The organism is Staphylococcus sp. CoH_129_LAB_1, from assembly GCF_058191515.1.
The window spans coordinates 1-57671 of the sequence record NZ_JBXWKZ010000008.1; the positions used below are offsets into that span (position 1 = coordinate 1).

Annotated in this window: 54 protein-coding genes, 1 other RNA gene and 1 pseudogene (1 of these 56 running past the window's edge); 52 read left to right on the forward strand and 4 right to left on the reverse strand. The window is 30.6% G+C overall.

Annotation, left to right across the window (positions count from 1 at the left end; all coding sequences use genetic code 11):
• Positions 1–245 precede the first annotated feature (245 nt).
• The 10 genes from secDF to AC2FB1_RS03890 all read left to right on the forward strand — a co-directional run bounded on the left by secDF (position 246) and on the right by AC2FB1_RS03890 (position 13998).
• Positions 246–2531: a protein translocase subunit SecDF gene (gene secDF / locus AC2FB1_RS03845; RefSeq protein WP_490673969.1), complete on the forward strand. Its 2286-nt coding sequence runs from the start codon at positions 246–248 to the stop codon at positions 2529–2531.
• Positions 2532–2656: 125 nt separating this feature from the next.
• Positions 2657–4930, forward strand: coding sequence for a single-stranded-DNA-specific exonuclease RecJ (gene recJ / locus AC2FB1_RS03850; RefSeq protein WP_490673970.1), 2274 nt, complete (start codon positions 2657–2659; stop codon positions 4928–4930).
• 21 nt (positions 4931–4951) lie between these two features.
• Positions 4952–5470: an adenine phosphoribosyltransferase gene (locus tag AC2FB1_RS03855; protein WP_490673971.1), complete on the forward strand. Its 519-nt coding sequence runs from the start codon at positions 4952–4954 to the stop codon at positions 5468–5470.
• A gap of 335 nt (positions 5471–5805) precedes the next feature.
• Positions 5806–7995 (forward strand): RelA/SpoT family protein, encoded by a 2190-nt coding sequence (locus tag AC2FB1_RS03860; RefSeq protein ID WP_490673972.1) that lies wholly within the window; start codon positions 5806–5808, stop codon positions 7993–7995.
• Between the two features lie 14 nt (positions 7996–8009).
• Positions 8010–8462: a D-aminoacyl-tRNA deacylase gene (gene dtd / locus AC2FB1_RS03865; protein WP_490673974.1), complete on the forward strand. Its 453-nt coding sequence runs from the start codon at positions 8010–8012 to the stop codon at positions 8460–8462.
• Positions 8459–9334 (forward strand): N-acetylmuramoyl-L-alanine amidase family protein, encoded by an 876-nt coding sequence (locus tag AC2FB1_RS03870; RefSeq protein WP_490673975.1) that lies wholly within the window; start codon positions 8459–8461, stop codon positions 9332–9334. Before dtd ends, AC2FB1_RS03870 begins: the two co-directional genes overlap by 4 nt.
• 353 nt (positions 9335–9687) lie before the next feature.
• A complete protein-coding gene (gene hisS / locus AC2FB1_RS03875; RefSeq protein ID WP_490673976.1) occupies positions 9688–10965 on the forward strand; it encodes a histidine--tRNA ligase in 1278 nt (425 codons plus the stop codon).
• The gene (gene aspS, locus AC2FB1_RS03880; RefSeq protein WP_490673977.1) at positions 10965–12731 is read left to right on the forward strand and encodes an aspartate--tRNA ligase; all 1767 of its coding nucleotides are present in this window, start codon (positions 10965–10967) and stop codon (positions 12729–12731) included. The genes hisS and aspS overlap by 1 nt, the downstream gene beginning before the upstream one ends.
• A gap of 212 nt (positions 12732–12943) precedes the next feature.
• Positions 12944–13133, forward strand: a non-coding RNA gene (ssrS, locus tag AC2FB1_RS03885) — 6S RNA.
• Positions 13134–13221: 88 nt separating this feature from the next.
• Positions 13222–13998: a tRNA threonylcarbamoyladenosine dehydratase gene (locus AC2FB1_RS03890; RefSeq protein ID WP_490673978.1), complete on the forward strand. Its 777-nt coding sequence runs from the start codon at positions 13222–13224 to the stop codon at positions 13996–13998.
• A gap of 50 nt (positions 13999–14048) precedes the next feature.
• Here the strand turns inward: AC2FB1_RS03890 and AC2FB1_RS03895 are convergent, their stop codons facing one another.
• Positions 14049–15317: a replication-associated recombination protein A gene (locus tag AC2FB1_RS03895; RefSeq protein ID WP_490673979.1), complete on the reverse strand. Its 1269-nt coding sequence runs from the start codon at positions 15315–15317 to the stop codon at positions 14049–14051.
• Positions 15318–15400: 83 nt separating this feature from the next.
• Between AC2FB1_RS03895 and cymR the strand changes: the two genes are divergently transcribed.
• Complete coding sequence (gene cymR, locus AC2FB1_RS03900) at positions 15401–15823, forward strand: cysteine metabolism transcriptional regulator CymR (RefSeq protein ID WP_490673980.1); 423 nt, start codon at positions 15401–15403, stop codon at positions 15821–15823.
• 109 nt (positions 15824–15932) lie between these two features.
• On the forward strand, positions 15933–16076 hold the full coding sequence (locus AC2FB1_RS03905; RefSeq protein WP_017176172.1) for an SAS049 family protein: 144 nt from the start codon (positions 15933–15935) through the stop codon (positions 16074–16076).
• Between the two features lie 98 nt (positions 16077–16174).
• Here AC2FB1_RS03905 and AC2FB1_RS03910 read toward each other — a convergent pair whose 3' ends face one another.
• The gene (locus AC2FB1_RS03910) at positions 16175–17179 is read right to left on the reverse strand and encodes an LLM class flavin-dependent oxidoreductase (protein ID WP_490673982.1); all 1005 of its coding nucleotides are present in this window, start codon (positions 17177–17179) and stop codon (positions 16175–16177) included.
• 199 nt (positions 17180–17378) lie between these two features.
• On the opposite strand from AC2FB1_RS03910, the gene AC2FB1_RS03915 reads away from it, so the two are divergent.
• The 13 genes from AC2FB1_RS03915 to greA all read left to right on the forward strand — a co-directional run bounded on the left by AC2FB1_RS03915 (position 17379) and on the right by greA (position 31083).
• Positions 17379–18518 carry a cysteine desulfurase family protein gene (locus tag AC2FB1_RS03915; protein ID WP_490673983.1) on the forward strand — a complete coding sequence of 380 codons (1140 nt, stop codon included), beginning with the start codon at positions 17379–17381 and terminating at the stop codon, positions 18516–18518.
• Positions 18519–18521: 3 nt separating this feature from the next.
• Entirely contained in the window at positions 18522–19634 is a 1113-nt protein-coding gene (gene mnmA, locus AC2FB1_RS03920) for a tRNA 2-thiouridine(34) synthase MnmA (protein ID WP_490673985.1), read from the forward strand.
• An 87-nt stretch (positions 19635–19721) separates the two neighbouring features.
• Positions 19722–20393 (forward strand): tetratricopeptide repeat protein, encoded by a 672-nt coding sequence (locus AC2FB1_RS03925; RefSeq protein ID WP_490673986.1) that lies wholly within the window; start codon positions 19722–19724, stop codon positions 20391–20393.
• A gap of 1 nt (position 20394) precedes the next feature.
• A complete protein-coding gene (gene recD2, locus AC2FB1_RS03930) occupies positions 20395–22818 on the forward strand; it encodes an SF1B family DNA helicase RecD2 (RefSeq protein WP_490673987.1) in 2424 nt (807 codons plus the stop codon).
• A 278-nt stretch (positions 22819–23096) separates the two neighbouring features.
• Positions 23097–25727 (forward strand): alanine--tRNA ligase, encoded by a 2631-nt coding sequence (alaS, locus tag AC2FB1_RS03935; protein WP_490673988.1) that lies wholly within the window; start codon positions 23097–23099, stop codon positions 25725–25727.
• 64 nt (positions 25728–25791) lie between these two features.
• Positions 25792–26052, forward strand: a complete 261-nt coding sequence (locus AC2FB1_RS03940) for an IreB family regulatory phosphoprotein (protein ID WP_490673989.1) — start codon at positions 25792–25794, stop codon at positions 26050–26052.
• On the forward strand, positions 26053–26481 hold the full coding sequence (ruvX, locus tag AC2FB1_RS03945; RefSeq protein WP_490673990.1) for a Holliday junction resolvase RuvX: 429 nt from the start codon (positions 26053–26055) through the stop codon (positions 26479–26481).
• 14 nt (positions 26482–26495) lie between these two features.
• Positions 26496–26810 (forward strand): DUF1292 domain-containing protein, encoded by a 315-nt coding sequence (locus tag AC2FB1_RS03950; RefSeq protein ID WP_017176180.1) that lies wholly within the window; start codon positions 26496–26498, stop codon positions 26808–26810.
• 269 nt (positions 26811–27079) lie between these two features.
• A complete protein-coding gene (locus AC2FB1_RS03955) occupies positions 27080–27715 on the forward strand; it encodes an O-methyltransferase (RefSeq protein WP_490673991.1) in 636 nt (211 codons plus the stop codon).
• A gap of 2 nt (positions 27716–27717) precedes the next feature.
• Positions 27718–28641, forward strand: coding sequence for a peptidase U32 family protein (locus AC2FB1_RS03960; RefSeq protein WP_490673992.1), 924 nt, complete (start codon positions 27718–27720; stop codon positions 28639–28641).
• A 14-nt stretch (positions 28642–28655) separates the two neighbouring features.
• Positions 28656–29924, forward strand: a complete 1269-nt coding sequence (locus AC2FB1_RS03965) for a peptidase U32 family protein (RefSeq protein WP_490673993.1) — start codon at positions 28656–28658, stop codon at positions 29922–29924.
• Positions 29924–30547, forward strand: coding sequence for a uridine kinase (gene udk / locus AC2FB1_RS03970; RefSeq protein WP_490673994.1), 624 nt, complete (start codon positions 29924–29926; stop codon positions 30545–30547). Before AC2FB1_RS03965 ends, udk begins: the two co-directional genes overlap by 1 nt.
• Before the next feature lie 59 nt (positions 30548–30606).
• On the forward strand, positions 30607–31083 hold the full coding sequence (gene greA, locus AC2FB1_RS03975) for a transcription elongation factor GreA (protein ID WP_017176185.1): 477 nt from the start codon (positions 30607–30609) through the stop codon (positions 31081–31083).
• Here the strand turns inward: greA and AC2FB1_RS03980 are convergent.
• Positions 31076–31451 (reverse strand): annotated as a pseudogene (locus AC2FB1_RS03980) (transposase); the annotation flags it as partial. The gene greA and the pseudogene AC2FB1_RS03980 overlap by 8 nt on opposite strands.
• Before the next feature lie 387 nt (positions 31452–31838).
• Between AC2FB1_RS03980 and pxpB the strand changes: the two are divergent.
• The 19 genes from pxpB to holA all read left to right on the forward strand — a co-directional run bounded on the left by pxpB (position 31839) and on the right by holA (position 47706).
• A complete protein-coding gene (pxpB, locus tag AC2FB1_RS03985; protein ID WP_490673995.1) occupies positions 31839–32567 on the forward strand; it encodes a 5-oxoprolinase subunit PxpB in 729 nt (242 codons plus the stop codon).
• Complete coding sequence (locus AC2FB1_RS03990) at positions 32557–33561, forward strand: 5-oxoprolinase subunit C family protein (RefSeq protein ID WP_490673996.1); 1005 nt, start codon at positions 32557–32559, stop codon at positions 33559–33561. The genes pxpB and AC2FB1_RS03990 overlap by 11 nt, the downstream gene beginning before the upstream one ends.
• A gap of 2 nt (positions 33562–33563) precedes the next feature.
• Positions 33564–34004, forward strand: a complete 441-nt coding sequence (locus AC2FB1_RS03995; RefSeq protein ID WP_490673997.1) for an acetyl-CoA carboxylase biotin carboxyl carrier protein — start codon at positions 33564–33566, stop codon at positions 34002–34004.
• A 13-nt stretch (positions 34005–34017) separates the two neighbouring features.
• Entirely contained in the window at positions 34018–35379 is a 1362-nt protein-coding gene (locus tag AC2FB1_RS04000; RefSeq protein WP_490673998.1) for an acetyl-CoA carboxylase biotin carboxylase subunit, read from the forward strand.
• Positions 35379–36131 (forward strand): 5-oxoprolinase subunit PxpA, encoded by a 753-nt coding sequence (gene pxpA, locus AC2FB1_RS04005; protein ID WP_490674030.1) that lies wholly within the window; start codon positions 35379–35381, stop codon positions 36129–36131. The genes AC2FB1_RS04000 and pxpA overlap by 1 nt, the downstream gene beginning before the upstream one ends.
• A gap of 12 nt (positions 36132–36143) precedes the next feature.
• A complete protein-coding gene (locus tag AC2FB1_RS04010) occupies positions 36144–37382 on the forward strand; it encodes an NRAMP family divalent metal transporter (protein WP_490673999.1) in 1239 nt (412 codons plus the stop codon).
• A gap of 176 nt (positions 37383–37558) precedes the next feature.
• A complete protein-coding gene (locus AC2FB1_RS04015) occupies positions 37559–38251 on the forward strand; it encodes a 5'-methylthioadenosine/adenosylhomocysteine nucleosidase (protein WP_490674000.1) in 693 nt (230 codons plus the stop codon).
• Between the two features lie 20 nt (positions 38252–38271).
• Positions 38272–38799: a YqeG family HAD IIIA-type phosphatase gene (locus AC2FB1_RS04020; protein ID WP_490674001.1), complete on the forward strand. Its 528-nt coding sequence runs from the start codon at positions 38272–38274 to the stop codon at positions 38797–38799.
• Positions 38800–39900 (forward strand): ribosome biogenesis GTPase YqeH, encoded by a 1101-nt coding sequence (yqeH, locus tag AC2FB1_RS04025; protein ID WP_490674002.1) that lies wholly within the window; start codon positions 38800–38802, stop codon positions 39898–39900.
• A 12-nt stretch (positions 39901–39912) separates the two neighbouring features.
• Positions 39913–40719 (forward strand): shikimate dehydrogenase, encoded by an 807-nt coding sequence (aroE, locus tag AC2FB1_RS04030; RefSeq protein WP_490674003.1) that lies wholly within the window; start codon positions 39913–39915, stop codon positions 40717–40719.
• Between the two features lies 1 nt (position 40720).
• Entirely contained in the window at positions 40721–41011 is a 291-nt protein-coding gene (gene yhbY / locus AC2FB1_RS04035) for a ribosome assembly RNA-binding protein YhbY (protein ID WP_490674004.1), read from the forward strand.
• 4 nt (positions 41012–41015) lie between these two features.
• Positions 41016–41585: a nicotinate-nucleotide adenylyltransferase gene (locus AC2FB1_RS04040; protein WP_490674005.1), complete on the forward strand. Its 570-nt coding sequence runs from the start codon at positions 41016–41018 to the stop codon at positions 41583–41585.
• Positions 41575–42159, forward strand: a complete 585-nt coding sequence (yqeK, locus tag AC2FB1_RS04045; protein ID WP_490674006.1) for a bis(5'-nucleosyl)-tetraphosphatase (symmetrical) YqeK — start codon at positions 41575–41577, stop codon at positions 42157–42159. The genes AC2FB1_RS04040 and yqeK overlap by 11 nt, the downstream gene beginning before the upstream one ends.
• A complete protein-coding gene (gene rsfS / locus AC2FB1_RS04050) occupies positions 42160–42513 on the forward strand; it encodes a ribosome silencing factor (protein ID WP_490674007.1) in 354 nt (117 codons plus the stop codon).
• A gap of 1 nt (position 42514) precedes the next feature.
• Positions 42515–43246 (forward strand): class I SAM-dependent DNA methyltransferase, encoded by a 732-nt coding sequence (locus AC2FB1_RS04055; RefSeq protein ID WP_490674008.1) that lies wholly within the window; start codon positions 42515–42517, stop codon positions 43244–43246.
• Between the two features lie 52 nt (positions 43247–43298).
• Positions 43299–43949, forward strand: a complete 651-nt coding sequence (locus AC2FB1_RS04060) for a helix-hairpin-helix domain-containing protein (protein ID WP_490674009.1) — start codon at positions 43299–43301, stop codon at positions 43947–43949.
• A gap of 64 nt (positions 43950–44013) precedes the next feature.
• Positions 44014–44475, forward strand: coding sequence for a ComE operon protein 2 (locus tag AC2FB1_RS04065; protein WP_490674010.1), 462 nt, complete (start codon positions 44014–44016; stop codon positions 44473–44475).
• Positions 44476–44570: 95 nt separating this feature from the next.
• Entirely contained in the window at positions 44571–46661 is a 2091-nt protein-coding gene (locus AC2FB1_RS04070; RefSeq protein ID WP_490674031.1) for a DNA internalization-related competence protein ComEC/Rec2, read from the forward strand.
• Positions 46662–46731: 70 nt separating this feature from the next.
• Positions 46732–47706 (forward strand): DNA polymerase III subunit delta, encoded by a 975-nt coding sequence (holA, locus tag AC2FB1_RS04075; protein ID WP_490674011.1) that lies wholly within the window; start codon positions 46732–46734, stop codon positions 47704–47706.
• Positions 47707–47743: 37 nt separating this feature from the next.
• Here the strand turns inward: holA and rpsT are convergent, their stop codons facing one another.
• The gene (rpsT, locus tag AC2FB1_RS04080; RefSeq protein ID WP_017176203.1) at positions 47744–47995 is read right to left on the reverse strand and encodes a 30S ribosomal protein S20; all 252 of its coding nucleotides are present in this window, start codon (positions 47993–47995) and stop codon (positions 47744–47746) included.
• A 319-nt stretch (positions 47996–48314) separates the two neighbouring features.
• On the opposite strand from rpsT, the gene lepA reads away from it, so the two are divergent.
• The 8 genes from lepA to AC2FB1_RS04120 all read left to right on the forward strand — a co-directional run.
• On the forward strand, positions 48315–50138 hold the full coding sequence (gene lepA / locus AC2FB1_RS04085; RefSeq protein ID WP_490674012.1) for a translation elongation factor 4: 1824 nt from the start codon (positions 48315–48317) through the stop codon (positions 50136–50138).
• 83 nt (positions 50139–50221) lie between these two features.
• The gene (gene hemW / locus AC2FB1_RS04090; protein ID WP_490674013.1) at positions 50222–51343 is read left to right on the forward strand and encodes a radical SAM family heme chaperone HemW; all 1122 of its coding nucleotides are present in this window, start codon (positions 50222–50224) and stop codon (positions 51341–51343) included.
• A gap of 101 nt (positions 51344–51444) precedes the next feature.
• Positions 51445–52422: a heat-inducible transcriptional repressor HrcA gene (hrcA, locus tag AC2FB1_RS04095; protein ID WP_490674014.1), complete on the forward strand. Its 978-nt coding sequence runs from the start codon at positions 51445–51447 to the stop codon at positions 52420–52422.
• A gap of 31 nt (positions 52423–52453) precedes the next feature.
• On the forward strand, positions 52454–53065 hold the full coding sequence (gene grpE / locus AC2FB1_RS04100; protein ID WP_490674015.1) for a nucleotide exchange factor GrpE: 612 nt from the start codon (positions 52454–52456) through the stop codon (positions 53063–53065).
• Between the two features lie 44 nt (positions 53066–53109).
• Positions 53110–54948, forward strand: a complete 1839-nt coding sequence (gene dnaK / locus AC2FB1_RS04105) for a molecular chaperone DnaK (RefSeq protein ID WP_490674016.1) — start codon at positions 53110–53112, stop codon at positions 54946–54948.
• Between the two features lie 152 nt (positions 54949–55100).
• The gene (gene dnaJ, locus AC2FB1_RS04110) at positions 55101–56231 is read left to right on the forward strand and encodes a molecular chaperone DnaJ (RefSeq protein ID WP_490674017.1); all 1131 of its coding nucleotides are present in this window, start codon (positions 55101–55103) and stop codon (positions 56229–56231) included.
• A 2-nt stretch (positions 56232–56233) separates the two neighbouring features.
• A complete protein-coding gene (prmA, locus tag AC2FB1_RS04115) occupies positions 56234–57172 on the forward strand; it encodes a 50S ribosomal protein L11 methyltransferase (RefSeq protein ID WP_490674018.1) in 939 nt (312 codons plus the stop codon).
• A 1-nt stretch (position 57173) separates the two neighbouring features.
• On the forward strand, positions 57174–57671 hold the 5' portion of the coding sequence (locus tag AC2FB1_RS04120; protein ID WP_490674019.1) for a 16S rRNA (uracil(1498)-N(3))-methyltransferase. Its footprint extends 255 nt past the window's final position; only the first 498 of its 753 coding nucleotides appear in the window; the start codon lies at positions 57174–57176; the stop codon falls past the right edge of the window.

The following is a 57671-nucleotide window of genomic DNA, read 5'->3' on the forward strand; positions in this document are numbered from 1 at the left end:
CACCTCCGCATGATTCATTTTAATATGAATTCAACGAAAGTGTTTTTATATCATTCCCACTAATTGGGGTCAGTCCAACTATTGTCGTGGAATGTTTTTTTATTAACTATTTATCTTGATTACACTAATAAACAGGTTATGTTAAGATAGATAAGTCTTGTCACATAGTTGTAATCTTTAATTCACTTGCACATGGTTTATTAAAAGATTATTCTAATTACATAAGTATATAATGAGGTGTTCATGTGAAAAAAACAAGTAAAATCATTGCATTCATACTCATTGTAGCTCTACTATTTGTAGGTATGGGCTTTACATATAAGAATGTAGTAAAGAATGTAAATCTAGGCTTGGATTTACAAGGTGGTTTCGAAGTACTGTATCAAGTTAAACCACTTGGTGGTGATGGTAAAATCGATGATAAGGCTTTACAATCTACTGCTCAAACTTTAGAAAATCGTGTTAACGTATTAGGCGTATCTGAGCCTCATATTCAAGTTGAAGACCCTGATAGAATTAGGGTGCAGCTCGCAGGAGTCAAAAATCCTGATGAAGCTCGGAAAATTTTGTCTTCACAAGCGAATTTGACTATACGTGATGCTGATGACCACGTTAAATTAACAGGTAAAGATATTGTACAAGGTTCTGCAAAACAAGAATTTAAACAAGGTACAAACGAACCTGCAGTAACTTTTAAATTAAAAGATCGTGCAAAATTTAAAAAAGTCACTTCAGAAATTTCTAAAAAACAAGAAAATATGATGGTAGTGTGGTTAGATTATAAAAAAGGTGATAGCTATCATAAAGAGTTGAAAAAACCTGAAGATAAACGAAAATACGTTTCAGCCGCTTCAGTTAATCAACCCATTAATTCAGACAGTGTAGAAATTTCAGGTGGCTTCGAAGGTCAACAAGGTGTAGAACGTGCTAAGCAAATTGCAGAATTATTAAATGCAGGTTCATTACCAGTTGATTTAAAAGAAGTTTATTCTAACTCAGTAGGTGCACAATTTGGTCAAGATGCATTAGATAAAACAATCTTTGCATCAATGGTTGGTGTCGCAATTATCTATTTATTTATGGTAGGTTTTTACAGATTACCAGGTATTGTGGCAGTGATTGCTTTAACAGTATATATTTATTTAACATTAGTAGCATTTAACTTTATTTCAGGTGTACTTACATTACCAGGTCTAGCAGCATTAGTGTTAGGTGTTGGCATGGCTGTAGATGCAAACATCATAATGTACGAACGGATTAAAGATGAACTTAGAATAGGACGAACACTTAAACAAGCTTATTCTAAAGCAAATAAAAGTTCTTTCTTAACAATTTTTGATTCAAACTTAACAACTGTTATTGCAGCAGCAGTGTTGTTTTTCTTTGGTCAAAGTTCAGTTAAAGGATTTGCAACGATGTTATTATTAGGCATTTTAATGATATTCATCACAGCTGTATTCTTATCAAGAGGTCTATTATCACTTTTAGTTTCTTCTAATTACTTTAAGAAGAAATATTGGATGTTTGGTGTAAATAAAAATGATCGCCATGATATCAATGAAGGTGTAGATGTTCATGACTTAAAAACAGCTTTTGAAAAATGGAATATTGTTAAATTAGCAAAACCGTTAATTGGAATAAGTATTCTAATTTTAGTAGTTGGAATAATTATACTAAGTATATTTAAACTTAACTTAGGTATTGATTTCTCATCTGGTACTAGGGTTGATCTTAATTCTGATACGCAGTTATCTCAAACTAAAGTTGAACGTACAATAAAAGATATTGGTTTGACACCTGATCAAATTCAAATTAATGGTAATGAAAATAAACAGGCAACAGTTCAATTTAAGAAAGATTTATCTAAAGATGAGACATTGAAACTTAATAAAGCTGTAAATGATCAATATGGTCATAAACCGACAGTTAATACAGTTTCTCCAATGATTGGTCAAGAATTAGCTAAAAATGCTATGAAAGCACTTATTTATGCAGCTATTGGTATTATTATCTATGTTTCATTAAGATTTGAATGGAGAATGGGTCTTTCGGCTGTCTTAGCATTACTACATGATGTATTTATTATTGTTGCTTTATTCAGTTTATTTAGACTTGAAGTAGATATTACGTTTATCGCTGCAATATTAACAATTGTGGGTTACTCAATAAATGATACGATTGTTACTTTTGACCGTGTAAGAGAAAACCTTCATAAAATTAAGGTAATAACAGAACCACATCAAATTGATGATATTGTTAATCGATCTATTAGACAAACAATGACTCGTTCTATCAATACAGTTCTTACAGTTGTGGTAGTGGTGATTGCCATACTTATCTTTGGCGCATCAAGTCTATTTAACTTCTCATTAGCATTACTTATCGGATTATTATCTGGTGTATTCTCTTCTATCTTTATTGCAGTTCCACTATGGGGCATCATGAAGAAACGTCAGTTGAAAAAATCTGAGAATGGTAAGCTTGTAGTTTATAAAGAGAAAAAATCAAATGATGAAAAAATCTTAGTATAATTAAATACATCGTATAAACTTAGTGGAAGAAACATAAGGATTCTAATTGAATTCAGTGTTTCTTCCTCTTTTTATTTCTTCTTTTTTTAGGTATAATTGCTTGTGGAAAAAGGAAGGATAACTTTATGATTCAATCTAAATATAAATGGCTTTATGAAGCACCTAAACAAGAGATATCGTCTGAAATTATTAAGGAATTCAATTTATCTCCTATTGTAAAAAAAGTTTTAGAAAGTAAATCAATTACACAATTTGATGAGATAAATGCACTAATCAATGAAAAAAATATAAAGCATGATCCATGGCAAATGAGTGATATGCAAAAAGCTGTAGATCGCATTAACTTAGCGATTGATAAAAATGAAAGAATATTAGTATATGGAGATTATGATGCCGATGGAGTAACGTCCACAACAATTCTAGTTCAAACATTACAAAAACTGGGCGCTGAGGTCGGTTGGTATATTCCTAATCGATTTAGTGAAGGATATGGTCCAAATAAATATGCCTTTCAAAATGCCTATGATGAAGGTGTATCTCTTATCATTACAGTGGATAACGGAATACAAGGTCACGAAGAAATAGAAATGGTACAAGCATTAGGAGTTGATGTAATAGTTTCAGATCACCATGAAATAGGACGTACATTACCAAAAGCATATGCGATTATTCATCCTATGCATCCAGAATTTGAGTATCCATTTAAATATTTATGTGGAGCTGGAGTCGCATACAAATTGTCGCAATGTTTAATAGATCATCCACCAGAGTATTTCAAAGGTCTTGCAACAATTGGTACGATTGCAGATTTAGTGTCACTGACTGATGAAAACCGGACAATTGTTAAAGAAGGACTTAAATATTTAAATCAGTCCTGTCCATTTCCAATACAATCATTATTAAATCAAGCAGGGTTTAATGATGAAGTAGATGAAGAAACAATTGGATTTATTATTGGACCTCGTTTAAATGCGGTAGGTAGATTAGAAGATGCGTCATTAGCTGTGGAATTACTAATGGCAGAAGATTCTGAAGAGGCAAGTTTTTTAGCTGAACAAGTAGAGGCATTTAATATTGAACGTAAAGATATTGTAGCTCAAATTACAGAAGAAGCACTATTGATGGCTAATGAAAAAGTTGAAAATGGCGACAAGTTTTTATTGTTAGCAAAAGAAGGTTGGCATGAAGGTGTATTAGGCATTGTAGCTTCAAAAATTGTAGAAACCTACGCTTTACCAACTCTAATTTTAAATATAGATTTAGAACAAAATCATGCAAAAGGTTCAGCTAGAAGCATTGAACAAGTTTCTATGTTCGAAATTTTAAGTGCACATCAAGATTTGATATCTAAATTTGGTGGTCATCATATGGCAGCTGGAATGACGATGGAGATTGATAATATTGATGCATTATCAAAGGGACTAAAGGAATGGATGAATCAATTTTCTAAATATACGTCTTTAGAACCAACGAAACGTGTTACGACAAAACTTTTAGAAGATGAAGTTACTGTATCAAATATTCATGATATTAAAATGCTAAAACCTTTTGGTACTGATTTTGAGAAGCCTTTATTTGAATTAGATGATATAGAAGTTAATGATGTTAAAGCAATTGGAAAAGATAAAAATCATTTGAAATTAGTAACTGGCCAAGTTAAGCTACAACATTTATTTTGGAAAAATGGTCATTTAATTACACAAATAGAATTAGGTCAACCTATTAATGTCATAGGACATTTACAAATAAATGATTGGAATGGTGCTCAAACACCTCAAATGATTATCCAAGATTTGGCTACTAAGGATGAACAAATATTAGATTATAGAAGTAAACGTAAACAACTCAATATTGATACTTCTTCTAAAGATGTTGCATTTGTCATTCATTCTAAAAAAGAAAAGCTAGGTGATAATTATTTTCACTATGGAGAAACAATTGATTCATCTTATAATACGATTGTATTTCGTGATTTACCAACTGATTTAGATAGTGTTAGACAATCGCTAAAACATTTAGAATACTCACAATTATACTTAGTATTACTACATCAACACTCAATTTATTTTGAAGGGTTACCAAGTGATAATCTATTTAAACAAAGTTATAAAGCACTATTTACTAAGAAAGAAATGAACTTAGAAAAAGAAGGCTTACAATTATGTCAACATCTAAATATTAAGCCAAACACTTTAAAGTTTATTTTAAAAGTATTTCTTGACCTAAGTTTTATTTACGAAGAAAATGGTATAATTAAAATAAATGAGAATCCAAGTAAGCAATCTATTGAGTCGAGTCAAGTTTATCAATTGAGACAGTCAAGAATTGAAGTTGAAAAACTAATGCTTTATGATGACTTTTCACATCTTAAGAATTGGATTAAAGCTCAAAAAGCTTAACACATAGGAGGAAATTTTTAAATGGATTTAAAGCAATATGTATCAGAAGTACAAGACTGGCCTAAACCAGGTGTTAGTTTCAAAGATATTACGACTATAATGGACAATGGTAAAGCATACGGTTATGCAACTGATCAAATTGTAAAGTATGCAAAAGATCGTAACGTCGATATTGTGGTAGGCCCTGAGGCAAGAGGATTTATTATTGGCTGTCCAGTTGCGTACTCAATGGGAATTGGATTTGCACCTGTAAGAAAAGAAGGAAAATTACCACGTGAAGTTATTCGCTATGAATATGACTTAGAATATGGGACAAATGTTTTAACAATGCATAAAGATGCAATTAAACCAGGACAACGTGTTTTAATCACCGATGATTTATTAGCTACAGGTGGAACAATTGAAGCGGCGATTAAATTAGTAGAAGAATTAGGTGGTATTGTTGTTGGAATAGCTTTTATTATTGAATTAAAATATTTAAATGGTATGGAAAAAATTAAAGACTATGATGTCATGAGTTTAATGTCTTACGATGAATAGTCATTAATTTAGTAACTAGATCAATATATACGTTAAAGCGAGTGTAGGAATTCAAATTGAATACTATCTCGCTTTTTTATTTATTGTTACATCATCATTAATCTAATCACATTTATTTATTTAAAAACTTGTAGTATTATATAACTATTATTTACAACAAAGTTAATCTTTTAGAGATTTTAATACTTTTGTTAAAATTACATTAATACTCACGCATCTTTAATTAATAGGAGTGGTACTCGGATTAATTAAGTAACGAAAAGAAATTTCTTGATTTTCAATGATTCGATTATCGGTAGAGTATTTGAAATATTAAAAAGTCGGGGTGTCATATATTGAATAACGAGTATCCATATAGTGCTGATGAAGTACTAAATAAAGCTAAATCCTATTTATCAGTAGATGATTATCAATATGTTTTAAAAAGTTATCATATTGCTTATGAAGCACATCAAGGACAATTTCGAAAAAATGGGCTACCTTATATCATGCATCCAATTCAAGTAGCAGGTATATTAACAGAAATGCGCTTAGATGGACCAACAATTGTAGCTGGCTTTTTACACGATGTGATAGAGGATACACCATATACATTTGAAGATGTAAAGAATATGTTTAATGAAGAAATTGCACGAATTGTAGATGGTGTAACTAAGTTGAAAAAAGTTAAATACCGTTCTAAAGAGGAACAACAAGCTGAAAATCATAGAAAGTTATTTATTGCAATAGCTAAGGATGTTCGTGTCATATTAGTTAAATTAGCTGACCGCTTACATAATATGAGAACGTTAAAAGCAATGGCTAGAGAAAAACAAATTCGTATTTCCAAAGAAACATTAGAAATCTATGCACCTTTAGCGCATCGTCTAGGTATTAATACCATTAAATGGGAATTGGAAGATATTGCGTTACGTTATATTGATAGTGTTCAGTATTTTAGAATTGTTAATTTAATGAAGAAAAAACGTAGTGAACGTGAAGCATATATTCAAAATGCTATGGATAAAATTCAAACTGAAATGAATAAAATGAATATCCAAGGTGAAATAAGCGGTCGTCCTAAACATATTTACAGTATTTATCGTAAGATGGTAAAACAGAAAAAACAATTTGATCAAATATTTGATTTATTAGCTATACGAGTAATTGTAAATTCAATTAATGATTGTTATGCCATTTTAGGACTTGTGCATACATTATGGAAACCGATGCCTGGTCGTTTTAAAGACTATATCGCTATGCCAAAGCAAAATATGTATCAATCTTTACATACTACTGTTGTTGGACCTAATGGTGATCCTCTAGAAATTCAAATTCGTACATTTGAAATGCATGAAATTGCTGAGCATGGGGTGGCAGCGCATTGGGCATATAAAGAAGGAAAAACAGTTAATTCTAAAACGCAAGATTTCCAAAATAAACTTAACTGGTTAAAAGAGCTTGCAGAAACTGATCACACTTCTTCAGATGCACAAGAATTTATGGAATCCCTTAAATATGATTTACAGAGTGATAAAGTATATGCGTTTACACCAGCAAGTGACGTTATTGAATTACCTTATGGTGCAGTACCTATTGATTTTGCATATGCCATTCATAGTGAAGTAGGTAATAAGATGATTGGTGCAAAAGTGAATGGCAAAATTGTGCCAATAGATTATATACTTAAGACAGGCGATATTATTGAAATTCGCACAAGTAAACATTCATATGGTCCAAGTAGAGATTGGTTGAAAATTGTTAAATCATCTGGAGCAAAAAGTAAAATAAAAAGTTTCTTTAAAAAGCAAGATCGCTCTTCAAATATAGAAAAAGGAAAATTCATGGTAGAAGCGGAAATTAAAGAACAAGGTTATCGTGTTGATGAAATTCTAACTGAAAAAAATATCGAAGTAGTTAATGAAAAATATCATTTTGCAAATGATGACGATTTATATGCTGCAGTAGGTTTTGGTGGTGTTACTGCACTACAAGTAGTGAATAAGTTAACAGAAAGACAACGTATACAAGATAAACAAAAAGCATTAAATGAAGCACAAGAAGTCATTAAAACGTCACCAATTAAAGAAGATATCATTACTGATAGTGGTGTTTATGTCGAAGGTTTAGAAAATGTTTTAATAAAACTTTCTAAGTGTTGTAACCCAATTCCAGGGGATGATATTGTTGGGTATATCACTAAAGGACATGGTATTAAAGTTCATAGATCAGATTGCCCAAATATTAAAAATGAAACAGAACGATTAATTAATGTCGAATGGGTTAAATCAAAAGATTCAACACAACGTTATCAAGTTGATTTAGAAGTCAATGCATATGATCGTAATGGGTTACTCAATGAGGTGATTCAAGCCGTGAATTCAACAGTAGGAAGTATTATTAAAATGAATGCGCGATCTGATATCGATAAAAATGCAATTATTACAATTAGTGTTATGGTTAAAAATGTAAATGATGTATTTCGTGTAGTTGAAAAACTTAAACAATTAAGTGATATTTATACGGTTTCTAGAGTATGGAATTAAGAGGGGGCTAAGATATGAAAATAGTTGTACAAAGAGTAAAACGAGCATCTGTTACTAATAAATCAATTCATAACCAAATTGACAAAGGATATTGTTTATTAGTAGGTATAGGTAAAAATTCGACAGAAGCTGATATCGAAGTATTAGCAAAGAAAATAGTTAACGCACGTTTGTTTGAAGATGATAATGGAAAATTAAATTTAAATATTCAACAGATTGATGGTGCGATTTTATCTATTTCTCAATTCACACTTTATGCAGAAGTTAAAAAAGGGAATAGACCTGGATTCTCACAATCTATGAGGCCTGAAGATGCCAAAACGTTATACGATAAGTTTAACTCTGAGCTTCAAAAGTACGATATTGATGTTCAAACCGGTGAATTTGGTACAGATATGGAAGTAGAAATTATTAATGATGGTCCTGTAACGATTATATATGAAAGTCAGGATGGCAAAGTAATATGAATAAATTAGATGCATGGTTAACTAAGCATGGTCTAAAAAATATGCTGACGATAGTGGTAGTATTGTTATTTATTCTTTTTGTAATATTACTATTTATGTTTCTGAATCATAATGATCAAGATAGTAATAGAATAACAATGACGGAAGATGCTGAAATAAGAACAGGGCCTAATGCAGGCTACCCAGTGATATATAAAGTTGAAAAAGGAGATAGTTTTAAAAAGATAAAGACTTCAGGAAAATGGATTGAAATACAAAATGCTAAGGGAGATAAAAAAGGATGGGTGGCTGGTTGGCATACAAGTTTGAATATTAAAGCTGATGTTAATAAAAAAGAAAATCCTTTGAAAAATAAAACCGTGGTGCTTGATCCTGGTCATGGAGGTAGTGATCAGGGCGCCTCAAGTTCTACGTCTCGTAAGTCTCTCGAAAAAGATTATACTTTAAAAACAGCACTTGAATTAAAACGTACATTAGAAAAAGCAGGTGCTCATGTTAAATTGACTAGAACTGATGATAGTTATATAAGCTTAGAAGATAGAAAGGCAACTGGTGATGTATTTATAAGTATTCATAATGATTCTTTAGATAGTCAAAATGCCAATGGTGCTACAGTATATTGGTATAAAGATAGTCAAGAAATATTAGCTGAAACATTAAATGCAAATATTCAAAAAAAGGCATTACTTTCTAATCGTGGTGTTCGTCAACAAAATTATCAAGTTTTAAGACAAACAAATAAACCAGCTGTTTTGCTTGAATTGGGTTACATTAGTAATCCTACTGATGAAAAAATGATTAGAGATCAATTACATAGACAGATTGTAGAAGAAGCGGTTGTAGATGGATTAAAACAATATTTTGCTTCATAATACTTGCAAACTTTTCGTAAAGTCGGTATCATGATTAGTGAACTTTATAAATAATACCGTTTGTATTCTTGAAAAGACTAATGAAATAGTGAGCAATAGTAATTATTGTTAAGAGAATTAATCCTAGGCTGAAAGATTATACTTATACATTAGTATCTTTGAACACAAGAAAAGGTGCTTTGATAAAATAAAGCCGGTTTGCGTACGTTACACGTGATGAGTGGAGAATATTATTTATTCTCAATTAGGGTGGCAACACGGTATATCGTCCCTTATATAGTATGAGGCTATATAAGGGACTTTTTTTATTAAAGTAATTAAATACTTAACAACAATTTAGAAGGAGTGATTGTATGATTAAGATTCCTAGAGGAACACAAGATATTTTACCTCAAGAGTCGGCGAAATGGCGATATATTGAAAACAAATTAGATGAATTAATGAAATTATACAATTATAAAGAGATACGTACGCCAATATTTGAAAGTACTGATTTATTTGCAAGAGGCGTAGGAGATTCTACTGATGTAGTTCAAAAAGAGATGTATACGTTTAAAGATAAAGGTGATAGAAGTATTACATTAAGACCTGAAGGAACTGCAGCAGTAGTACGTTCATATATTGAAAATAAAATGCAAGGCGCCCCTAATCAACCTATTAAACTTTACTATAATGGACCAATGTTTAGATACGAACGAAAACAAAAAGGACGTTATCGACAATTTAATCAATTTGGTGTAGAAGCAATAGGAGCAGAAAATCCAAGTATTGATGCAGAAGTATTAGCAATGGTAATGCATATATATGAATCATTTGGTTTAAAACATCTAAAGCTAGTGATTAATAGTATAGGAGATCAAGCATCTCGTAAAGAATATAATGAAGCATTAATTAAGCATTTTGAACCTGTCATTGATACATTCTGTGATGATTGTCAATCACGTTTGCATACAAATCCAATGAGAATCTTAGATTGTAAGATTGATAGAGACAAAGAAGCAGTTAAAAATGCTCCAAGAATTACAGATTACTTAAATGATGACTCAAAGGCATATTATGAAGCGGTTAAACATCATTTAGATCAACTAGATATTAATTATGTTGAAGATCCTAATTTAGTGCGTGGACTTGATTATTATACTCATACTGCATTTGAACTCATGATGGATAATCCAAATTATGAAGGTGCTATTACTACACTATGTGGTGGTGGTCGTTATAATGGACTTCTTGAGTTATTAGATGGCCCTAAGCAAACAGGAATAGGTTTTGCCCTTAGTATTGAACGATTACTTCTTGCACTTGAAGAAGAAGACATAGAATTAAACGTAGATGAAGATTTTGATTTATTTGTCGTAACGATGGGTAAAAAAGCAGAACAATATAGCGTGAAACTTTTAAATGATTTAAGAAAACATGGCGTGAAAGCTGATAAAGATTACTTAAATCGAAAAATTAAGGGACAAATGAAGCAAGCTGATCGTTTAAATGCTAAATATACGATTGTAATAGGTGACCAAGAGCTAGACAATAATAAAATTGATGTTAAAGAAATGTCTACAGGTGAAACAAAAACAATTCAATTAGATGAAGTAGTTAGTTTCTTTAATAAAGAAAAGGAGAATAAATAATGGGTAAAAGAACAACATACTGTGGTTTAGTAACTGAAGAATTATTAGGTCAGAAAGTAACACTAAAAGGTTGGGTTCATAACCGACGTGATTTAGGAGGCCTTATTTTTGTTGATTTACGTGATAGAGAAGGGATTGTACAAATTGTATTTAATCCAGATTTTTCAAAAGAAGCTCTATCTATTGCTGAAACTGTAAGATCAGAATATGTGGTCGAAGTTGAAGGTACAGTAACAAAAAGAGATCCAGAAACAGTTAATCCAAAAATTAAAACTGGACAAGTAGAAGTTCAAGTATCTAATATTAATATCATTAATAAATCAGTTACACCGCCATTTTCAATTAATGAAGAAAATCAAAGTGTTGATGAAAATATTCGTCTTAAATATCGCTATTTAGATTTAAGACGACCAGAATTAGCTCAAACATTTAAAATGAGACATCAAACGACTCGCTCAATTCGTCAATATCTTGATAATAACGGCTTCTTTGATATTGAAACACCCGTATTAACAAAATCTACACCAGAAGGTGCGAGAGATTATTTAGTGCCATCTCGTGTACATGAAGGCGAATTTTACGCTTTACCACAATCACCACAGTTATTTAAACAATTATTGATGATTAGTGGTTTTGATAAATACTATCAAATTGTAAAATGTTTCCGTGATGAGGATTTACGTGCTGATCGTCAACCAGAATTTACACAAGTAGATATCGAAATGAGTTTTGTTGATCAAGAAGATATTATTCAAATGGGCGAGGAAATGCTTTCTAAAGTTGTAAAAGATGTAAAAGGTATTGATATCCAGACACCATTCCCTCGTATGACATATGATGAAGCAATGAAACGATATGGTTCTGATAAACCAGATACACGTTTTGGTATGGAATTGCAAGATGTGTCTCAATTAGGAAAAGAAATGGATTTCAAAGTGTTTAAAGATACTGTAGAACACAACGGAGAAGTTAAAGCAATCGTTGCTGAAGGTGCTGCAGATAACTATACTCGTAAAGATATGGATGGATTAACAGAATTTGTGAATATATATGGTGCTAAGGGGCTAGCTTGGGTGAAAGTTGTAGATGAAGGCTTAAGTGGTCCGATTGCAAGATTCTTTAAAGAAGAGAATGTTAACACATTAAAAGAATTAACTGGGGCTAAATCTGGAGATTTAGTAATGTTTGTCGCAGATAAACCAAATGTTGTAGCACAAAGTTTAGGTGCACTTCGAATTAAAATTGCAAAAGAGTTAAAATTAATTGATGAATCAAAATTAAACTTCTTATGGGTAACAGATTGGCCTTTATTAGAATATGATGAAGATGCTAAACGTTATGTTGCTGCGCACCATCCGTTTACATCACCTAAAAAAGAAGATATTGCTAAATTAGACTCTGAACCCGAAAAAGTTCAAGCAAACGCTTATGATGTCGTATTAAATGGATACGAATTAGGCGGAGGTTCAATTAGAATTTCTGACGGCGAATTACAAGAAAAAATGTTTGAAGTTTTAGGATTTACTAAAGAACAAGCTAGAGATCAATTTGGTTTCTTATTAGATGCCTTTAAATATGGTGCACCACCACATGGAGGAATCGCATTAGGTTTAGATAGATTAGTTATGTTACTTACAAATAGAACTAACTTACGTGATACTATTGCTTTCCCTAAAACTGCATCTGCGACTTGCTTATTAACGGATGCACCAAGTGACGTATCTGATAAACAATTAGAAGAATTATCATTAAGAATTCGTCATTAATGTTGTTTTAAAAATAAAATACCTGTAGTACTAAATTGGGACGGGAATTAATTTTCCGTTCCTTTTTTTGTAAAAGTAGACTCAAAATTAAATAACAATAATTATATTATGTAAACTTATATAGTTGAATAATTCCACAAAATAAATAGACTACCTACCGTATCTAAGGATTTAATTATTATGATTTCTATGATAAAATACATATATAAGATAGTCATCTGTGTTGTTCGTATGTTTGCTTTTTATTTGGGCCTAACACTTTTTGATCAGGGAGCCCAATAGGTTTTCTTGCAGCGCACACGCCTCATTTGGAGGACTTGCAAAACAAGAAACAGGGCACCCACCTGTATATAGCAGGCCGAATGATCAAGCTTTTATTACTACGGCAATTACGGACTCTATCGGTACGTAAGGCATAAAGCCTTACGTATTTTTTTTTGCTTTTTTCTGTTAATATAGTATTAACGTTTACTTAGTAAAGGAGTTAATTATGAAACATCAATTTTCTAGAAATGAATTAGCCTATGGACAAGAAGGACTAGATTTATTAAAAGGTAAAACAGTGGCGGTCTTAGGAGTAGGTGGAGTTGGTTCATTTGCTGCTGAAGCATTAGCAAGAACTAACATTGGTCATATTATTCTCATTGATAAAGATGACGTAGATATCACTAATGTAAACCGTCAAATTCATGCATTAACTACTACCATAGGTCAAAGCAAAGTAACATTAATGGAAGAGCGAATTAAACTTATTAATCCAGATTGTAAAGTCACACCTCTTCATATGTTTTATACTGAAGAAACATATGAAGACATCTTTAATAATTATGATATTGATTATTTTATCGATGCCAGTGACACAATTATATACAAAGTTCATTTAATGAAAGAGTGTTTAAATAGAGGTATAAAATTAATTTCAAGTATGGGTGCTGCTAATAAAATAGATCCAACACGATTTCAAATTGCTGATATTTCAAAAACATATATGGATCCCATGGCAAAAATTATTCGCAATAAATTAAAAAAGCTTGGAATAAAAAAAGGAATCCCTGTAGTTTTTTCAGATGAAAGTCCAATAGTAATACGTGAAGATGTTAAGAAAACGGTTGGAGATTCAAATGCAATAAATCGAAAAGGTCAAATGCCTCCATCTTCGAATGCATTTGTACCAAGCACAGTAGGTTTAATTTGTGCAAGTTATGTCGTAAATGATATTTTAAAAGATATTCCGGTACGTCGAATAAAAGATAAAGGGAATAAATAAAAAACTATGGAAGAGATGAAAGAGTATTATCATCTTTTCCATAGTTTTTATTAGTTTTTATGATTTAAATTATCATACACTATTTTAAATTGCTGTTCACTTTTAGAAGTAGTTTTTGGTTCATAATACTTTTTATTTTTTATAGCATCGGGTAAGTATTGTTGATTAATATAACCATTCTCATAATCATGGGGATATTTATATCCAATAGATCGACCTAATTCTTTTGCTCCTTGATAGTGACCATCACGTAGGTGATCAGGTATTTGTCCAACTTTTCCTTTTCTGATATCACTTAGCGCACTATCAATCGCTTTTATAGCTGAATTAGATTTAGGTGATAGTGATAATTCAATTACAGCTTGACTTAGAGGAATTCGTGCTTCAGGCAACCCAAGTCGTTCAGCTGATTGAATAGCTGCTAATGTCCTTTGACCAGCACTAGGAGAGGCTAAACCTATATCTTCATAACTAATTACTAGTAAGCGTCGGACGATAGTTGGCAAATCACCAGCTTCAATTAATCTTGCTAAATAGTGTAGAGCAGCATTAACATCACTTCCACGGATAGACTTTTGAAATGCACTCATGACATCATAATGCATGTCACCATCTTTATCACTGATAAAAGCACCTTTTTGCAAGCAATCTTTAGCATCTTCTAAAGTAACATATCTCTGATTATTTGATTGTTCAGCACTTAATACTGCTAATTCTAAAGCATTTAAAGCACTTCTTACATCACCATGACTTTGAGTTGAGAAATATTTTAGTACATCTTCATCGATATTAGGGTGATAAGATTTTAAACCATTCTGATCATCATTTAATGCTCTAGTCAATGCTTGATATACGTCGTCTTCATCAAGTGGGTATAATTCAAAAATTTGTACACGTGAGCGAATCGCTGGATTAATTGCGTGATAAGGATTAGAAGTCGTAGCACCAATTAAAATGATTTTACCATTTTCTAAGTGTGGTAATAAAAAATCTTGTTTAGCTTTATCTAAACGATGAATCTCATCCAATAATAAAATAACTTGACCTGACATTTTGGCTTCTTCAACTATCATTTGCATATCTTTTTTTGTATTAGTTACTGCATTTAATTGTCTAAATTTATATTCAGTACTGCCAGCTATGGCTTTAGCAATACTTGTTTTACCAATTCCAGGAGGTCCATAAAAAATCATAGAAGATAATTTTTTAGTTTCCACCATACGTCTTATTATGCCTCTAGGACCAACTAAATGTTGTTGTGAAATAATTTCATCTATATTTGTAGGTCTCATTCTTGAAGCTAAGGGTTCAGTATTCAATTTTTTCACACCTTTCTATTACTATATTAACTGAAAAAATGATAGAATGGGACTATATTATTCGAATTAAGTGAGGTAAAACTATGAAAATATCAACGAAAGGGAGATATGGGTTAACATTAATGATTTCCCTAGCAAAAAGAGAAGGGCAAGGGTGTGTATCATTAAAAACAATCGCTGAAGAAAATCAACTTAGTGATTTATATTTAGAGCAACTCGTGGGTCCTTTAAGAAATGCTGGATTAATTCGAAGTATTCGTGGTGCTAAGGGTGGATATCAATTAAGAGCCCCCTCTGAAGAAATTTCAGCTGGCGATATCATTCGATTATTAGAAGGACCTATTACTATTGTAGAAAGTATAAATTCTGAACCGCCAGCACAAAAAGAATTATGGTTACGAATGAGAGATGCCGTTAGAGAAGTCTTAGATAACACAACATTAAAATATTTAGCTGATTATGTAGAATCAGACAACGATTTAGATGGTTATATGTTTTACATTTAAAAATTTAAATGAATTATGTTTAAAACTTTTTTACTGTGGTATTTGATTAATGTAAGTAAAAATTACTTATTAAAAATTAAATGCTTAAATTCGAAAGGAGAATTTCAATATGGGATTCATGGATAAAGCAAAAGATGCAGCAGAGAAATTTAAAAATAGCGATAACGAACAAGTAAATAAAGTAAAAGATAAAATTAATGAATATACAGGTGGAAATAACGACAGTAAAGACGACAAAAAAGATAATAAATAATTAAAATTGTGAGTGATGATTTTAGTCATCACTCTTTTTTTATGAAAAATTTAAAACCTGTTGACAATTTATTTATATTCAACAGGTTTTAATCAATATTATTTATTTAATTTTTGAATTACTCGTTTAAAACGCTCATATGATTCAAATTGTCTATCTTGGTCATAAATATAGCTTACGGCCATTATTTCATCAATATCACCATATTCTTCTAAAAATGCTTCTAATTTAGCTTTTACAGTTTCTTCAGAACCAATAAGAGAATCATCAAATCTTTGTTTCGCCATTTCATATTCTCTCGGTGTTAAAAGACCTTTTAAATCATCAGTCGGTGGTTGAACGGGTTGCATTCTACCACGAGCAATGCTAATAAAAACTTGTGCTAAAGAACTTGCTAAATATTCTGCTTCTTTATCTGTTTCTGTTACTATAGCATTTAAACATACAATCATATATGGTTTATCTAATACTTCAGAGGGTTCAAATAAGTCATGATAGATTTCAATTGCTTCTTTCATCTGTTGTGGTGCAAAATGACCTGCGAAAACATATGGCAGACCTTTTCTTGCAGCTAAATGTGCAGAGTCAGTTGATGATCCAAGTATATATAGCGGTACATTTTTATTTACCGCAGGATAAGCTCTTACATAAGCTTGTTTATTTGCGGGACCAAAATATGTTTGTAACTGTTCTACTTCTTCAGGGAAAGCATATACACCATTATGTTGATCACGTCTTAATGCACTTGCTGTCATCATATCAGTACCAGGTGCTCTACCTAATCCTAAATCAACACGATTAGGATAAATAGTTTCTAATGTACCAAATTGCTCAGCAACAATTAAAGGTGCATGGTTTGGGAGCATAATACCTCCTGAACCAACTTTAATTTTATGAGTATGTTCAAGGGTATGTTGTATTAATAATGATGTAGCTGAACTTACTAAGTTAGGAGCATTATGATGTTCGGCAATCCAATAACGCTCATACTCTAATTCATCTAATTTCTGACCTAAAACCACCATATCATCAATTGCATCTTTATCACTTTGACCTTCTCGTATTGGTACTAAATTCAATGCAGAAAATTTTATATCAGACATATATTATTCTCCTTTATATTTTTACTATCTCATAGTTTAACAACTTCAATCTATTATAGTTATTAAATTGCTCATTTTTAAAATATTAAATAAATGAAAAATAGTTAAATATATCAATTCATAATCAATAAGGTAGAAAATTTTATAATGAGGTGCTATTATAGGAACATTGATAATATTGTGAGGAGTGTACTTAAAAATGGAAGTATATGCAGATTATGCTGCAACTACACCAGTCAAACCAGAAGTGATTGAATCAATGATGGATATATATCAATCGCACTATGGTAATCCATCATCTATTCATACAGTTGGTAGAGATGCTAGACGCTATTTAGATGAATCTAGAAGACATGTTGCTCAATTACTAGGGGCTAAACCAAGTGAAGTTATTTTTACTAGTGGTGCTACGGAATCAAATAATACTGCTATTAAAGGTTTAGTTTATGCTAATGAGCATTTAGGTAATCATATTATTACTACAAAAATTGAACATCATTCTGTTTTACGTGTATTCGAACAACTAGAAAAAGAGGGGTTTGAAGTCACATATTTAGATGTAGACGATACAGGTAAAGTTGACTTAGATCAATTAGAAGAATCATTGACAGACGATACTATATTAGTATCTATAATGTTTGTTAATAATGAAGTGGGTACAGTAGAACCTATTTATGATATTGAAAATATTGTTTCTAATTCAAATGCTTTATTACATGTAGATGCAGTACAAGCGATTAGTCATTTAGATATTAAATTTAATGAGTTTAAAATTGATACAATGAGTATTACTGCTCATAAATTTGGTGGTCCTAAAGGTGTTGGTATTTTATTAGTTAAAAACAATACACCAATAGAGTATTCTCAAATAGGTGGAGAACAAGAAACTAAACGACGTGCTGGAACTGAAAGTGTTCCACAAATTGTTGGGATGACAAAAGCTCTAGAAATAGCTAATCAAAATCGAGACCAAAATAATATTCATTTAATGAACTTAAAAGAACTATTTTTAGTAAGTTTGCAAGAACGTGCGATTCCATTTGAAGTCAATGGTTCAATGGTAGAAACGACTGGCCATATACTTAATTTATATTTTCCATTTATAGATGTAGAAACAATGTTAACTTTATTAGACTTAGCAAATATTTATGTTTCATCTGGTTCTGCATGTACAGCTGGTTCAACAACTCCTTCACATGTACTTGCTGCTATGTATGAAGATGAAGATCGAGCAAAACATTCTGTTAGATTTAGTTTTAATGAAATTACTACTGAACAAGATATAAAATATATCGTTTCTGAAATTCATAAAATATATCATAAATTTAAGGAGGAATAGGACTTGTCAAATAAAGATATACGCGTTGTAGTTGGTATGTCTGGAGGTGTAGACAGTTCAGTCACAGCATACCTTTTAAAAGAACAAGGGTATGATGTCATTGGCATATTCATGAAAAATTGGGACGACACAGATGAAAATGGTGTATGTACAGCTACAGAAGATTATAATGATGTCATAGCTGTATGTAATCAAATTGGTATTCCATATTATGCTGTAAATTTTGAAAAAGAATATTGGGATAAGGTATTCACTTATTTCTTAGATGAATATAAAAAAGGTCGTACACCTAATCCAGACGTAATGTGTAATAAAGAAATTAAATTCAAAGCATTTTTAGAACATGCATTAAAATTAGGTGCTGATTATGTGGCTACTGGTCATTATGCACGAATTCGTAGACATGAAGACGGACATGTAGAAATGTTACGTGGAGTTGACAATAACAAGGATCAAACATACTTTTTAAATCAATTATCTCAAGAACAATTATCTAAAGTCATGTTTCCAATTGGAAATATAGAGAAAAAAGAAGTTCGTAGAATCGCTGAGGAACAAGATCTAGCTACTGCTAAGAAAAAAGATTCTACAGGTATTTGCTTTATCGGAGAACGTAATTTTAAGTCTTTTCTTTCTCAATACCTACCAGCACAATCTGGTGAAATGAGAACACTCGATGGTAAAAAAATGGGTATACACAGTGGATTAATGTACTATACTATTGGGCAACGTCATGGATTAGGCATTGGTGGAGATGGAGATCCATGGTTTGTTGTTGGTAAAAATCTTGAAGATAATATTTTATATGTCGAACAAGGCTTCCATCATGATGCATTATATAGTGATTATTTAATTGCTTCAGACGCTTCATTTGTAAACCCTGTTGATTTAGAAAATGGCTTTGAATGTACTGCTAAATTTAGATATCGTCAAAAAGATACTAAAGTATTTGTTCAAAAAGAAGACGAACAATCTATTCGAGTTATCTTCAATGAACCTGTTCGTGCAATCACACCAGGTCAAGCAGTTGTATTTTACAATGGAGACGTTTGTTTAGGTGGCGCTACTATAGATGATGTATATAAAACAACAGGTCAACTTAGCTATGTTGTTTAATTTTTATTAAACCGTTAACTCATTTTAAATGAGTACTAACGGTTTCTTTTTAATTATAAATATATTTTAAGAAATGGAGACATAGAAATGATTGAACAAGAAACAATATATCAGTGGATGAATAATGGTAATTATGAAGAGGCTATTAAAGCACTATTTAATAATATTGAAGAGAATCCTAATATGGTTGAAAATTATATTAATGCTGGTATTCTTTTAGCTGATGTGGGTGAGATTGAGAAATCAGAAAGATTCTTCCAAAAAGCGATAACAATAGATGACAAAAATGGAGCTGTTTACTATAATTTAGCTAATCTATATTATGAACAATCGCGTTTTCAAGAAGCGATAAAACTTTATCAACGATCACTCAAATATCATATGAATCCCATTGATACTAATTATATGATTGGTATGTCTTTTAGCCAATTAGATGCACAAAGAGAAGCATTACCATTTTTTATGACTGCTGCTGAATTAGATCAAACTTTGGACACAGAAGTTCAATTTCAATATGGTTTAACATTATGTCATTTAGAAATGTTTCAAGAAGCCATTAAGCAATTAAACTATGTTTTATCTATTAATCCTAATCATGTAGATGCATTATATAATTTAGGTCTTGCAACGTATATGGAAACTGAGGATGCTGATAAAGCAATTCAGTATTTTGATAAAGCTATTCAAATTGATCCTAAGCATTTATTAAGTCAGCATGCTAAACAAACATTTAAATCTCTAAACAACGAGGAGGAATAATATGTCAAACCCTACGCTATTTGATTACTCAATGGTTAAAGGAACAGTTGATACCATACTTTTTCAAAATAAAGATAATTTTTATACTGTTTTAAAAGTAGACACCATTGAAACAAATGAGTCATTTGATAATCTTCCTACAGTGGTAGGGTTTTTTCCTGATATTGTTGAAGGAGATGTCTATACGTTTAAAGGACAAATCGTTCAACATCCTCGTTATGGTAAACAACTTAAAGCTGAAACATTTGAAAAAGAACTACCTCAAACTAAAGATGCTATTATAAGTTATTTATCTAGTGATTTATTTAAAGGTATTGGTAAAAAGACTGCTCAGAACATAGTAAATACATTAGGAGAAAATGCAATAAATGATATTTTAGCCAATCCTTCTGTTCTTGAAAATGTTCCTAGTTTAGCAAAAACAAAACAAAAACAGATAGCAGAACAGATTAGTGCTAATCAAGAATCAGAAAAAATAATGATTCGATTACATGATTTAGGTTTTGGCCCAAAACTATCAATGGCGATTTATCAGTTTTATCAATCAGAAACATTAAAAGTTTTAGAAAATAATCCATATCAATTAGTTTATGATGTAAAAGGCATAGGTTTTCAAAAGGCTGATACTTTAGCTAGAAATAATGGCATTGCTTTTAATGATTCAGAACGTTTAAAAGCTGGATTACTATATACTCTTGAAGAAGAATGTATAAAACAAGGACATACATATTTAGATGAAAATATTGTATTAGAAACAACAGAAAATATGCTTTCAGATAAGCATTTAGATGAAACAATTGAACTCCAACAATTAAAATATGTTCTACAAATACTTTCGGAAGAACAGAAACTTATTTTAGAGAATAATCATGTTGCTATCCCAAGTTTATACTATTCAGAACTCAAAAGTGTTCAAAATTTGTATCGAATCAAAACATACAAAAATCATTTTAAAGTAATAGAACAATCGGATTTACAAATACATATTGGTGAAATAGAAGATCAAAATAATGTCAGTTACGCAAAATCACAACAAGAAGCACTTGAAACTGCGATTAATTCAAAAATAATGTTACTTACTGGGGGGCCAGGGACAGGTAAGACAACCGTTATTAAAGGGATTGTAGAATTATACGCTGAAATTCATGGCCTTTCCCTCAAATATTCCGATTATCAAGAAGATGATTATCCAATTGTACTAGCCGCCCCAACTGGAAGAGCATCAAAGCGTTTACAAGAATCAACTGGCTTAGAAGCAATGACTATCCATCGTTTAATAGGATGGAATCAAGATACACAACCAGAAGATATTCTTGATAATGAAATTAAAGCTAAACTTATTATAATAGATGAGATGTCAATGATTGATACATGGTTGTTTCACCAATTTTTAAGTGCTGTTCCACTAGATGCACAAATCATTCTAGTAGGTGATGAGGATCAATTACCGTCTGTTGGTCCTGGACAAGTATTTAAAGATTTAATTGAATCTAAAGCATTTCCAAGAGTAAATTTAACAGAAGTTTATCGCCAACAAGATGGCTCTAGTATTATTGATTTAGCTCATCGTATGAAGCATCATGAATCAATAGATATTACACAGCGCTATCATGATAGAAGTTTTATTCATTGTCATGTAGAACAAATCCCAGCTGTAGTTGAAAAAGTAGTATCTAGCGCTGTAAATAAAGGATATAATATGAGCGATATTCAAGTTTTAGCTCCTATGTACAAAGGAAGCGCAGGAATAAAAAGGCTTAATCAAGTATTACAAGATATTTTAAATCCTAAAGAAAAGGATACAAGAGAAATAGAATTTGGCGATGTAAAGTTCAGAAAAGGAGACAAAGTGCTACAACTAGTGAATCGACCAAATGATAATATTTTTAATGGAGATATTGGAGTCATAGTAGGTATATTCTGGGCTAAAGAAAATGCTCTTAACAAGGATGTTCTGATTGTCGATTTTGAAGGAAATGAAATTACATTTACTAGACAAGATTTATTAGAACTCACGCATGCTTATTGTACATCAATACACAAATCACAAGGTTCTGAATTTCCTATTGTTATTATGCCTATAGTTAAACAATATTTTAGGATGTTGCAAAGACCCATATTATATACTGGTCTAACACGTGCAAAACAATCTTTAGTGTTATTAGGAGAGCCAAAATCTTTTGACATTGGCTTAAATACGCAAGGGCAAGAGAGACATACACAGTTAAAAACATTAATTATAAATTATTTTGACATTAGTCAGGTTAATATAGATGTAAAAACGAACGATGAACAAATAAAAAATGATGATAAAGATGAGAATAGTGCAATCGAACATATTACTTTAAGTGAAGAAACGATTTATCAAATTAATCCAATGATTAATATGGGAAATGTTTCACCTTATGATTTTGTTGAGCGTTGACAATTTAGACAAAAATACTTAAAATAAATTTGAATTCGCATAAAGATGAGTAAACTATTTAACTTTAATTAGAGATGTACTGGTTGGTGAAAAGTACAAGTTAAATAGTTGAACGCTACTTTGTGTTAACGTTTATATGATAATTGAGTGATGAGAAATTAAATATATCTAAAGTATTTATTTCTTATAACTAGGGTGGTACCGCGAAAACGTTCGTCCCTTTGTTGGATGAACGTTTTTTTATTTATATGTGTATTAATTATAATAGGAGTGAAAAAATGAAAAAACTTAAAGCAAGTGATATACGTCAAAAATATATTGATTTCTTTGTTGAAAAAGGTCATATGGTAGAACCATCTGCACCTCTTGTACCTATTGATGATGATTCATTACTTTGGATAAACTCTGGTGTTGCAACGTTAAAAAAATACTTTGATGGACGAGAAACGCCTAAAAAACCAAGAATAGTTAACTCTCAAAAAGCAATTAGAACAAATGATATTGAAAACGTAGGTTTTACTGCACGTCACCATACTTTCTTTGAAATGCTTGGAAATTTCTCAATTGGTGACTACTTTAAAAAAGAAGCAATTGAATTCGCTTGGGAATTTTTAACTAGTGACAAATGGATGGGAATGGAACCAGAAAAATTATATGTAACAATTCATCCAGAAGATGTTGAAGTTTATCGTTTATGGCATGAAGATATCGGTTTAGAAGAAAGTCGTATTATTAGAATTGAAGGAAATTTCTGGGATATAGGAGAAGGACCATCAGGACCTAATACTGAAATTTTCTATGATCGTGGTGAAGCATATGGTCAAAATGATCCAGCAGAGGAAATGTATCCTGGCGGTGAAAATGAAAGATATTTAGAAGTATGGAACTTAGTGTTTAGTGAATACAATCATAATAAGGATCACACATACACACCACTTCCTAATAAAAACATTGATACCGGCATGGGATTAGAACGTATGACTTCTATTTCCCAAAATGTTCGTACTAATTATGAAACAGATTTATTCATGCCAATTATTAAAGAAGTAGAACATATATCAGGAAAAAAATATCTTGAACTTAACGAACAAGATGTAGCATTTAAAGTAATCGCTGATCATATAAGAACAATTGCATTCGCAATCTCTGATGGCGCTTTACCTGCAAATGAAGGACGTGGGTATGTTTTACGTCGTCTATTACGTCGTGCCGTACGTTTTAGTCAAACTCTTGGCATTAATGAGCCATTTATGTATAAATTAGTTGATATCGTTGCCGACATTATGGAGCCTTATTATCCAAATGTGAAAGAAAAATCAGATTTTATTAAACGTGTTATTAAATCTGAAGAAGAACGTTTCCATGAAACTCTTCAAGAAGGTTTATCTATATTAAATCAATTAATCACAAAAGCAAAAGAATCTACACATGAGATTAATGGATCTGACGCGTTTAAATTATATGATACGTACGGTTTTCCAATTGAATTAACTGAAGAACTTGCGAGTCAAGAAGGCATTACAGTTGACATGGCAACATTTGAAACTGAAATGGAAGAACAACGTACTAGAGCGAGAGAAGCAAGACAAAGTTCACAATCTATGCAAGTTCAAAGTGATGTATTAAAAAATATTAATACTGAAAGTAAATTTATTGGATATGAAACAACAGACTATCAAACAACTTTAACAGATTTAATTTATAACGGTGAAACAGTTACATCGGCAGAGGCTGGAGAAACAGTATACTTTATCCTAAAAGAAACACCTTTTTATGCAGTAAGTGGTGGACAGGTTGCGGATAAAGGAACAGTAGGAAATGAACAATTTGAAATAGCTGTTCAAGAAGTTACAAAGGCACCAAATGGACAAAACTTACACCAAGGTATAGTTCAATTTGGACAAGTAAGTGTAAAAAGTCACGTAGATGCAAAAGTAAATAAAGAAGAACGTAAAGATATTCAAAAAAATCATAGTGCCACACACTTACTCCATGCTGCTTTAAAAGAGGTTTTAGGTGAACACGTAAACCAAGCAGGTTCATTAGTTGAAAGTGAACGATTAAGATTTGACTTTTCTCATTTTGGTCCAATGACAACTGAAGAGATTGATCAAGTTGAAAGAAGAGTAAATGAGGAAATTTGGAGAGGAATTTCAGTTCATATTCAAGAAATGCCTATTAAAGAAGCTAAAGAAATGGGTGCTATGGCATTATTTGGCGAAAAATATGGTGATATTGTAAGAGTAGTCAATATGGCTCCATTTTCAATTGAGTTATGTGGTGGTATTCATGTAGATAATACTGCTGAAATAGGATTATTTAAAATTATAAGCGAATCAGGTACAGGTGCAGGTGTTAGACGCATTGAAGCACTTACTGGTAAAGCTGCGTTCTTATATTTAGAAGATATTCAAAACAAATTTAATGTTGTTAAAGAACAACTTAAAGTAAAATCAGATGATCAAGTTTATGATAAAGTTGTTCAAATACAAGAAAATGAAAAACAATTGAATAAGCAATTAGAACAACGTAATAAAGAAATTACTTCACTTAAAATGGGTAATATTAATAATCAAGTAGAAAATATTAATAGCTTTAAAGTATTAGCTACTGAAGTCGAAGTATCTAATCCAAAAGAAATCCGTCAAATAATGGATGACTTTAAATCAAAATTACAAGATACAATTATTATTTTAGCAAGTAATGTTGGTGAAAAAGTTTCGTTAATTGCTACTGTACCTAAAGAATATACAAGTCAGATTAAAGCAGGAGATATCATTAAAAATATGGCTCCAATCGTAGGAGGAAAAGGCGGAGGTCGTCCAGACATGGCACAAGGTGGCGGCACACAACCTGAAAATATCTCAGAATCATTACGCTTTGTTAAAGATTATATTAAAAACCTATAACTTTTTAATCAACTAGTGTAAAATCAATATGTAAGTTAATACATGTTAGAGGAGTGTCGCATCTATGGAAAATATTGATAAAACTATGAAGTTCGATTATGATGAAATTCCAAAAGAAAATGTCCAAACAGTTTTAAAAAATGTACATCAGACTCTAGAAGAACGAGGCTACAATGCTGTAAATCAAATTGTTGGTTACTTACTTTCAGGAGACCCTGCATATATCCCACGTCAAAATGAGGCACGTAATCAGATACGTCACATCGATAGAGATATCATTATGGAAGAACTCGTTTCAAACTACTTAAAAGAGAATAAAAAATAAATGTTAAGCCACAAAATTTTAGGATTAGATGTAGGTAGTAGAACTGTAGGTATCGCAATAAGTGATTTGATGGGTTGGACTGCCCAGGGACTAGACACTCTAAGAATAAATGAAGAAAATGAAGAATTTGGTATTGATAGACTTGTTTCAATCATAAAAGAAAATAATGTTGGTTCAGTAGTCATAGGATTACCGAAAAACATGAATAATTCTATTGGATTTCGTGGAGAAGCATCACTTAAATACAAAGAATTGCTTCAAGAAGCCTTACCAAATATTGAAATTATTATGTGGGATGAACGTTTAAGTACAATGGCTGCTGAACGCTCATTATTAGAAGCTGATGTCTCAAGACAAAAAAGAAAAAAAGTAATTGATAAAATGGCAGCAGTTTTCATACTGCAAGGCTATTTAGATTCAATCCAATAAAGGAGAATGTCATTATGACTGAACATAATCACAACCATAATACAGAATTAAATATTAGTAATGAAGAAGAGTTATTAACTCTATTTGATGAAAATGGAAATGAAGTTTTATATCGAAAAATGCTAGAATTTTATCATCCAGAATTTAAAAAAGAGTATGTCATTTTAGCAGAAGAAGGCGCTCAATCTGATGATGATGATATGATTGAACTCATTCCAATGATTAACGAGCCAGATGAATCAGGTGATGGTGGTAAACTTGTTCCTATTGAAACGGATGAAGAATGGGATATGATTGAAGAAGTTGTAAATACAAATATGGAAGAATAAAAGCTTTTTTTAATAATAAGTCTCTAATCAATTCATTTTGGTTAGAGATTTTTATTATGTATTTTTAATATTTCAGACTTAAATTTGATTTAAAATTATGATAAAATATTTAAAGTTAAATTACTATAAGCATAAGTTTTTAAATACACAGTCAGTTACTATATTTATACATTAAAACAAAGAGTAGTTTATTATATTACTAAAAAAATGTAATTTTAGTTTACTGATTTATTTTTATGCTTATTGATATTAAAAGGGAAGTTATAGAAGTGGAATCAAATCAATCCTATTTATTAAATCTTCATGAACATCTAAACAATAATATTGAAGAACTAAGATCTTATGCTGAAGAACACGCTGTTCCGATTGTGGATAAATTAACTTTAGACATGATAAAACAATTAATTAGAATTCATTGTACGAAAAACATTTTGGAAATTGGAACTGCTATTGGATATAGTTCAATGCAATTTGCTTCCGTTTCCCCAGATATTTCTATTACTACTATTGAGCGTAATGAGGAAATGATACAGCAAGCAAAATTAAATTTCCAAAAGTTTGAATATAAAAATCAAATTCGTCTTATAGAGGGCGATGCGTTATCACAGTTCGACAAAGTAAATGATTATGAATATGATATGATATTCATCGATGCAGCTAAAGCGCAATCTCAAAAATTTTTTGAATATTATACACCATTATTAAAAAAAGGTGGCTTAGTTATTACAGATAATGTTTTGTATCATGGATTTGTATCGGATATAAATGTTGTAAGATCAAGAAATATTAAGCAAATGGTGAAGAAGGTACAAAAATATAATACTTGGCTTATGAAACAAAAAAACTATAAAACAAACTTTTTAAATATGGATGATGGTTTAGCCATTTCTATAAAAGGAGAATGAATATGACTGAATTACTTGTCACTCCAAAATCTTTAACTCATATGCAAACATTGATAGAACTCGGTGCGGATGCATTTATAATTGGAGAGCAAAAATTTGGATTACGATTACCTGGAGAATTTAATAGGGAAGATGTTCAAAAAGCAGTTAAATTAGCACATGACCACGGTAAAAAAGTATATATTGCAGTGAATGGTATTTTTCATAACTACCATTTAAATGCTTTAGAAAACTATATTGAATTCTTACATGAAATAAGAGTGGATAGAATTATTTTTGGAGATCCTGCTGTAGTGATGTATGTTAAAAAACAAGATAATCCAATACCATTAAATTGGGATGCAGAAACAATTGTTACGAATTATTTTCAATGTAATTATTGGGGAGAAAAAGGCGCTAAAAGAGCTGTCTTAGCACGTGAATTAAATCTAGATGAAATATTAAATATCAAAAAACATTCAAAAGTTGAAATTGAAGTTCAGGTTCACGGTATGACTTGTATGTTCCAATCTAAACGAATGTTGTTAGGTAATTATTATACTTTTCAAGATAAACAAATGAAAATCCAACGTAGTGAGAATGAACAAGATTTATTATTATACGATGAAGAGAGAGAAAATAAATATCCTGTTTTTGAAGATTACAATGGTACTCACATTATGTCTCCTAATGATATCTGTTTAATTGAAGAATTAGAGCCATTCTTTGAAGCAGATATTGATTCATTTAAAATCGATGGCATCTTGCATAGTGAAGAATATATTAATACCGTTACGGCACAATATAGAGAAGCCATTGATCTATATCATGAAGATCCAGAAACTTATGAAGATGAAAAATTTATGTTAATTGATCCAATAGAAGAGATTCAACCTGAACATCGTCCATTTGATGAAGGATTCTTATATAAACAAACAGTATATTAAGGGGAGGTGCCAGTATGAAAACATTAAATGAGATTAAAGTAAATGCTAAAAGAAAACTAAAAAAACCTGAATTATTAGCACCTGCTGGAAACTTAGAGAAATTAAAAATTGCGGTTCATTATGGTGCAGATGCAGTATTTTTAGGTGGCCAAGAATATGGCTTACGTTCAAACGCTGATAACTTTACAATGGAAGAAATTAAAGAAGGCGTTGAATTTGCTAAACGTTATGGTGCAAAAATTTATGTTACGACTAATATTATTGCCCATGATGAAAATATAGAAGGTTTAGAAGATTATTTATGTCAATTAGAATCTACGGGTGCAACAGGAATCATTGTGGCAGACCCACTGATTATTGAAACATGTAAGAAAGTAGCGCCTAAATTAGAAATTCATCTTTCAACCCAACAATCACTTTCTAATTACAAAGCTGTGGAATACTGGAAAGAAGAAGGATTGGATCGAGTAGTACTAGCTCGTGAAACAGGTGCTATGGAAATGAAAGAAATGAAAGAGAACGTTGATATCGAAATAGAAGCCTTTATTCACGGTGCAATGTGCATTGCTTATTCAGGTAGATGCACTTTGAGTAATCATATGACAGCAAGGGACTCTAACAGAGGGGGTTGTTGTCAAAGCTGTCGTTGGGATTATGATTTACTAGCTGTTGATGAAGATGGTGAATTAGACTTATTTTATCAAGATGGAGAAGTTGTACCTTTTGCTATGAGTCCAAAAGATTTAAAATTAATTGAGTCTATTCCTCAAATGATGGATATTGGTATTGATTCTTTAAAAATTGAAGGAAGAATGAAATCTATTCATTATATTGCTACAGTAGTATCAGTTTATCGTAAGGTCATTGACGCTTATGCTGAAGACCCAGATAATTTCAAAATTAAAGCTGAGTGGTTAATTGAATTAGACAAATGTGCTAATCGAGATACAGCACCTGCTTTCTTTGAAGGAACTCCTGGATACGAAGAACAAATGTTTGGCGTTCAACAAAGTAAAAAATCACCATATGATTTTTGTGGATTAGTTCTAGATTATGACGAAACAACACATATTGCTACAATTCAGCAAAGAAATCACTTTAAACCAGGTCAAGAAATTGAATTTTTCGGACCTGAAATTGAATCATTTAAACAAGTGATTGATGTCATTTACGATGAAGAGGGAAATCACCTCGATGCAGCACGTCATCCTCTTCAAATCGTTCAAATTAAAGTGGATTATCCTATATATCCTAACAATATGATGAGAAAGGAAATCGGCTAATGACACAGACAACAATCATCGGAATCGCTGGCGGTTCAGGATCTGGAAAAACAACTGTTACAAACGAAATAATGAAGAACTTAGAAGGTCATAGTGTCGCTTTACTTGCTCAAGATTATTATTATAAAGATCAATCACACTTAACATTTGAAGAACGACTTGAAACTAACTATGACCATCCTTTTGCATTTGATAATGATTTACTTATTAGTAATTTAAAAGATTTGCGTAACGGGCAAGCTGTTGAAGTTCCTACATATGATTATAAGAATCATACTAGAAGTGATGAAACAATTGCATTTGAACCTAAAGATGTTATTATCATAGAGGGTATATTTGCTTTGGAAAATAAAACATTACGTGATATGATGGATGTTAAAATATATGTTGATACTGATGCAGATTTGCGTATTTTAAGAAGACTTGTACGTGATACAAAAGAGCGAGGACGCTCAATGGAATCAGTTATTAATCAATATTTAAATGTTGTTAGACCTATGCATAACCAATTTATAGAACCTACAAAAAAATATGCAGATATTATTATTCCAGAAGGTGGAAGTAATAAGGTGGCTATTGATATAATGACAACAAAAATACAAACGCTTGTTAGTAAACATTAACGAATAGTATGTGCTTATTTTTTAAATTAAATTAACTTGTTGAAAGGGAAGATGAACTCATGGAAAATCAAAAACAATATCCAATGACACAGGAAGGTTATGAAAAATTAGAACAAGAATTGGAAGAACTTAAAACAGTTAAGCGTCCTGAAGTAGTAGAAAAAATTAAAGTTGCTAGATCTTTTGGTGACTTATCTGAGAACTCAGAATACGATGCTGCTAAGGATGAACAAGGTTTTATTGAGCAAGATATTCAACGTATTGAACATATGCTTAGATATGCTTTAATAATCGAAGACAATGGTGATAACAATGTTATTCAAATTGGTAAAACAGTTACATTTGTCGAATTACCTGGTGATGAAGAAGAAAGCTATCAAATTGTTGGATCGGCAGAAGCAGATGCATTTAAAGGAAAAATTTCAAATGAATCTCCAATGGCGAAAGCACTTATTGGTAAAAGCTTAAATGATGAAGTGCGTGTTCCACTTCCAAATGGTGGAGAAATGAAAGTTAAAATTGTTGACATTAAGTAATTGTAAGAATAAGGGACATAAAGTTTCTGGATAAGTGAAAAAAGACAATTTCTATTGAAATAATATAGAAATTGTCTTTTTTATAATTTTTTTGAATATTTTTAGCTCGTTGAGCTGTTACTTTTCTCATATTAAGTGACATTAGCACAAAATCCTAGTTCTCTTTTAGCTTTATTTATCCCTCGAACGGACATTTGAGTGAAACCCAAAATAGCCTTCATAAATCCCAAAACAGGCACCACATCAATTTTTCTTTGACTGTAGATGGTTTTTAATTTCTGAAAGCTTTTTATTAATTTAGGCTTTAAAATATTCCCAATTATAATTTTTCATTATTTTTTATTCGTTTTTGAATTGAATTTAAAGCAAGCCATGTAAATAAAGAAGCCAGTAAATGAATTTATAATAAACTCATTTACTGGCTATTTTTCTAGAAATTATGTCCCAGCCTCTTTTTTATAGTTAAATATTTGAATTTATTTAACTATAAATTAGATATAAGTACTTATATTTATTTAATTATTAGAACTTTTACATGACAAAAATATAAATTTATGCTTAAATAACAATGTAGACAAATTATATAGATGACTTGTACTGTAAGGGAGTAAGCGATTACATTAATGCATTACTCACCTTCTTTTATTATTGTCTATTTGAAAAACATATTAAAATACTATGAATACGTATATACTTTTTATTACTAATATATAGAATGAAATACATTATTTATAGATAAAGGAGGACCATCATCTTTGGAAATAAAGATTATTAATGAACAATCTATTGCACTTTATTTTAAAGAAGAAATATCTGAAAGTAATTACAGAGATGTTGAATCCGTTACTAAATATATACACACTAAAAAAATAGATGGTATCAAAGATGTGATACCGTCATATAGAGCAATTATGATAAATTTTGATAATAAAAAACTTAATTTTAAGCAATTATTAGACATTTTAGATTTAGCACAGTTAAATTATGTACCTGCTAATGATATTTCAAATAAAACGATTATATATATTCCAGTATTATACAATTCAGAAGTTGGTCCGGATTTATCGTATGTTGCTAAATATAATGAACTAACTACTGAAGAAGTCATTCAAATCCATACTCAAAATGAATATCTCGTTTATATGTTAGGATTTATGCCTGGTTTCCCATTTTTAGGGGGATTGGATACTCGTTTACATACTCCGCGTCGAGACGAACCTAGAGTTAAAATTGACGCAGGTTCAGTAGGAATAGCGAATAATCAAACTGGTTTATATCCTTCAGATTCACCAGGTGGTTGGCAAATCATTGGAAGGACACCATTAAAAGTCTTTGATATTAATAACGATGAAATGTCCTTATATCAAGCGGGAGACTATATAAAATTTTATTCTGTTGATGAAAAAACATTTAACGCTATTCAAAGTGAAATAGCAGAAAATCGGTTTAATAAAGAAAAGTGGGTGTTAAATCATGTCGATTAGTATTATTCAACCTGGTATGTTCACAACTGTTCAAGATGAAGGAAGATTTGGTTTTCAACACTTAGGTTTTTCAAGTGCTGGTGCTATGGATTTGTACAGTTATTTAATTGGTAAGACTTTAATTGGCAATAATGGCCCTAGTCTTGAATACACTATTATCGGACCAACACTTCAATTTAATACAGAAAATACATTTGTTTTGACAGGAGCAGATGTTAACGCAAAATTAAATGAAAAGATAGTTGATACTAATACAGTAATTTATGCATGTAAAGGCGATATTCTGCAAGTTGGAGCAGTAACTTCAGGTGCCCGCGGATATATTTTCTTTGGCCATCCTTTAGATATTCAGCCAATAGCAAAAAGTTATTCGACTCATACTAGAAGTAAAATTGGTGGTTATAAAGGAAGAGTATTAGCAAAAGGTGATTCGATATGCTTAAAAGAAAATCCAATTTTCAAACGAAACTTGGGTAAAACAACAACTTATAAGGCTGTTCCTGAAGATAATGTGATACATATTATTACTGGTCCACAAATAAAAGCATTTTCAAACGAGAATAAAAATAAACTTGTTGACATGGAATATAAAATTTCTGAACAATCTGATCGAATGGGTTATCGTCTTAATGGTGAGCGCATTCCACCTGATAATGGGGCAGATATTATTTCAGAACCTGTAGCTTTAGGAAGTATTCAAGTTCCAAATGATGGTAATCCTATTATTTTATTAAATGATAAACAAACTATAGGTGGATATACGAAAATTGCTACAGTCACACAACTTGATTTAAAAAAACTTGCTCAATTTAAGCCAGGTGATTCTATTCGATTTAAATGGTCGACGATTGAAGAGGCTACAAAGACTCAAGAACAGTATCAAAAACACTTTAATCTTTTAAAAACTAAAATTGATACATTACCAATTTTTAATATAGGCGAAATGAGACCTACATCAAAAAAATTATCAAAAATCATTACAGAGGAGAGATAGTTATGGACATAAAAAAAATCGAAGAAGTCATTAAACTTGTAAAATCGAATGATGTAAAAAAATTTAAATATAAAGATAACAAAAACGAAATTGAACTAGATTTTACTGAACAAAGTAACAATCAAAATAATAGTGCTCCAGTAATGCAATCTGAAAGTAGTTCTCAAAATAGTAATAATTTAGAAGATAACCCTTCAAATGCTTCATCAAAAACAATTACTTCTCCAATGGTAGGGACATTTTTCTTACAAGATAGCAAAGAATTGACTGATCCTATAATTAAAGTAGGAGACAATATTAAATCTGGTGATGTTATTGGATATGTTGAAGCAATGAAAGTGATGAATGAAGTAACTAGTGATATAGACGGTAAGATTACCGAAATTGTTGTGGAACATGGTACAAACGTTGAATATGATCAAGTTTTAATTAAAGTGAAATAAGGGGTGACAGAATATGTATCGTTGTTTAATAGCGAATAGAGGAGAAATTGCGGTACGTATCATTCGAGCGTGTCGAGAAATGGGGATAGAGACTGTTGCGGTTTACGCAAAAGGTGATGAAAAAAGTCTTCATGTAAGTTTGGCTGATCAAGCAATTTGTATCGGAGAAGCAAATCCCTTAGATAGTTATTTAAATATAGAACGTATTATTGGTGCGGCTGAAATTACAGGTGCTAATGCTATTCATCCTGGATACGGATTTCTATCAGAAAGTACAACATTTGCCCAAAAAGTTGAAGAAAACGATATTCATTTTATTGGCCCTAATAAAAAAACAATGGAAATGATGGGAGATAAAATAACTGCTCGTCAAACTGTTCATGCAGCAGGAGTACCAGTTATTCCAGGCTCAACAGAAGCAATAAATTCTGTAGAAGAAATTAAAGAACTAGCAAAAGACATTGGATATCCTTTAGTATTAAAAGCTGCAAGTGGTGGTGGAGGTAAAGGAATTCGTATTGTTAAGGAAGAAAATCAACTCGAGAAATCATTAAAGGAAGCTAAAAGTGAAGGTCAAAAATATTTTAACGATGATCGAGTATATGTAGAAGCATTTATTCCCGTTGCAAAACACGTAGAAGTTCAAGTTATTGGTGATGGAAAAGAAAATTATATTCATTTGGGTGAACGAGATTGTTCAGTCCAGAGAAAAAACCAAAAATTAATAGAAGAATCACCATGCGCAGCATTATCTGAAGAACGTCGCGAAAAAATATGTAACGATGCTGTCAAAGTTGCTAAAGCCTCTAATTATCGAAGTGCTGGTACAATTGAATTTTTAGTTACTGAAGACGCACATTACTTTATTGAAATGAATGCAAGAATACAAGTAGAACATACTGTTACTGAAATGCGTGCAGATAGAGATTTAGTACAAGCACAATTATATTTGTTATTACATAATAAATTACCGTTTTGTCAAGAAGATATTGTATTCAATGGTCATGTGATAGAGGCACGTATCAATGCTGAAAACCCAGAAAAGAAATTCCAACCTACTCCAGGTAAAGTTAAACGTTTACATTTACCTCAAGGTTTTAATATTCGAGTAGATTCGTTATTATACGCAGGTTATCAAGTATCTCCTTACTATGATTCACTAGTCGCAAAAGTAATCGTAAAAGACTCTGATCGAACTTCTGCGATTAATAAATTAAAAGTAGCGCTCGATGAAATGGTCATTGATGGTTTCACTACTACGGCTGATTTTCTATATGCAGTATTAAGTTACCCACTATATGCAGAAGGAAATGCAGAAGAAGTTGATATTAAATTCCTTGAAAAGCATGAAATTGTTAAAGGGGTGGAATTATGATAAAAGTTGATTTGAACAGTGATTTAGGTGAAGCATTTGGTAACTATTCATTTGGAGGCGATAAAGATATTATTCCTTTAATTACATCTGCTAATATAGCTTGTGGTTTTCATGCGGGTGATGAAAATGTAATGAATCAGACAGTAAAATTTGCTAAAGAAAATCATGTGAGTATTGGTGCTCATCCTGGACTTCCAGATTTAAAAGGGTTTGGACGAAGAAAAATGGATATCGATCCAACTGAAGTATATAATCTAATAGTTTATCAATTAGGAGCTTTAGAAGGTTTCTGTAAAATACATCAAACTCGAATTAATCATGTTAAACCACATGGGGCGCTTTATAATATGGGCACTAAGAATAAAGATATTGCGAAAGCAATCGCAAAAGCAGTATACGATTTTGATTCTTCTATAGTGCTTGTTGGTTTAGCCAATTCGTTATTAATATCTGAAGCTAAAGTAATTGGACTGAAAACAGCTTCTGAGGTATTTGCTGATAGACGGTACGAAGATAATGGCCAATTAGTTAGCCGTAATGAACCAGATGCAGTCATTACTGATACTGATGAAGCACTAAAGCAAGTTTTAAAGATGGTGACTGAAAACAAAGTGTTAAGTCGCAATGGAAAAGAAATTGATTTGGAAACAGATACAATATGTGTCCACGGTGATGGTAAACACGCACTGGAATTTGTTACACAAATAAGAAAAAAATTAACGAAAGAAGGCATTGATATTCAATCCTTATAAGGGGGGTTTCTAATGGGAGAAAATTTAAATCAAAAACAAGATAAAGGCAATTTTAAATTTACAAAAAATCATAGACGCTTACTTTATGGTTCTGTATTTTTAATGGCTACTTCAGCCATAGGACCTGCATTTTTAACTCAAACTGCTGTGTTTACAGCAGAATTTTATGCAAGTTTTGCTTTTGCAATCTTGATATCTATATTAATTGATATTGGAGCTCAAATTAATATTTGGCGTGTTTTAGTTGTAACAGGATTACGTGGCCAAGAAGTGTCTAATAAAGTATTACCTGGATTAGGAACATTAATTTCAATATTGATTGCTTTTGGAGGTCTTGCTTTTAATATTGGCAACATAGCTGGTGCTGGATTAGGACTAAATGCAATGTTTGGACTCGATGTCAAATGGGGAGCAGCAATTACAGCCATTTTTTCAATTTTAATATTTGTCAGTAAAAGTGGTCAAAAAATTATGGATGTTGTTACAATGATTTTAGGAGTAGTAATGATATTAGTAGTAGCCTATGTCATGGTCGTTTCTAATCCTCCATACGGCGATGCACTAATCCATACAGTTGCACCAGAACATCCTATTAAATTAATTTTACCAATCATTACTCTAGTAGGTGGAACTGTAGGTGGATACATCACATTTGCTGGTGCACATAGATTACTTGATTCTGGAATGAAAGGTAAAGAATTTTTACCTTTTGTGAATCGTTCAGCTATTGCAGGTATCTTAACTACAGGTATTATGAGAACATTATTATTCTTAGCAGTACTTGGAGTTGTAGTGACAGGTGTTACTTTAAGTGCAGATAATCCGCCAGCATCAGTATTTGAGCATGCAATCGGACCAATAGGAAAAAATATTTTTGGTGTTGTCATTTTCGCAGCTGCAATGTCTTCAGTGATTGGTTCAGCATATACAAGCGCAACTTTTTTAAAAACATTACATAAATCATTATTTAATAAAAATAATTTAATTGTAATTATCTTTATTGTGACTTCAACTATAATTTTTCTTTTAATTGGAAAACCAATTAGTTTATTGATTATTGCAGGAGCAATAAATGGATGGATTTTACCGATTACTTTGGGTGCTATATTGATAGCGAGTAGGAAAAAATCAATTGTTGGAGATTACAAACATCCAACGTGGATGCTAGTATTTGGTATTGTAGCAGTTATTGTTACCATTGTAACAGGTATATTCTCACTACAAGATTTAGCCACTTTATGGAAAGGTTAATCATTAATAACAACATAAATTAAGATGTTAAAAATTAACTGTCGACGGTGTTTCACTGTATCGGCAGTTTTTTTATTAAATTATTTTTGAGATTATTTTAATAGAAAAAGTTAGTCGTGATGTACTAAAAATTATGTTAGAATAACATGTGCTAAGATTAAAATTGAGGTGTAAATATGATTGGAATTATTGGAGCTATGGAAGAAGAGGTAGCGATTTTAAAAAATAAATTAATAAATTTAAATGAGATTGTAGTGGCTCATGTGAAATTTTATCGTGGTCAAATAAATAATAAAGAAGTTGTCTTAACACAAAGTGGAATTGGAAAAGTAAATGCTGCAATATCTACAACATTATTAATAGAAAAATTTAATCCTACATTGATTATAAACACAGGTTCTGCTGGTGCTTTAGATGAAAGTTTATCAGTTGGAGATATTTTAATTAGTAATAATGTGATGTACCATGATGTAAATGCAACTGCTTTTGGATACGAAATCGGTCAAATACCTCAAATGCCAGCTCAATTTGAAGCGAGTAAACAATTACTACAATTAACTGAAAAAGTTGTAAAACAACAAAATTTAACCGCTAAAATTGGTCAAATTGTAAGTGGAGATAGCTTTATAGGCAGTAGTGAACAACGATTGAACATTAAACGACAATTTTCAAATGCTATGGCAGTTGAAATGGAAGCAACAGCTATTGCACAAACATGTTATCAGTTTAATTTACCTTTTATTGTCACTCGTGCTGTTTCCGATTTAGCCAATGGTGAAGCAGAAATATCATTTGAAGAGTTTCTAGGTAAAGCCGCCCAGTCATCAAGTAACATTGTTGAACAATTAGTTAAAGAAATACAAAATTAAATGATTTAAAGGTGAAATAAATGGGATTAATTAAAAAATATTTTATGCCTAATGATTATGTGCAAACTGTATTTGAAATTGATATTGAAAAGTTAGCAAGTTTAGGATTTAAAGGTATCATTACAGATTTAGATAATACATTAGTAGGTTGGGATGTTAAAACACCAACGAAAGAAATACAAAAATGGTTTAAAAAGGCAAATGATTTAGGTTTAACAATTACTATAGTATCAAATAATAATGAAAAACGTGTTTCAGGTTTTTCGAAAGATTTAGATGTTGATTTTATTTTTAAAGCTAGAAAGCCGATGGGAAGAGCTTTCAAAAAGGCAATAAATCACATGAATATCAAACCAGAAGAAACGATTGTTATAGGTGATCAAATGCTTACAGACGTGCTTGGTGGCAATAATAATGGTCTATATACAATCATGGTAGTACCTGTTAAAAAAACAGATGGATTTTTAACTAAATTAAATAGAATTATCGAACGTCGCTTATTAAACTATTTTAAAAGAAAAGGTTATATTACATGGGAGGAAAATTGATTGGATGAAACTTTAAAGTGTATTGGTTGTGGTGCTCCTCTACAATCTGAAGATAAAAATGCACCAGGATATGTACCTGAACATAATTTATTTAGAGACGATGTTATATGTCAACGTTGTTTTAGATTAAAAAATTATAACGAAATCCAAGATGTAGGCATGGATAGTGAAGATTTTTTAAATTTATTAAATGGATTATCTGATAGACAAGGGATTATCGTTAATGTAGTCGATATTTTTGACTTTGAAGGATCGTTTATTAACGCTTTAAAACGAATTGTAGGAAATAAGAAAATCATTTTGGCTGCAAATAAATTAGATCTTTTACCTAAACAAATTAACAAACGCCGTGTAAAAGAATGGTTAAAAAGAACGGCTAGAAAGTATGGATTAGAAGCTGAAGAAGTCGTATTAATATCAGCTCATAAAGGATGGGGTATTGACGCACTCTTAGAATCAATCAATCGTTTTAGAAATCATCAAGATGTTTATATCGTTGGTACCACAAATGTTGGTAAATCAACTTTGATCAATAAACTTATTGAGCAAAGTGTAGGCGAAAAAGATGTCGTTACAACATCAAGATTTCCAGGTACTACATTAGATATGATTGATATTCCTTTAGATGAGAAAACATTTATGTATGATACACCTGGTATTATACAAGCACATCAAATGACACATTATGTCACTGAAAAAGAACTAAAAGTGATTATTCCCAAAAATGAAATTAAACAACGTGTATTTCAATTAAATGAGGGACAGACTTTATTCTTTGGTGGGCTAGCTAGAATAGATTATATTTCTGGTGGAAAACGACCACTTGTATGTTATTTTTCTAATGACCTAAATATTCATAGAACTAAAACAGAAAAGGCAAATGATTTATGGCGAAATCAAATAGGAGAATTATTAACTCCACCTAGTAATCCTGAAAACTTCAATATAAGTGATATGAAAGCTGTACGTCTAGAAACTGGAAAAGAAAAACGTGACATTATGATTTCTGGATTAGGATTTATTACAATTGAAGCAGGTGCAAAAGTGATTGTGCGTGTTCCTAAAAGTGTTGATGTTATTTTACGACAATCTATTATGTAGGGAGGAATCACGATGAAATTTGCAGTAATAGGAGATCCGGTTTCGCATTCATTATCACCAGTAATGCATAATACAAATTTTAAAGCGTTAGGTCTAAATGACACTTACGAGACTTTGCATATACCAGTTCAAGATTTCGATAATATTAAAGAAATAATAAATGAAAAAAATTTAAATGGCTTTAATATTACCATTCCTCATAAGGAACGTATTATTCCATTCTTAGATGGCATTGATGAACAAGCTAGTGCTGTTGGTGCAGTGAATACTGTAAAAATAGAAGGAAAGAAATGGATTGGCTATAATACTGATGGTCTTGGATATGTTAAAGGATTAAAACAAATATATCCTGATTTATCTAATGCATATATTTTAATTCTTGGAGCTGGTGGCGCAAGTAAAGGAATTGCATATGCACTTTCACAATGTGTAAAACCTAAATTAACTGTAGCAAATAGAACTATGAGTCGCTTTGAGAATTGGAAACTAGACATTAACGCGATTACACTAATACAAGCTGAACAATATCTTGATGAATTTGATATTATTATTAATACAACATCAGCAGGTTTAGATAATAATAAGGATAGTGTAATTCGTCTTGACCAGTTATCACCGAATACATTGGTGAGTGACATTATTTATATTCCTTATAAGACACCATTTTTACAACAAGCTGAAGAGAGAGGCAATCCTATTTATAACGGTCTAGATATGTTTGTATATCAAGGTGCTGAAAGCTGTAAAATATGGACTGGCAAAGACGCTAAAATTAAAGAAATGAAATTAGCAGTTTTAAATCAATTAAAAGGAGAATAATATGCTAACAGGTAAACAAAAAAGATATTTAAGAAGTTTGGCACATAACATTGATCCAATTTTTCAAATAGGTAAAGCTGGGATTAATGATAATATGATTAGCCAAATTGATGAAACACTTGAAAATAGAGAATTAATTAAAATTCATGTACTTCAAAATAATTTTGATGATAAAAATGATTTAGCACAAACGCTAAGTCAAGCTACTAATAGTGAAGTGGTTCAAGTCATTGGATCTATGATCGTCATTTATAGAGAATCTCAAGAAAATAAAGAAATTTCATTACCATAATTCTATGAAAAAAATAGTTTTATATGGTGGACAATTCAATCCTATTCATACAGCACATATGTTAGTAGCTAATGAAGTATTTCATAAAATTAATCCTGATGTATTTTATTTTTTACCAAGTTATATGGCTCCACTTAAAGAACATAACGATTATTTAGATGCCCAATATCGTATTAAAATGATATATATGGTAATCGAAAAATTGGGCTTTGGAAATATTTGTTATGCTGAATTAGAAAGAAAAGGCCAAAGTTATACGTATGATACATTAAAATCTTTGATTGACCAACAACCTTACGATAAGTTTTACTTTATTATAGGATCAGATCAATACGATCAACTTGACAAATGGTATAAAATAGACGAATTAAAACAGATGATTACCTTTATAGTAGTAAATAGAGAAAAAAACACTCAAATGGTTGATGAAAATATGATTTCCATAACTATTCCAAGAATGGATATTAGTTCATCAATGATTAGACAACGTGTAAAAGATAAAAAAACAATTGAAATTTTAGTCCCTCGAAATGTTAGTAAATATATTAGAGAGGAAGGATTCTATGAACACTAAAGAAGCGAAAAAACTTATTGAAAATAAATTGCCTGAAAAACGTTTTAAACATTCTCTTAGAGTAGCTGAAACAGCAGTTAAACTTGCTGAAATTTACGATGGAGATAAAGACAAGGCAGAGTTAGCAGGTATTTTACACGATTATTGTAAATATGATGATTTAGGAAAAATGTATCAAGTCGTTCGCCAATATGACTTAGATAGCAACTTACTAAGTTATGGAAGTGAAATTCTTCATGGTCCTGTGTGTGCAGCTTTAATGAAAGCCAATTATAATATAGAAGATGAAGAAATTTTATTAGCTATTAAATATCATACTACTGGTCGAAAAGAGATGACAAAAACTGAAAAATTAGTATTTATTGCTGACTATATAGAACCCGGTAGAAAAACCCCAGGAGTTGAAGAAATTAGAGATATGGCATACAATCAAGGTAGCTTAGATAAAACAATATATGAAATATCAAAGCGTACAGTTTTATTTTTAATTAGTAAAGATATTACTGTTTATGGCTCTACGATTGAATGTTTAAATTATTATAACTATAGTGATCAAAAGATAAAGGATGATTAAATGAATTCGGAAGAATTATTGAATATTGCTGTCACAGCGACAGAAGATAAAAAAGCAGAAGATATTGTTTCTCTTAACATGCAAGGCATTAGTGATATGACTGATTATTTTGTAGTATGTCATGGTAACAATGAACGTCAAGTTCAATCAATTGCTAGAGCAGTGAAAGAAAAAGCGCATGAAAATGATATTGAAGTAAAACGCATGGAAGGTTACCAAAGTGCAAGATGGATCTTAATTGATTTAGCTGATGTTGTGGTTCATATTTTCCATAAAGATGAACGCAATTACTACAATATAGAGAAACTTTATCAAGATGCTCCAATAGAATCATATAATCAGGTAGCATATTAAAATGATGCAATATACTGAAATGAGTAAAGTGTATGATCAACTTACTCAAGATCAACCTTATGAAGAATGGTTCAATATTGTTAAGTATTATACAAGAACACTGCCTTCTAATGATTCAATAGATATTCTTGATATTGGTTGTGGTACTGGAAGTTTAACTCAGTTACTTCCTTCTATTGGAACGGTTACAGGCATGGATTTAAGTGCAGATATGTTATCTATTGCTGCGAATAAATCTAATCAAATTACTTGGTTAGAGGGTGACATGACCAATTTTTCATTAAATACAGCATATGATGTTGTAACAATATTTTGTGATTCACTGAATTATTTACCCGAAATTGAAGATATCGTAAATACTTTTAATTGTGTATTTAATCATTTGTCTGATTTAGGAATGTTTATATTTGATGTTCATACTACATACAAAATGAATACAGCATTTAATAATCAATGTTATATTGATGATAATGATGATATATTTTTAGCTTGGGAAGCTATAAAAGGTGAAGAACCTTATAGTGTTTATCATGATATGAGTTTCTTTTTAAAACATCATGATGGTAATTATCATCGTTTTAATGAATCACATTACCAAAGAACATTTGAAAAAGAATTCTATATTCGATTATTACAACAAATTGGGTTTAATCGTATCGAAACGTTTGTAGATTTTGACATCAATAATCATAATGAAAAAGGTGACAGATTATTTTTTGTTGCTTATAAATAAAATAAAGTAAACTCATCTTCTTATACGTTTATACATATAAGGAGATGAGTTTTTGTTTAAGTATAAAAATGAAATAATTCAATTATTAACTAAATTGAAGACCCATATCATTGTTATAATTGTAGGATTATTACTTTTTATTGTAATTATCATGCTTATGAAAGATAATGGGGCTTCAGAATATATGACAACGTCTAATGCTAATAATAGCCAATTTAATAATAAAAAAAGTAAAAATGATAATGATTCATCAACTCTTTCTAGGGAAGATTCAACTATTTATGTAGATGTCAAAGGGGCTGTTAAATCACCAAATGTTTATGAAATGAAAAAGAATGATAGAGTTAAAGATGTACTAAAAAAAGCCCAAGTTTTAGAAAATGCTGATATCACAAAAATCAATTTATCTGAAAAACTTACTGATCAAAAAATGATTTATATACCTAATAAAAATGAATCGAAAATAAGCGATATACCCATTAATCAGAGTAATTTAAGCAATTCTGAAAATATTAAAGTTAATCTTAACACAGCAAATGAAAGTGAATTGCTAAAAGTTCCTGGTATAGGACCTACTAAAGTAAAAGAGATTATTAAATATAGAGAGGAAAAAGGTCAATATAATAAAGTTGAAGATTTGAAACAAGTGAGAGGGATTGGCGGAAAAACTTTCGAAAAACTTAAAGATTACTTTACTACATAAATTAAATTGGAAGAAATTTTAATATAAATTATAATAGATATATATTTTTAAGGAGTTGAACTTTATGGATAGAATAAAATGGGACGAATATTTTATGGCACAAAGTCATTTACTTGCACTTCGTTCTACATGCCAAAGACTATCAGTAGGTGCAACAATTGTAAAGGACAATAGAATAATTGCCGGAGGTTATAATGGCTCAGTGGCAGGAGAAGTTCACTGCATTGATGTCGGATGTTTAATAGAAGATGGTCATTGTATTAGAACAATCCACGCTGAAATGAATGCATTGCTACAATGTGCAAAACAAGGCGTATCATCAGAAAATGCAACGATATATGTAACACATTTTCCTTGTTTAAACTGTACTAAATCGATTATTCAAGCAGGTATTAAAAAAATATACTATGCAAAAGACTATCATAACCATGAATATGCTATTAAATTATTAAATCAAGCAGGTATAGAGTACGAAAAAATACCATTTTCTGCTAAAAAAATAGCTGAATTTTTAACTAACGAATGATTTTTGTTTTATATGCACTTTCTTTTTTAAGTGGTATATTATGGGTTCAACTTAAATTATTTTCAATTTTAATATTCACTATAATATTAATTATTATGTATCAAAAGAGTATTCCTTTATACCACTATTTGTTAATTTTATCGTTTTTCTTTCTGGCTCTATTTCAAATACATCATACTTTGAAAACAAATCACTTAGTACTCCAAAATTTAAAAGTCCACAGTAATATAAACTCAAAAGTAATTTTTCAAAATAATATAAAGCAGTTTAATCAACTTATTAAAGGACAATTTCTATATAATAATAACCTTTATCACTTTACCTTTAAAAGTGCATATTTGAAAGCTGAAGATTTAAAAAATCGAGAGTGTAAAATTAATGGTAATATCACGAATAGTATTCATAATGAAACTTATGTTTATATCAATCAATTAGATGATAAACATTGTACTAAGATTAGTCACATAAATTTTATAAATAAACACATAAATTATATTAAAAACAAGTTATATCATTCTTCGTTAAAATACCCCGAGAGAGTTTTAGCTTTGATTACTGGAGATACTAGTGCAATAGATACAGAATACTTAGATACAGTTAAAGCCATAGGTATTTATCATTTACTTGCTGTCAGTGGATCACATGTTGCTACTATCATTTATATAATTCACTATAGTCTGGTTAGATTTAATATTCCTAAATTATTTATTCGAATTTCTATTATTATAATACTAATACTATTTATCTTTTATACCAATTTTGCACCAAGTGCTTTAAGAGCAGTTTTAACTACTATTACTTTCTTTATAATTCCAAAGCCTTTTAAAACTTCTTCTACTAGCGTATTGTCGTTAGTCTTTTTAATTATGGCCATTTGGAATATGAATTTTGTTTATGATATCGGTTTTCAATTTTCATTCATTATTTCATTTTTTATACTTCTTTCTATGCCACTATTTAATAATCAATCAAATTTAAAGAATTACATTTATATAACAATTATCGCTCAATTTTCATCAATGATTATTAGTATCTATCACTTTAATCAGTTTCAATGGATTGGATTTATTTCTAATGTAATATTTGTTCCATTATATTCTTTTATTATTTTTCCACTTGCTATTGTTTTATTTACTTTCTATCATATCTTCAATGACTTACAATTATTAAATTGGATTGCAAATCATTTGTTTGAATTACATGATAAAATAATGCAACTGTTCATTTTATTTAGAAATTATCAAATAACTATCGCTGATCAATCAAATTTAAGTCTACTTTGTTGTTTCATTCTATTAACTCTATCAACTATATTTATATGTTATAAAAGATTTAAATCTTTCTTAATTATAATTATCCTATTTGTATTATTTATACATTTAATTAATCAACCATTAGCTACGACTTTCACTGCTCTAAATGTCGGTCAAGGTGACAGTTTTCTCTTTCAAACAAAAAATAATGAAACCGTAATGGTAGATACTGGCGGTAAGGTTGTTCAATCAAATAGTAAAGATAATCATAATACTTCGAAATATCATATTATGCCTACTTTAAAATCTAGAGGAATCTCACAAATTGATTACCTAATTCTTACTCATCCACATAATGATCATATAGGCGAATTTCCTTATTTAGTTCAAAATATAAGAATTAAAAATTTATATTTATATACAAAAAGTTATTCAGTAGAACAAATTAAAACTATAAATACACTTTGTAACATGTATCATATAAAACTTATTGATGTATCAAAAATTAATAATATACAAATGAAAGACAGCAAAATTTCTTTTTTAAATGCTTTTATTGACTCAATTGAAGACAAAAATGCACAAAGTATAATTTCATTAATAGAGTACAAAAATTATAAGTTATTATTGATGGGAGATGCTATTGAAGAAAATGAAAATTTATTATTAAAGAAATATCATTTGCCTTTAATTGATGTTTTAAAAGTTGGTCATCATGGCAGTAAAACAAGTAGTTCAAAAAAATTTTTGAAAGTTATCCAACCTAAAATAAGTATAATTTCAAGTGGAAAAAATAATAGCTTTCATTTACCTAATAATGAAACGATAGATAAATTAGAAAAAATTAATTCACATATTTATAATACTCAAACTGATGGAGAAATCACTTTAAATTTAGATAACCAACTAATATCATCCTTGAATAGAAATTAATGATGGAGAATAATAATTACACAATGCTATAATAATTTAATGGTAGAATTTTGAAAGGGTGCAAGTTTAAATGGCTAATAATATAATGGCTATATACGGAGAAGTGCCAGAATTAGTTGAGAAAAAAAGTAATGAGATCGTAGAAAGTTACTTAGATGAAAAAAAAGACGATTTTAACTATGTTAAATATAATCTGTATGATACAAGTTTTAATCAGATTATCGAAGAAGCATTAACAATGCCTTTTATTTCAGAGAAAAAAGCAATTGTTGTTAAAAATGCTTTTATCTTTACGGGAGAAAAAGTTGCAAAAGATATCCAACCGAATAACGAACAAGTTAACGAATTTTTAGAAAAATACGATGGAGAAAACTTTATCGTGTTTGAAGTATATCAAAATAAATTAGATGAAAGAAAAAAAGTTACTAAGACTTTAAAAAAGACAAGTAAACTAGCTAAAGTTGAACAGATGTCTGAACAAGAGATTAAAAATTGGATAAAAAATAAACTTTATGAAAACTTTAAAGATATTAAACAAGATGCATTAGATTTATTTATAGAATTAACTGGTATTAATTTTAATGTAGTTTCACAAGAATTAGAAAAAATCATTTTATTCTTAGGAGACCGAACAACTATAAATAAGAAAGACGTTGAAGAGATTATTAATAGAAGTTTAGAACAAAATGTTTTTCTTTTAACTGAATATATACAAAAGGAAGAAAAATATAAAGCCGTTCAACTTGTTAGAGATTTAATAGTAATGAAGGAGGAACCTATTAAACTATTAGCACTGATAACAAGTAATTATCGATTATATTATCAATGTAAAATTCTAAGTGGAAAAGGATATAGCGGACAACAAATCGCTAAAACAATTAATGTGCACCCATATCGCGTTAAATTAGCTCTAAAACAAGTAAAACATTATCAATTAACTCATTTATTAAATATTATTGATCAATGTGCAGAAACTGATTATAAGTTAAAATCATCTTATATGGATAAACAATTGATTTTAGAATTATTTATTCTTTCATTATAAAAAAAGTTCAAGCTAGTCGCTTGAACTTTTTTTATAATTATTTGCTTGAAGACATTAATTGAGATTTAATGCGGTCAGCTTTGTTTGAATGAATTAAGTTACTGTGTGCAGCTTTATCAACTGATTTAATTGCGAAGTTAACTAATTCGGCTTTGTTATCAGCATTATTTTCAATTGCTGATTTAGCATTTTTCACTGCAGTACGCATAGCGTTTTTTTGTGAAATATTACGTGCTTCAGCAGTTTCAGTTGTTCTCACACGTTTAATAGCAGATTTAATATTTGGCATTACTGTCACCTCCTAAAAGTGATCTAAGCATATCAAATTTTATTTTGATTACAACAAGAAATATTTTATCAAAACATGAATATTTGTGCAATCATTTATTAACATTAAACATATTAATTTACAAAAAGAATGATATTAGGTATTGGAAACCTTTGTGCAACACTTTATAATTGTTATGTAGTTTAAGAAAAATCTTAAATTAAAGAATCTTTAGATGATGGTTCTTTTCTTTTAAATTTGCAAATAATGATTAAAAACGATATTATGTCAAAGATGTATACATATACGGGTAAATTTATGAAAGCGAGAATGATAAGTTATGGATATGCAAGAACGCTATAACCGAAGAGATAATATAAGAAACTTTTCTATAATTGCTCATATTGATCATGGTAAATCAACGTTAGCAGATAGAATTTTAGAAAATACTAAATCTGTTGAAACTAGAGAAATGCAAAATCAATTACTTGATTCAATGGATCTTGAAAGAGAACGTGGTATTACAATTAAATTAAATGCTGTTAGATTAAAATATGAAGCTAAAGATGGACAGACTTATACATTTCATTTAATCGATACTCCAGGGCACGTCGATTTCTCATATGAAGTTTCTCGTTCATTAGCTGCATGTGAAGGCGCTATATTAGTAGTTGACGCTGCACAAGGTATAGAAGCTCAAACTCTTGCCAATGTTTACTTAGCACTAGATAATGATTTAGAACTATTACCGGTTGTAAATAAAATAGATCTACCTGCAGCTGAACCTGAAAGAGTAAAGCAAGAATTAGAAGACGTTATTGGCTTAGATAAAGATGATGTTGTGTTAGCAAGTGCTAAATCAAATATTGGTATAGATGAAATTTTAGAACAAATCGTAGAAGCCATTCCCCCACCAGAAGGAGATCCTAGTGCACCGCTTAAAGCTCTTATTTTTGATTCAGAGTACGATCCTTATCGTGGTGTTATTTCTTCTATTCGAGTAATGGAAGGTGTAGTAAAAGCTGGAGATCGTATCAAAATGATGGCAACAGGAAAAGAGTTTGAAGTTACTGAGGTAGGGATTAATACTCCTAAACAATTACCAGTTGAAGAACTTACTGTTGGTGATGTTGGATATATTATTGCAAGTATTAAAAATGTCGACGATTCACGTGTTGGTGATACTATCACTCATGCAGATAGACCAGCAGATGCTCCTTTAAAAGGATATAAAAAGATGAACCCAATGGTTTATTGCGGATTGTTCCCAATTGATAATAAAGATTATAATGATTTAAGAGAAGCTCTTGAAAAACTTCAGTTAAATGATGCATCATTAGAATTCGAACCAGAATCATCACAAGCATTAGGTTTTGGATTTAGAACTGGATTCTTAGGTATGTTACATATGGAAATCATACAAGAAAGAATTGAAAGAGAGTTTGGAATAGAATTAATAGCTACTGCACCTTCAGTTATATATAAATGTGAAATGAATGATGGTTCAGAAGTTACAGTTGATAATCCAGCTCAAATGCCTGAACGTGATAGAATTAAAGCGATTTATGAACCATATGTAAAAGCGACAATGATGGTGCCAAATGACTATGTTGGAGCAGTAATGGAATTATGTCAACGTAAACGCGGACAATTTATAAACATGGATTACTTAGATGATATACGAGTGAATATAGTCTATGAAATCCCACTGTCTGAAGTTGTGTTTGATTTCTTTGACCAATTAAAATCTAATACAAAAGGCTATGCTTCTTTTGATTATGAATTTATAGAAAATAAAGAAAGTAATTTAGTTAAAATGGATATTCTATTAAATGGTGATAAAGTAGACGCACTTAGCTTTATCGTTCACAGGGATTTTGCATATGAACGAGGAAAAGCTCTTGTTGAAAAATTAAAAACACTTATTCCTAGACAACAATTCGAAGTTCCAGTTCAAGCTGCAATTGGTCAAAAAATTGTAGCCCGAACTAATATTAAATCTATGGGTAAAAACGTGTTATCTAAGTGTTATGGTGGAGATATCAGTCGTAAACGAAAATTGCTAGAAAAACAAAAAGCTGGTAAAGCAAAAATGAAAGCTGTTGGTAATGTAGAAATACCACAAGATGCTTTCTTAGCTGTTCTTAAAATGGATGATGAATAAATTATTAATGCGAGGCTGGAACACACAAACATGCGTTCCAACCTCGTTTGTGTTTTTAAAAAACTTGAAATGAGGGTGTAATCATGTCAATAAAAAGTGCATATATTCATATACCATTTTGCGTTAGAATTTGTACTTATTGTGATTTTAATAAGTACTTCATCAACAAACAACCGGTAGATGAGTATATTTCTGCATTAATAAAAGAAATGAAAACAAGTGAAATTAGAAATCTTGAAACAATGTATGTTGGAGGAGGTACACCTACATCTTTAAATGACAAGCAACTTGAAAGACTTTTAAAAGCAATAAATTCCACTTTTACAATTAAAGGTGAATATACGTTTGAAGCAAACCCCGATGAACTAACATTAGATAAAGTGAAATTACTGAAATCATACGGTGTAAATAGAATTTCAATGGGTGTACAAACATTTAAGCCTGAATTACTAAAAATTTTAGGTAGAACACATCAAACTCAAGATATATATAATGCTGTTGACTATGCTAGAAAAGTAAATATTGAATCAATTAGTTTGGACTTAATGTATCATTTACCAACTCAAACATTAGAAGATTTTTCAGAGAGTCTAAATAGAGCAATACAAATGGATATAGATCATATTTCAAGTTATGGATTAATTTTAGAACCTAAAACACAATTTTATAATATGTATAGAAAAGGTAAACTGAAATTGCCAAACGAAGATCTGGGTGCTGAAATGTACCAATATTTAATGAATGTTTTAGGAGAAACTTCATTTAAACAATATGAAATTTCAAATTTTGCTAAGTCTCATCATGAATCAAGACATAATATGACTTATTGGTTAAATGAAGAATATTATGGTTTTGGAGCAGGCGCAAGTGGATATGTAAATGGTGAGCGTTATTCGAATCTCAATCCTGTTAATCATTACATCAATGCTATTAACAATCATCGACGACCTATTTTAACGTCCAATTTTCCTACTCAGTCAGAAAGAATGGAAGAAGAAATGTTTTTAGGATTAAGAATGAATAAAGGTGTCAATAAAGAAAAATTTCTTTCAAAGTTTGGTACATCAATTGATAAAGTATTTGGTAAGAAAATAGATGATCTAAAAAGGAAGCATTTACTCCATGAAAAAGATAATCATGTTTCTTTGACAAATAGGGGAAAAATCATTGGAAATGAAGTTTTTGAAGCATTTTTATTAAATTAATAATTTTTTTAAAAATAAGAGTTTTAACGTTGACTTACTTTGACCAATTTGTTAAATTATAATTAGCACTTGAGATAAAAGAGTGCTAATGAGGTGAAGACATGATTACAAATAGACAATTAAGCATTTTAAATGCAATTGTTGAAGATTATGTTGATTTAGGACAACCGATAGGTTCTAAAACCTTAATTGATAGACATAACTTAAATGTAAGCCCAGCTACTATTAGAAATGAAATGAAACATTTAGAAGAATTGAGTTTTTTAGAAAAAAGACATTCTTCTTCTGGGCGTGCACCTTCTGAACAAGGTTTTAGATTATACGTCAATCAATTGTTAAAACAGACATCTCATCAAAAACAAAATAAAGTTCAACGTTTAAATCAACTTTTGATTGAGAATCATTATGATATTTCCTCAGCACTTAGTTATTTTGCTAATGAATTATCAATAAAATCTCAATATGCAACGTTGGTTGTTCGACCTAATCACAAAACAGATATTATAAATAATGTTCATTTGATTCGTGCAAATTCGTCTATAATTATAATGGTCATCATCTATAATTCTGGACATGTAGAACATTTACATTTAAGTGTATCAATGAAGTTTGATGATGATAGATTGATCAGTATTTCAAATTTTTTGACTGATAATTATAATAAACGTCAATATAATTTTAATAAGAAATTAAAACAATTCACAAATTCTATAGAGGAACAATCCTTTATAAACGAATTAACTATCATGTTAACTTCTCATCTCCATAAACAAAGTAATAGCATTTTTATGGGGGGGAAGGTTAAACTTATTGATGCACTGAACGAAACCAATGTTTCTTCTATTCAGCCAATCTTACAATATTTAGAATCAGAAAAAATCATTGAATTACTTGAAGATATTTCTTCATCTGAAATCAATGTTAAAATTGGCCACGAAATAGATGAAGGGTTAAGTGATATTTCAATTATAACGAGCCAGTACCATTTTGATGATGCACTAAAAGGACAAATTGCGGTTATCGGACCAACTGCAATGCATTATCAAAATGTGATTCAATTACTTAATCAAATATGGTGAATCTAATTGTAATTATATTGGAGGGCATAAAATGACAGAAAAAGACGAATCAGTGAAAAATAACACTGAAACTACTAAAGAAAATGAAGCAATTAAAAATGAAACTTCATCTTCTTATGATGTAGAAAATAATAATTCTGAAGAAGAATTAAATAATGAATCTACTTCTGAAAGTAATAATGATCAATCTAAAGAAGATGAAATTCAACAATTACAATTAAAAGCAGATGAAAATGAAGAAAAATATTTAAGATTATATGCTGAATTCGAAAATTATAAGCGTCGAATTCGAAATGAAAATGAAACGAACAAAAAATATCAAGCTCAACGTGTGCTTACTGATATTTTACCTACTATTGATAATATTGAACGTGCACTTCAAATTGAAGGTGATGACGAATCATTTAAATCACTCAAAAAAGGCGTTCAAATGGTTCATGAAAGCTTATTAAGAGCATTAAAAGACAATGGTTTAGAAGAAATTGAATCTGAAGGTCAAGAATTCGATCCAAATTTCCATCAAGCTGTTGTTCAAGATGATAATCCTGATTTTAATTCTGGTGAAATTACTCAAGAATTACAAAAAGGGTATAAATTGAAAGATAGAGTTTTAAGACCATCTATGGTTAAAGTTAATCAATAAGATTTGAAATTAAAATAAAATTTTAAAACTGGAGGAATTTTATTATGAGTAAAGTAATAGGTATTGACTTAGGTACTACAAATTCATGCGTATCTGTATTAGAAGGAGACGAACCTAAAGTAATTCAAAATCCTGAAGGTGCTAGAACTACTCCATCAGTTGTAGCATTTAAAAATGGTGAAACTCAAGTAGGTGAAGTTGCTAAACGTCAAGCAATCACTAACCCAAACACTGTACAATCTATCAAACGTCATATGGGTACAGATTATAAAGTTGATATTGACGGTAAATCATATACACCTCAAGAAATCTCAGCAATGATTTTACAAAACTTAAAAAATACTGCTGAAAGTTATTTAGGAGATAAAGTAGATAAAGCAGTAATTACTGTTCCTGCTTACTTCAATGATGCTGAACGTCAAGCTACTAAAGATGCTGGTAAAATTGCTGGTTTAGAAGTAGAACGTATCATTAATGAACCAACAGCTGCAGCATTGGCTTATGGGTTAGATAAAACTGAACAAGATCAAAAAGTTTTAGTATTTGACTTAGGTGGCGGTACTTTTGACGTTTCTATTCTTGAACTAGGTGACGGTGTATTTGAAGTATTATCAACTGCTGGTGATAACAAACTTGGTGGTGACGACTTTGACCAAGTGATTATTGACTATTTAGTATCTGAATTCAAAAAAGAAAATGGTGTTGACTTATCACAAGATAAAATGGCGTTACAACGTCTTAAAGACGCTGCAGAAAAAGCTAAAAAAGACTTATCTGGTGTATCTCAAACACAAATTTCATTACCATTTATTTCAGCTGGAGAAAATGGTCCATTACACTTAGAAATCAACTTAACTCGTTCTAAATTTGAAGAATTAGCTGATTCATTAATCAGAAGAACAATGGAACCAACTCGTCAAGCTCTTAAAGATGCAGGCTTATCTACATCTGAAATTGATGAAGTTATCTTAGTTGGTGGTTCAACTCGTATTCCTGCAGTACAAGAAGCAGTTAAAAATGAAATTGGTAAAGACCCTCATAAAGGTGTAAACCCAGATGAAGTTGTTGCAATGGGTGCTGCTATCCAAGGTGGCGTAATCACTGGTGATGTTAAAGACGTTGTATTATTAGACGTAACTCCTTTATCATTAGGTATCGAAATTATGGGTGGTCGTATGAATACGTTAATTGAACGTAATACAACTATTCCAACATCAAAATCTCAAGTATATTCAACAGCAGCAGACAATCAACCAGCAGTAGACATTCACGTATTACAAGGTGAGCGTCCAATGGCTTCAGATAACAAAACATTAGGCAGATTCCAATTAACTGATATTCCACCAGCTCCACGTGGTGTACCTCAAATTGAAGTCACATTTGATATTGATAAAAATGGTATCGTAAACGTTACTGCAAAAGACTTAGGTACAAATAAAGAACAAAATATCACTATTCAATCAAGCTCTGCGTTATCTGACGAAGAAATTGATCGTATGGTTAAAGATGCTGAAGAAAACGCTGAGGCAGATAAAAAACGTCGTGAAGAAGTAGACTTAAGAAATGAAGCAGATAGCTTAGTATTCCAAGTTGAAAAAACAGTAAAAGACTTAGGCGAAAATATCAGTGAAGAAGATAAATCAAATGCTGAAAGCAAAAAAGATGCACTTAAATCAGCATTAGAAGGTCAAGATTTAGATGATATTAAAGCTAAAAAAGAAGAATTAGAACAAGTAATTCAAGAATTATCTGCTAAAGTATACCAACAAGCTCAACAAGCTCAACAACAAGCACAAGAACAAGATAGTTCACAACAATCAAATGACAGCAATGTTGAAGATGCTGAGTTCAAAGAAGTTAAAGACGACGAAGATAAAAAATAAAGCTAATCGTTTATAACGTTTACTATGTAAACCTTTATAAATAGAAGCCAAAAAGTCAAAGTCAATTGAACATTGGCTTTGACTTTTTCTTTTATAGTTAAGATACTGGAGTATGTGCTAAAATATTAAAATTTAGAAAAGGAGAGATACTTGTGGCTAAAAGAGATTACTATGAAGTTCTTGGTGTAAGTAAAGATGCTTCAAAAGATGAAATTAAAAAAGCATATCGTAAATTATCAAAAAAATATCATCCGGATATAAATAAAGAAGAAGGCGCTGATGAAAAATTTAAAGAAATTTCTGAAGCATATGAAATTCTAAGTGATGACAATAAACGTGCAAATTACGACCAATTTGGCCATAGTGGTGCCCAAGGTGGATTTGGTGGCCAAGGATTTGGCGGTCAAGACTTCAGTGGCTTCGGTGGAGGCTTTGAAGATATATTTAGTTCATTCTTTGGTGGTTCACGTCAAAGAGATCCAAATGCGCCTCGAAAAGGTGACGACTTACAATATACTATGACTTTAGAGTTTGAAGAAGCTGTTTTTGGTACTAAAAAAGAAATTTCTATTCGAAAAGACGTTACTTGTCATACATGTCATGGCGATGGTGCCAAACCAGGTACTAGTAAAAAAACATGTAGCTATTGTAATGGATCAGGTCATGTATCTGTCGAACAAAATACAATTTTAGGACGCGTGAGAACTGAACAAACTTGTCCTAAATGTGATGGCACTGGTCAAGAGTTTGAAGAACCATGTCCAACTTGTCATGGTAAAGGTACTGAAAATAAAACAGTAAAATTAGAAGTAACTGTACCTGAAGGTGTAGACAATGAACAACAAATTCGTCTTGCAGGTGAAGGTGCACCTGGCGAAAATGGTGGCCCACACGGTGATCTTTATGTAGTTTTCCGTGTTAAACCATCTGATAAATTCAGAAGAGACGGCGATGATTTATTCTATGAACTTAACGTTAGCTTCCCACAAGCTTCACTTGGCGATGAAATTAAAGTACCAACTCTAAAAAGTAATGTAATGCTTACGCTTCCTGCCGGTACTCAAAATGGAAAACAATTCCGTCTTAAAGAGAAAGGTGTTAAAAATGTTCACGGATATGGATATGGTGACTTATTTGTTAATATAAAAGTTGTCACACCAACTAAACTGACTGATAGACAAAAAGAATTAATGAGAGAATTTGCGGAAATCAGTGGTGAAAATCCAGAAGAACAACCTACTAATTTTAAAGACAAAGCTCGTAAATTCTTTAGAGGAGAGTAGTCATGAATTGGACAGAATTTGCAGTAACTGTAAATCATGAAGCTGAACCTTTCGTCACTGATTTGTTGGAAAACTATGGTTCAAATGGAGTAGTTATAGAAGATTCTGATGACTTAATTAATCAACCTGCTGATAAATTTGGTGAAATATACGAATTAAAAAAAGAAGATTACCCTGAGCATGGGGTGAGATTAAAAGCATACTTTAACGAGTTAAAATATAATACTCAATTTAAAGATAAATTAATAAATGAGATATTAAATATGGAACTTATAGACTCTTCGGTTGTTGAATTTTCAGAAAAGGTTATTGCTGAAGTAGATTGGGCAAATGAATGGAAAAATTATTTTCATCCTTTTAGAAGTTCTGAAAGATTTACGATTGTTCCAAGTTGGGAAGACTATTCTAAAGAATCAGAAGACGAGTTGTGTATAGAATTAGATCCTGGAATGGCATTTGGTACTGGAGATCACCCAACAACAAGTATGTGTTTAAAAGCAATTGAAAGTTATGTAACACCAGATTTCTCAGTCATTGATGTTGGCACAGGCTCTGGTATATTAAGTATCGCTAGTCATTTAATAGGTGTTAAAAGAATTAAGGCCTTAGATATAGACGAAATGGCTGTTAGTGTGGCTAAAGAGAACTTCAGAAAAAATCATTGTGAAAATGCTATTGAAGCTGTTCCTGGTAATCTATTAAAAGAGGAAAATGAAAAATTTGATGTAGTTATCGCAAATATTTTAGCTCATATTATTGATGAAATGATTGAAGATGCTTATAATACTCTAAATGAAGACGGTTATTTTATAACTTCAGGTATTATAGAAGAAAAGCATGAAGATATACTTTCACATATGAAGCGTGTCGGATTTAATATTGTATCAATCAATCATGACAATGGATGGGTTTGCATTGTTGGTCAGAAAGTGAGTGAATAATTTGCAACGATACTTTATCAATCAAAACGCTGATGAAAATCAGCGTTTTTTTATTACCAATGAAGAAGATATACATCATATCAAGAATGTAATGAGAAATACGATTGGTAACAAAATTATAATTAATTTTAATGATAAAAAGGTATTTATTACTAAAATCACAAATATTAGTTCTAATCAAATTGAAGTTTCACCAATAAATCAATTGGATATCGATACTGAATTACCAGTTGATGTAACAATTTGTAGTGGTTTAATAAAAGCTGATAAATATGAATGGTTACTTCAAAAGAGTACTGAATTAGGAGCAAATCATTTTATTTCAGTGGGTATGGACAGATCAATAGTGAAACTACAAGAAAATAAGATTCAAAAGAAAATAGATAGATGGCAAAAAATTGTTAAAGAAGCTGCTGAACAAAGTTATAGACTTATTATTCCAGATGTTAATTTTCAGTCGAATTTAAAAGTAATTTATGATACCATAAATAATTATGAC

Coding starts and splice junctions, on each gene's coding strand:
- recJ (WP_490673970.1), top strand. CDS start 2,657: ATGATTCAATCTAAATATAAATGGCTTTATGAAGCACCTAAACAAGAG.
- AC2FB1_RS03855 (WP_490673971.1), top strand. CDS start 4,952: ATGGATTTAAAGCAATATGTATCAGAAGTACAAGACTGGCCTAAACCA.
- dtd (WP_490673974.1), top strand. CDS start 8,010: ATGAAAATAGTTGTACAAAGAGTAAAACGAGCATCTGTTACTAATAAA.
- AC2FB1_RS03870 (WP_490673975.1), top strand. CDS start 8,459: ATGAATAAATTAGATGCATGGTTAACTAAGCATGGTCTAAAAAATATG.
- hisS (WP_490673976.1), top strand. CDS start 9,688: ATGATTAAGATTCCTAGAGGAACACAAGATATTTTACCTCAAGAGTCG.
- aspS (WP_490673977.1), top strand. CDS start 10,965: ATGGGTAAAAGAACAACATACTGTGGTTTAGTAACTGAAGAATTATTA.
- AC2FB1_RS03890 (WP_490673978.1), top strand. CDS start 13,222: ATGAAACATCAATTTTCTAGAAATGAATTAGCCTATGGACAAGAAGGA.
- cymR (WP_490673980.1), top strand. CDS start 15,401: ATGAAAATATCAACGAAAGGGAGATATGGGTTAACATTAATGATTTCC.
- AC2FB1_RS03905 (WP_017176172.1), top strand. CDS start 15,933: ATGGGATTCATGGATAAAGCAAAAGATGCAGCAGAGAAATTTAAAAAT.
- AC2FB1_RS03910 (WP_490673982.1), bottom strand. CDS start 17,179: ATGTCTGATATAAAATTTTCTGCATTGAATTTAGTACCAATACGAGAA.
- AC2FB1_RS03915 (WP_490673983.1), top strand. CDS start 17,379: ATGGAAGTATATGCAGATTATGCTGCAACTACACCAGTCAAACCAGAA.
- AC2FB1_RS03925 (WP_490673986.1), top strand. CDS start 19,722: ATGATTGAACAAGAAACAATATATCAGTGGATGAATAATGGTAATTAT.
- recD2 (WP_490673987.1), top strand. CDS start 20,395: ATGTCAAACCCTACGCTATTTGATTACTCAATGGTTAAAGGAACAGTT.
- alaS (WP_490673988.1), top strand. CDS start 23,097: ATGAAAAAACTTAAAGCAAGTGATATACGTCAAAAATATATTGATTTC.
- AC2FB1_RS03940 (WP_490673989.1), top strand. CDS start 25,792: ATGGAAAATATTGATAAAACTATGAAGTTCGATTATGATGAAATTCCA.
- ruvX (WP_490673990.1), top strand. CDS start 26,053: ATGTTAAGCCACAAAATTTTAGGATTAGATGTAGGTAGTAGAACTGTA.
- AC2FB1_RS03950 (WP_017176180.1), top strand. CDS start 26,496: ATGACTGAACATAATCACAACCATAATACAGAATTAAATATTAGTAAT.
- AC2FB1_RS03960 (WP_490673992.1), top strand. CDS start 27,718: ATGACTGAATTACTTGTCACTCCAAAATCTTTAACTCATATGCAAACA.
- AC2FB1_RS03965 (WP_490673993.1), top strand. CDS start 28,656: ATGAAAACATTAAATGAGATTAAAGTAAATGCTAAAAGAAAACTAAAA.
- udk (WP_490673994.1), top strand. CDS start 29,924: ATGACACAGACAACAATCATCGGAATCGCTGGCGGTTCAGGATCTGGA.
- greA (WP_017176185.1), top strand. CDS start 30,607: ATGGAAAATCAAAAACAATATCCAATGACACAGGAAGGTTATGAAAAA.
- AC2FB1_RS03990 (WP_490673996.1), top strand. CDS start 32,557: ATGTCGATTAGTATTATTCAACCTGGTATGTTCACAACTGTTCAAGAT.
- AC2FB1_RS03995 (WP_490673997.1), top strand. CDS start 33,564: ATGGACATAAAAAAAATCGAAGAAGTCATTAAACTTGTAAAATCGAAT.
- AC2FB1_RS04000 (WP_490673998.1), top strand. CDS start 34,018: ATGTATCGTTGTTTAATAGCGAATAGAGGAGAAATTGCGGTACGTATC.
- AC2FB1_RS04010 (WP_490673999.1), top strand. CDS start 36,144: ATGGGAGAAAATTTAAATCAAAAACAAGATAAAGGCAATTTTAAATTT.
- AC2FB1_RS04015 (WP_490674000.1), top strand. CDS start 37,559: ATGATTGGAATTATTGGAGCTATGGAAGAAGAGGTAGCGATTTTAAAA.
- AC2FB1_RS04020 (WP_490674001.1), top strand. CDS start 38,272: ATGGGATTAATTAAAAAATATTTTATGCCTAATGATTATGTGCAAACT.
- aroE (WP_490674003.1), top strand. CDS start 39,913: ATGAAATTTGCAGTAATAGGAGATCCGGTTTCGCATTCATTATCACCA.
- yhbY (WP_490674004.1), top strand. CDS start 40,721: ATGCTAACAGGTAAACAAAAAAGATATTTAAGAAGTTTGGCACATAAC.
- AC2FB1_RS04040 (WP_490674005.1), top strand. CDS start 41,016: ATGAAAAAAATAGTTTTATATGGTGGACAATTCAATCCTATTCATACA.
- yqeK (WP_490674006.1), top strand. CDS start 41,575: ATGAACACTAAAGAAGCGAAAAAACTTATTGAAAATAAATTGCCTGAA.
- rsfS (WP_490674007.1), top strand. CDS start 42,160: ATGAATTCGGAAGAATTATTGAATATTGCTGTCACAGCGACAGAAGAT.
- AC2FB1_RS04055 (WP_490674008.1), top strand. CDS start 42,515: ATGATGCAATATACTGAAATGAGTAAAGTGTATGATCAACTTACTCAA.
- AC2FB1_RS04065 (WP_490674010.1), top strand. CDS start 44,014: ATGGATAGAATAAAATGGGACGAATATTTTATGGCACAAAGTCATTTA.
- AC2FB1_RS04070 (WP_490674031.1), top strand. CDS start 44,571: ATGTATCAAAAGAGTATTCCTTTATACCACTATTTGTTAATTTTATCG.
- holA (WP_490674011.1), top strand. CDS start 46,732: ATGGCTAATAATATAATGGCTATATACGGAGAAGTGCCAGAATTAGTT.
- rpsT (WP_017176203.1), bottom strand. CDS start 47,995: ATGCCAAATATTAAATCTGCTATTAAACGTGTGAGAACAACTGAAACT.
- lepA (WP_490674012.1), top strand. CDS start 48,315: ATGGATATGCAAGAACGCTATAACCGAAGAGATAATATAAGAAACTTT.
- hemW (WP_490674013.1), top strand. CDS start 50,222: ATGTCAATAAAAAGTGCATATATTCATATACCATTTTGCGTTAGAATT.
- hrcA (WP_490674014.1), top strand. CDS start 51,445: ATGATTACAAATAGACAATTAAGCATTTTAAATGCAATTGTTGAAGAT.
- grpE (WP_490674015.1), top strand. CDS start 52,454: ATGACAGAAAAAGACGAATCAGTGAAAAATAACACTGAAACTACTAAA.
- dnaK (WP_490674016.1), top strand. CDS start 53,110: ATGAGTAAAGTAATAGGTATTGACTTAGGTACTACAAATTCATGCGTA.
- prmA (WP_490674018.1), top strand. CDS start 56,234: ATGAATTGGACAGAATTTGCAGTAACTGTAAATCATGAAGCTGAACCT.